This is a genomic window from Flavobacterium sp. ENC, assembly GCF_020991415.1.
GTDB lineage: Bacteria > Bacteroidota > Bacteroidia > Flavobacteriales > Flavobacteriaceae > Flavobacterium.
Genome location: NZ_JAJMOY010000001.1, coordinates 922,747 through 980,417, shown reverse-complemented (window position 1 = coordinate 980,417; position 57,671 = coordinate 922,747). Strand labels below are relative to the sequence as shown.

The 57,671-nt window shown below is 37.0% G+C and carries 47 protein-coding genes (2 of these 47 only partly in view); 14 read left to right on the top strand and 33 right to left on the bottom strand.

Going from position 1 to position 57,671, the window contains the following annotated elements; all coding sequences use genetic code 11:
- On the bottom strand, positions 1 to 3,697 hold the 5' portion of the coding sequence (locus LPB89_RS04070; RefSeq protein WP_230700374.1) for a T9SS sorting signal type C domain-containing protein. Its footprint begins 1,475 nt before the window's first position; 3,697 of the gene's 5,172 nt are visible here — the first part of the coding sequence; its start codon is at positions 3,695 to 3,697; its stop codon lies off the left edge, out of view.
- 322 nt (positions 3,698 to 4,019) lie between these two features.
- Here LPB89_RS04070 and LPB89_RS04065 point away from each other — a divergent pair, with 322 nt between their 5' ends.
- The 3 genes from LPB89_RS04065 (at position 4,020) to LPB89_RS04055 (ending at position 12,358) form a co-directional block, all read left to right on the top strand.
- On the top strand, positions 4,020 to 4,490 hold the full coding sequence (locus LPB89_RS04065; RefSeq protein ID WP_230700373.1) for a regulatory protein RecX: 471 nt from the start codon (positions 4,020 to 4,022) through the stop codon (positions 4,488 to 4,490).
- 405 nt (positions 4,491 to 4,895) lie between these two features.
- Complete coding sequence (locus LPB89_RS04060; protein WP_230700372.1) at positions 4,896 to 9,137, top strand: Ig-like domain-containing protein; 4,242 nt, start codon at positions 4,896 to 4,898, stop codon at positions 9,135 to 9,137.
- Positions 9,138 to 9,286: 149 nt separating this feature from the next.
- Entirely contained in the window at positions 9,287 to 12,358 is a 3,072-nt protein-coding gene (locus LPB89_RS04055; RefSeq protein ID WP_230700371.1) for a T9SS sorting signal type C domain-containing protein, read from the top strand.
- A gap of 92 nt (positions 12,359 to 12,450) precedes the next feature.
- Here LPB89_RS04055 and LPB89_RS04050 read toward each other — a convergent pair whose 3' ends face one another.
- The 19 genes from LPB89_RS04050 to LPB89_RS03960 all read right to left on the bottom strand — a co-directional run bounded on the left by LPB89_RS04050 (position 12,451) and on the right by LPB89_RS03960 (position 34,195).
- On the bottom strand, positions 12,451 to 13,620 hold the full coding sequence (locus LPB89_RS04050; protein WP_230700370.1) for a beta-ketoacyl synthase N-terminal-like domain-containing protein: 1,170 nt from the start codon (positions 13,618 to 13,620) through the stop codon (positions 12,451 to 12,453).
- 65 nt (positions 13,621 to 13,685) lie between these two features.
- Positions 13,686 to 14,957 (bottom strand): adenosylmethionine--8-amino-7-oxononanoate transaminase, encoded by a 1,272-nt coding sequence (gene bioA, locus LPB89_RS04045; protein ID WP_230700369.1) that lies wholly within the window; start codon positions 14,955 to 14,957, stop codon positions 13,686 to 13,688.
- Between the two features lie 26 nt (positions 14,958 to 14,983).
- Positions 14,984 to 15,628 carry a dethiobiotin synthase gene (gene bioD / locus LPB89_RS04040; protein ID WP_230700368.1) on the bottom strand — a complete coding sequence of 215 codons (645 nt, stop codon included), beginning with the start codon at positions 15,626 to 15,628 and terminating at the stop codon, positions 14,984 to 14,986.
- Between the two features lie 163 nt (positions 15,629 to 15,791).
- Positions 15,792 to 16,406, bottom strand: coding sequence for a hypothetical protein (locus LPB89_RS04035; RefSeq protein ID WP_230700367.1), 615 nt, complete (start codon positions 16,404 to 16,406; stop codon positions 15,792 to 15,794).
- A complete protein-coding gene (locus LPB89_RS04030) occupies positions 16,396 to 16,896 on the bottom strand; it encodes an RNA polymerase sigma factor (protein WP_230700555.1) in 501 nt (166 codons plus the stop codon). Before LPB89_RS04030 ends, LPB89_RS04035 begins: the two co-directional genes overlap by 11 nt.
- A 3-nt stretch (positions 16,897 to 16,899) precedes the next feature.
- On the bottom strand, positions 16,900 to 17,763 hold the full coding sequence (locus LPB89_RS04025; RefSeq protein ID WP_230700366.1) for a TraB/GumN family protein: 864 nt from the start codon (positions 17,761 to 17,763) through the stop codon (positions 16,900 to 16,902).
- Between the two features lie 46 nt (positions 17,764 to 17,809).
- Entirely contained in the window at positions 17,810 to 18,004 is a 195-nt protein-coding gene (locus LPB89_RS04020) for a hypothetical protein (protein ID WP_230700365.1), read from the bottom strand.
- Between the two features lie 305 nt (positions 18,005 to 18,309).
- On the bottom strand, positions 18,310 to 19,446 hold the full coding sequence (locus tag LPB89_RS04015) for a pyridoxal phosphate-dependent aminotransferase family protein (RefSeq protein WP_230700364.1): 1,137 nt from the start codon (positions 19,444 to 19,446) through the stop codon (positions 18,310 to 18,312).
- 77 nt (positions 19,447 to 19,523) lie between these two features.
- Positions 19,524 to 20,159, bottom strand: a complete 636-nt coding sequence (locus tag LPB89_RS04010) for an NAD(P)-dependent oxidoreductase (protein ID WP_230700363.1) — start codon at positions 20,157 to 20,159, stop codon at positions 19,524 to 19,526.
- Positions 20,160 to 20,334: 175 nt separating this feature from the next.
- On the bottom strand, positions 20,335 to 20,865 hold the full coding sequence (locus LPB89_RS04005; protein ID WP_230700362.1) for a hypothetical protein: 531 nt from the start codon (positions 20,863 to 20,865) through the stop codon (positions 20,335 to 20,337).
- 64 nt (positions 20,866 to 20,929) lie between these two features.
- The gene (locus LPB89_RS04000) at positions 20,930 to 21,211 is read right to left on the bottom strand and encodes a F0F1 ATP synthase subunit epsilon (protein WP_230700361.1); all 282 of its coding nucleotides are present in this window, start codon (positions 21,209 to 21,211) and stop codon (positions 20,930 to 20,932) included.
- A 69-nt stretch (positions 21,212 to 21,280) separates the two neighbouring features.
- The gene (gene atpD / locus LPB89_RS03995; RefSeq protein WP_089481317.1) at positions 21,281 to 22,792 is read right to left on the bottom strand and encodes a F0F1 ATP synthase subunit beta; all 1,512 of its coding nucleotides are present in this window, start codon (positions 22,790 to 22,792) and stop codon (positions 21,281 to 21,283) included.
- Between the two features lie 231 nt (positions 22,793 to 23,023).
- Positions 23,024 to 24,589, bottom strand: a complete 1,566-nt coding sequence (locus LPB89_RS03990; RefSeq protein ID WP_230700360.1) for a G-D-S-L family lipolytic protein — start codon at positions 24,587 to 24,589, stop codon at positions 23,024 to 23,026.
- An 85-nt stretch (positions 24,590 to 24,674) separates the two neighbouring features.
- A complete protein-coding gene (locus tag LPB89_RS03985; RefSeq protein WP_230700359.1) occupies positions 24,675 to 27,506 on the bottom strand; it encodes a TonB-dependent receptor domain-containing protein in 2,832 nt (943 codons plus the stop codon).
- Between the two features lie 377 nt (positions 27,507 to 27,883).
- Positions 27,884 to 28,384: a hypothetical protein gene (locus tag LPB89_RS03980; RefSeq protein WP_230700358.1), complete on the bottom strand. Its 501-nt coding sequence runs from the start codon at positions 28,382 to 28,384 to the stop codon at positions 27,884 to 27,886.
- 148 nt (positions 28,385 to 28,532) lie between these two features.
- Complete coding sequence (locus tag LPB89_RS03975; RefSeq protein WP_230700357.1) at positions 28,533 to 29,501, bottom strand: hypothetical protein; 969 nt, start codon at positions 29,499 to 29,501, stop codon at positions 28,533 to 28,535.
- Positions 29,502 to 29,920: 419 nt separating this feature from the next.
- On the bottom strand, positions 29,921 to 31,771 hold the full coding sequence (gene glmS, locus LPB89_RS03970) for a glutamine--fructose-6-phosphate transaminase (isomerizing) (protein WP_230700356.1): 1,851 nt from the start codon (positions 31,769 to 31,771) through the stop codon (positions 29,921 to 29,923).
- Positions 31,772 to 31,780: 9 nt separating this feature from the next.
- On the bottom strand, positions 31,781 to 33,367 hold the full coding sequence (locus LPB89_RS03965; RefSeq protein ID WP_230700355.1) for a DUF4270 domain-containing protein: 1,587 nt from the start codon (positions 33,365 to 33,367) through the stop codon (positions 31,781 to 31,783).
- Between the two features lie 21 nt (positions 33,368 to 33,388).
- Complete coding sequence (locus tag LPB89_RS03960; protein ID WP_127338952.1) at positions 33,389 to 34,195, bottom strand: glycogen/starch synthase; 807 nt, start codon at positions 34,193 to 34,195, stop codon at positions 33,389 to 33,391.
- Between the two features lie 78 nt (positions 34,196 to 34,273).
- Between LPB89_RS03960 and panC the strand changes: the two genes are divergently transcribed.
- The 5 genes from panC (at position 34,274) to LPB89_RS03935 (ending at position 40,221) form a co-directional block, all read left to right on the top strand.
- Entirely contained in the window at positions 34,274 to 35,152 is an 879-nt protein-coding gene (gene panC / locus LPB89_RS03955; protein WP_230700354.1) for a pantoate--beta-alanine ligase, read from the top strand.
- 14 nt (positions 35,153 to 35,166) lie between these two features.
- The gene (gene panD, locus LPB89_RS03950; RefSeq protein WP_017495920.1) at positions 35,167 to 35,517 is read left to right on the top strand and encodes an aspartate 1-decarboxylase; all 351 of its coding nucleotides are present in this window, start codon (positions 35,167 to 35,169) and stop codon (positions 35,515 to 35,517) included.
- 203 nt (positions 35,518 to 35,720) lie between these two features.
- Positions 35,721 to 36,875 (top strand): alpha/beta hydrolase, encoded by a 1,155-nt coding sequence (locus LPB89_RS03945; RefSeq protein WP_230700353.1) that lies wholly within the window; start codon positions 35,721 to 35,723, stop codon positions 36,873 to 36,875.
- Positions 36,875 to 38,236: a DNA repair protein RadA gene (gene radA / locus LPB89_RS03940; protein WP_127338949.1), complete on the top strand. Its 1,362-nt coding sequence runs from the start codon at positions 36,875 to 36,877 to the stop codon at positions 38,234 to 38,236. Before LPB89_RS03945 ends, radA begins: the two co-directional genes overlap by 1 nt.
- Before the next feature lie 20 nt (positions 38,237 to 38,256).
- Positions 38,257 to 40,221, top strand: coding sequence for a transglycosylase domain-containing protein (locus tag LPB89_RS03935; protein ID WP_230700352.1), 1,965 nt, complete (start codon positions 38,257 to 38,259; stop codon positions 40,219 to 40,221).
- Between the two features lie 204 nt (positions 40,222 to 40,425).
- Here LPB89_RS03935 and LPB89_RS03930 read toward each other — a convergent pair whose 3' ends face one another.
- Complete coding sequence (locus tag LPB89_RS03930) at positions 40,426 to 40,542, bottom strand: hypothetical protein (RefSeq protein ID WP_230700553.1); 117 nt, start codon at positions 40,540 to 40,542, stop codon at positions 40,426 to 40,428.
- Here LPB89_RS03930 and LPB89_RS03925 point away from each other — a divergent pair.
- Both LPB89_RS03925 and LPB89_RS03920 read left to right on the top strand, forming a co-directional pair.
- Positions 40,541 to 40,999 carry a murein L,D-transpeptidase catalytic domain-containing protein gene (locus LPB89_RS03925; protein WP_230700351.1) on the top strand — a complete coding sequence of 153 codons (459 nt, stop codon included), beginning with the start codon at positions 40,541 to 40,543 and terminating at the stop codon, positions 40,997 to 40,999. The two genes, LPB89_RS03930 and LPB89_RS03925, sit on opposite strands and share 2 nt — an antisense overlap.
- Before the next feature lie 67 nt (positions 41,000 to 41,066).
- The gene (locus tag LPB89_RS03920) at positions 41,067 to 42,710 is read left to right on the top strand and encodes a DUF4139 domain-containing protein (RefSeq protein WP_230700350.1); all 1,644 of its coding nucleotides are present in this window, start codon (positions 41,067 to 41,069) and stop codon (positions 42,708 to 42,710) included.
- Between the two features lie 210 nt (positions 42,711 to 42,920).
- On the opposite strand, the gene LPB89_RS03915 is transcribed toward LPB89_RS03920, so the two are convergent.
- The 3 genes from LPB89_RS03915 to LPB89_RS03905 form a co-directional block, all read right to left on the bottom strand.
- Positions 42,921 to 43,958 (bottom strand): NADP(H)-dependent aldo-keto reductase, encoded by a 1,038-nt coding sequence (locus tag LPB89_RS03915; RefSeq protein WP_230700349.1) that lies wholly within the window; start codon positions 43,956 to 43,958, stop codon positions 42,921 to 42,923.
- A 247-nt stretch (positions 43,959 to 44,205) separates the two neighbouring features.
- Positions 44,206 to 45,150, bottom strand: a complete 945-nt coding sequence (locus LPB89_RS03910) for an OmpA family protein (protein WP_230700348.1) — start codon at positions 45,148 to 45,150, stop codon at positions 44,206 to 44,208.
- Positions 45,151 to 45,260: 110 nt separating this feature from the next.
- Positions 45,261 to 46,022, bottom strand: a complete 762-nt coding sequence (locus LPB89_RS03905) for an exodeoxyribonuclease III (RefSeq protein WP_230700347.1) — start codon at positions 46,020 to 46,022, stop codon at positions 45,261 to 45,263.
- A gap of 119 nt (positions 46,023 to 46,141) precedes the next feature.
- Here LPB89_RS03905 and LPB89_RS03900 point away from each other — a divergent pair, with 119 nt between their 5' ends.
- A complete protein-coding gene (locus LPB89_RS03900; RefSeq protein ID WP_230700346.1) occupies positions 46,142 to 47,944 on the top strand; it encodes a lysophospholipid acyltransferase family protein in 1,803 nt (600 codons plus the stop codon).
- A 68-nt stretch (positions 47,945 to 48,012) separates the two neighbouring features.
- Here the strand turns inward: LPB89_RS03900 and LPB89_RS03895 are convergent, their stop codons facing one another.
- The 4 genes from LPB89_RS03895 to LPB89_RS03880 form a co-directional block, all read right to left on the bottom strand.
- Positions 48,013 to 48,420: a DUF805 domain-containing protein gene (locus LPB89_RS03895; protein ID WP_230700345.1), complete on the bottom strand. Its 408-nt coding sequence runs from the start codon at positions 48,418 to 48,420 to the stop codon at positions 48,013 to 48,015.
- A 163-nt stretch (positions 48,421 to 48,583) separates the two neighbouring features.
- Positions 48,584 to 48,862 carry a TM2 domain-containing protein gene (locus tag LPB89_RS03890; protein WP_127338934.1) on the bottom strand — a complete coding sequence of 93 codons (279 nt, stop codon included), beginning with the start codon at positions 48,860 to 48,862 and terminating at the stop codon, positions 48,584 to 48,586.
- 22 nt (positions 48,863 to 48,884) lie between these two features.
- Positions 48,885 to 49,268 carry a DUF805 domain-containing protein gene (locus LPB89_RS03885; protein WP_230700344.1) on the bottom strand — a complete coding sequence of 128 codons (384 nt, stop codon included), beginning with the start codon at positions 49,266 to 49,268 and terminating at the stop codon, positions 48,885 to 48,887.
- Between the two features lie 190 nt (positions 49,269 to 49,458).
- Positions 49,459 to 50,409 (bottom strand): 2-hydroxyacid dehydrogenase, encoded by a 951-nt coding sequence (locus tag LPB89_RS03880; protein WP_230700343.1) that lies wholly within the window; start codon positions 50,407 to 50,409, stop codon positions 49,459 to 49,461.
- 103 nt (positions 50,410 to 50,512) lie between these two features.
- On the opposite strand from LPB89_RS03880, the gene LPB89_RS03875 reads away from it, so the two are divergent.
- Genes LPB89_RS03875 through LPB89_RS03865 form a run of 3 tightly spaced genes read left to right on the top strand, consistent with a single transcriptional unit; the run spans position 50,513 to position 52,913 of the window.
- Entirely contained in the window at positions 50,513 to 51,205 is a 693-nt protein-coding gene (locus LPB89_RS03875) for an aspartate/glutamate racemase family protein (protein WP_230700342.1), read from the top strand.
- Positions 51,206 to 51,222: 17 nt separating this feature from the next.
- Positions 51,223 to 52,377: a Na+/H+ antiporter NhaA gene (gene nhaA / locus LPB89_RS03870; RefSeq protein WP_230700341.1), complete on the top strand. Its 1,155-nt coding sequence runs from the start codon at positions 51,223 to 51,225 to the stop codon at positions 52,375 to 52,377.
- A complete protein-coding gene (locus LPB89_RS03865; protein ID WP_230700340.1) occupies positions 52,374 to 52,913 on the top strand; it encodes a hypothetical protein in 540 nt (179 codons plus the stop codon). The genes nhaA and LPB89_RS03865 overlap by 4 nt, the downstream gene beginning before the upstream one ends.
- Positions 52,914 to 52,981: 68 nt before the next feature.
- On the opposite strand, the gene proC is transcribed toward LPB89_RS03865, so the two are convergent.
- The 5 genes from proC to LPB89_RS03840 all read right to left on the bottom strand — a co-directional run.
- Positions 52,982 to 53,758 (bottom strand): pyrroline-5-carboxylate reductase, encoded by a 777-nt coding sequence (gene proC, locus LPB89_RS03860; protein WP_230700339.1) that lies wholly within the window; start codon positions 53,756 to 53,758, stop codon positions 52,982 to 52,984.
- Positions 53,759 to 53,859: 101 nt separating this feature from the next.
- Entirely contained in the window at positions 53,860 to 55,209 is a 1,350-nt protein-coding gene (gene mgtE / locus LPB89_RS03855; protein WP_127338928.1) for a magnesium transporter, read from the bottom strand.
- A complete protein-coding gene (gene rsmA / locus LPB89_RS03850) occupies positions 55,193 to 55,978 on the bottom strand; it encodes a 16S rRNA (adenine(1518)-N(6)/adenine(1519)-N(6))-dimethyltransferase RsmA (RefSeq protein WP_127338927.1) in 786 nt (261 codons plus the stop codon). The genes mgtE and rsmA overlap by 17 nt, the downstream gene beginning before the upstream one ends.
- Positions 55,979 to 56,073: 95 nt before the next feature.
- The gene (locus LPB89_RS03845; protein WP_127338924.1) at positions 56,074 to 56,385 is read right to left on the bottom strand and encodes a DUF4286 family protein; all 312 of its coding nucleotides are present in this window, start codon (positions 56,383 to 56,385) and stop codon (positions 56,074 to 56,076) included.
- A gap of 96 nt (positions 56,386 to 56,481) precedes the next feature.
- On the bottom strand, positions 56,482 to 57,671 hold the 3' portion of the coding sequence (locus LPB89_RS03840) for a tetratricopeptide repeat protein (protein ID WP_230700338.1). Its footprint extends 592 nt past the window's final position; the window shows 1,190 of its 1,782 coding nt (coding positions 593–1,782); the start codon falls outside the window, past its right edge; the stop codon is at positions 56,482 to 56,484.

Genomic DNA, 57,671 nt, shown 5'->3' with positions numbered 1-57,671 from the left:
CGCCTGCATTTACGGTACAGCTACAAGAATTTAAATCTCCTGCTGATGTATAATTTCCTGCAAAAACAACAGGTTGATTGATTGTTGGCGGACCATTAGTCCATCCTCCATTCCAGGTTGCCAATAGCGGTAATTGATTTATAACAATATTGTTTGAAGATACCGAAGTACAGGTACCATTTCCAACTGTATAAGTATACGTAGTATTAGCTGCAAGACCTGAAACTGTAATACTTGTTCCGGTTCCTGTAGTAACCACAGCATCCGGTGATCTTGTTAATGTCCATGTTCCCGTAGAAGGTAATCCGCTTAAAACCACACTTCCGGTTGGGACTACACATGTTGGCTGTGTTATTGTACCTACTATTGGCGCTGATGGTTGTGGATTTACCGTCACAGTCACTGTTTGTGTACAACCATTGCTATTCCTATATGTAATAACACTTGTTCCTGCAGCAACTCCTGTTACCAATCCGGTATTTGATACTGTGGCAACTGTTGTTGTCCCTGAAGACCATGGTGTTGTGCCATTTGGAGTAGCAGAACCTGTTAATTGTGTGGTTGATCCGATACAAACATTTGCAGTTCCCGTTATGGTGGGTAGTGAATTTACCGTTACAGTCACCGTTTGTGTACAGCCATTGCTGTTTTTATAAGTGATAACGCTAGTTCCCGCTACAACTCCTGTTACTAATCCAGTATTAGATACTGTAGCAACTGTTGGTGTGCCTGAAGCCCATGGTGTTGTGGCATCTGCTGTAGCGGAACCCGTTAGTTGTGTAGTTGATCCGATACAAACAGCTGAAGTTCCTGTGATAGTTGGTAATGGATTTACCGTCACAGTCACTGTTTGTGTACAACCATTGCTATTCCTATACGTAATAACACTTGTTCCTGCAGCAACTCCTGTTACCAATCCGGTATTTGATACTGTGGCAACTGTTGTTGTCCCTGAAGACCATGGTGTTGTGCCATTTGGAGTAGCAGAACCTGTTAATTGTGTGGTTGATCCGATACAAACATTTGCAGTTCCCGTTATGGTGGGTAGTGAATTTACCGTTACAGTCACCGTTTGTGTACAGCCATTGCTGTTTTTATAAGTGATAACGCTAGTTCCCGCTGCAACTCCTGTTACTAATCCAGTATTAGATACTGTAGCAACTGTTGGTGTTCCTGAACTCCATGGTGTTGTAGCATTTGGAGTGGCAGAACCTGTTAATTGTGTGGTTGATCCGATACAAACATTGGCCGTTCCCGTTATGGTGGGTAGTGAATTTACAGTTACAGTCACCGTTTGTGTACAGCCATTGCTGTTTTTATAAGTGATAACGCTAGTTCCCGCTGCAACTCCTGTTACTAATCCAGTATTAGATACTGTAGCAACTGTTGGTGTGCCTGAAGCCCATGGTGTTGTAGCATCTGCTGTAGCAGAACCCGTTAATTGTGTGGTTGATCCTATACAAACATTTGCTGTTCCTGTGATTGTCGGCAAAGCATTAACAGTTACCGTAAAAGTATTTTGAAGACTTACACAAGTACCATTTTTTACTGTAAGTGTACCTGTATAGATACCCGGATTAGTTCCCGCCGGAACACTAACGGAGATATTAGCTGCAGGTAATGTGGCATTTGCAACTGCAACGAAGCTGTTTGTTGGCGAAGCATTCCATGCAATACTATAGGTGGTTGGCGTACCTGTTGTAGCGCTATAGGCTAAAGGTGTTGTCTGAATAGCTGAAGCATTATAACAAACTGGTGTAGCTGCAGAAGCTGCTGTAATAGATACAGTAGCCTCTATTAATTTAGAGAAACAAGCTGTTGTAGTACAACCATTTTGATATCTAACGTAATACGTTGTAGGAGCGGTAGGTGTTACTGTTATAGAGTCACCTGATCCCACAAGAGTACCTCCGCACGAACCTGTATACCATTGTGCATAACCTCCATTTCCTCCTTTACTACCTCCGCTAACCGTTAAGGTAGTTGCGCCTGTTGCACAAAATGCTGTATTTGCAATTGCTGTAGGAGCCACCGGAGCATTATTAACCTGAACAATAACGATTGTTTCACTGGCATAAAGTCCTGAATAAACCGTTCTTCTGAACCATGAGGTAGTTGTTAAATTTCCAGGGGTATAATCTTTTGCATTATTTGTTCCCGGTGCTGCAGTATATCCTGAAACGGCACTTGTAGTACTCACTTCCCACAGATAAGTATAGGTACCATTTCCTCCCGTAGGAGGTGAACCGGTTATAATTCCCGGACTTGTGTTTATACAAATAGGTTCTGTATAAGTGGCTACAACGCTTAAACGTTTTACTATGCTTACACAAGGATCACCGAAAGTAGCGTTTGTTGCAGGAATAGTGGCGGTGGTGTTTCCTAAAAAAACGTCTGTTGCTACAGTTCTACTGTTAAAAGCATTACAAGTCCCTAATGTGAAATTTGGAGCTGTTCCTGTCGGAGTACCATAACTTGCAAAATCGGCATTAACAAAAACCGTCCCGTTTGGTGCTGTCAATACCGTGGGTACAGCATTTTCAACATAGGATGCATTTACTTTACCACTTACGCCTTTGGTATAAGAAGCATAGTTGGAGTCTATTACCGGATCGAAAGTTCCGGAACCGCTCACAATTATTCTGCCATAACTTGTATTTGTAAAATAAGTATCCGTTGTATTTGTGGCTCCTGATCCCTGCGCACCCCATGAATTTATAAGAGGACCAACGCCACCTAATATAAGAACTCTGGCTGTATGTCCGTTGTTACCCGATAAATCGAGCTTAACACCACTTGCTACATTAATAAAATTAGAAGTTGCTACAGTTGTTGTGCCAAAAGTTTTGACACCACTACCTGTAAAAGTAAGATCATAGTAGGATGTTGACTTAATGGTTTGTGCCGCTCCGCTATAATTTACTTTATTTCCTGTTGCCGTTGCAGTAAGTGTTGTAATTAATACTGTTGAAGCTGCAATGTTTAAAGTACCCTGGTTAATTAAAGTTCCTGTACCATCTAGTGCAGTTGCAACATTTAAAGTATTGGTGCTAATATTGGTAAGTGAAACTCCGTTAACTGTGATTTTCGGAATAGAAAAATTACCGGTAACTGACTGATTGTTTGTGTTAAAGGTGTGTACTCCTGATCCACTGGTAAATGTCCCGTTATTGGTAATTCCTCCTCTAAAAATCACTCCGGTATTACTGGAATTATTCCATACTCCACCTGAAGCAATAGTAACTAAACCAACATACGTTTTTGTTCCTGTATTACTGCTGTGAATCAATGATCCAGTGATAGAAGTAGTACCCGAAATTGTAATATCAAATGCTGCAACACTTAAAGTTCCTCCGGTTTGAATCTGTAAACTTCCAGTTACGGCCCAGGCTGCAGTTGTAGCCATGCTATGACCCGTCTGAACAATAAAAATATCACCTCCGGTTGTAAAATTTGCAGGATGTCCTCCTGTTCCATTAGTGTTGAGCCACCAGTTATTAAGGTTATTGGCATCTGTTGGTGCCCCATTAATCCCGGAATAATAAGTAGCTGCATTTGCAAACGAAACACAAAACAGCAAAGCAAAACAAAACATTTTTGCCTTAACACTTAATTTTCCTCGGGAATTATCTAAAGAAAAAATAGAAAATGTGGTTAAAAGCAATAATCGAACGAATAAAAGTAGTTTTTTAATCATATAAGTTGTGGTATTTATATTATAATTTTGTTTTTGGATGCTAAAACGGAATAAAAAAATACCAGCGGTTATATATTATACATCATAATATACTTACGTCATGTTTTTTTAGATTGTTTTAAAAACTTTAAAATCAGCCATTTAGTTAATTTTGTTCAATCATCGATAAACAAACCAATTTTGCGTACAAAAATATCATAATTCTATTCATATGCAACATTTTAACCAAAAGACTTTTTGAGAATTTACAAGATATTAAGACTAATTTTAACAGCAAAATGACTATTTTTAGCAATAATAGTTAAAAAGAAAGAAAAAACCCATGAATTCAACCTGTACTCCAAAAGAAGCCTTACTAAGATTAGAACGGTTTTGTGCCTATCAGGAACGCTGTCATAGCGAAGTTATTGCCAAATTATACAGTCTGAAAATGACTTCTGACGAAATAGATTCTATTGTCGTTCAACTAATTGAAAATAACTTTTTGAATGAAACACGTTTTGCCTGCAGTTTTGCCAGAGGGAAACACCGAATTAAATTTTGGGGAAAAATCAGAATTACGAATGAACTAAAAATCAGACAAATTTCTTCGACTATCATTACAATCGCCCTCAAGGAAATTTCGCCAGAAGAATATTACAACACTTTTGAACAGCTTTCCGAAAGATTCTGGAATTCCATTTCTGAAAAAAATGCCCTTAAAAAGAGAAAAAAATTCTGCGATTACATGTTGCGAAGAGGTTATGAAAGTAATTTAGTTTATGAAAAAATGAAAGAATTAGAACAGTTATAAATCGGGAATTTTTATAAACAAATCTCTTATTTCTCCTTTCGTAAAAATTTAATCATTAAATTTTAAATTGTATTAAAATCCTTATTTATTACAAAATAACCGTTAGTTATAAATTATTACTTTTTTGCGGATTAATACGCTAAACTCGCGTTTTTTGAATTAAATTATCAAAAAATGCTTTTTTTTTGGCCAAAATTTACGATAATTCTTATCTTTTATTTTTATGTTTTATAAGAAATAACACAATTCTTCATTTTTCAGCATGTAGTTCGTCGATTATTTTTAACATTTAATCGATAATATAGTCTTTCTTAAAACCCCTTTTGTCATCAACTCGTAGTTGTATATATATTTGTGCGGGCCAAATTTTATGCTAGCATAACAACCTGATAGAAAACAATTAACATGACAAAAACTTTACTTTTATTCTTAATTTTACCATTTGCTGTTTTTGCACAGAGTGACCTGGTAAAATGGAATGCAGCTTCTTCCGGAAATAGAAACACTCCTGTGTACGATAATACTCTTTTGTATACTGGCACAGCTGTATCTCCGGATTTTACTGTTAATGGAGGCGTTAGCTTAAATTACAATACCGATGATGTTAATAATCCTTATTTTAGCACCGGTGGCTGGCCCAATACACTTGAATTTACAGGTAGTTATGATCCTGCCAGATATGTTGAATTTAAAATTGCACCAAAAGCAGGTAATAAAATTGACTTAAGTTCTTTCAATATTACCTACAGAGTGCAGGGTGGTACCAGCCAAAAATTTCAGATACAATACTCTAAAGATCCTGGTTTTACAACCGGAGTAAAGGTTTTGGCACCTGAAACAGTGACTGCTTCAAGCTGGACTACTATAAATCCTCTTTTTTCAGCAGAAGTAAATCCGGTTTTACCCGGACAGGTAGTTTACGTTCGTCTATATGCTTACAATAGCAATAATAATTTTCATTTCAGAACAGGAACCAATTCAGGTAATTTGCCTGCCATTTTAAAAGGAACTGTTTCTGCTTTTGACTCTTCTAAAATTTTAGCCATAAATGACTACTTAACGACTAAAAAAGAAATTGCTCTTAATATTTCGCCGTTAAGCAATGATGTTCAGGGTTCAAGTGTAGCGACAATTGCCATTTCTACGCCTCCGGCAGCATCGGAAGGAACAGCAATCTTAAATCCGGATAAGACAATAACATTCAATCCGGCTAAAAATTTCACAGGTACATCCACATTCAAATATACCATTACGAAAGGTACTGATCCTTCATCTACAGCGAATATTCAGGTAACTATTGCTGATTTAACAGCTGATGGTTTAGTACTATGGGATGCTAAAACAAGCACTAACAGATTTAAAGCTACCGTGAATTCTTCGTATATAACGGCAAGTGATATTCCTAGTGCCGCGACTCCAACTGTATCTTTCAACAATAGTGAAGATGCAAGCAATCCTTTCTATCAAACAGGCAGCTGGCCAACTCCGGGTCAAAATGGAGGAAGTTACGATCTTTCTAAATATGTAGAATTTAAAATTAAAGCAGATGCAAATCATAAAATTGATTTATCTACTTTTCTTCTTACCTACAGAAGTCAGGGAGGGTCAGGACAAAAACTGCAAATTCTTTATTCTAAAAGCAACACTTTTACAGGTGCTGAAAGAGTACTGTTTTCAGGTACAACAACGGGTACCTGGACAACCATTGAACCAGCATTTGCCAGTGATTTAAATACTTTATTGGCAGGAGAAACCCTGTACATTAGGGCCTATGCTTACAATACTAATAATCAGTTTCATTTCAGGGCTACGGCAAGTATTAAGGGAATTGTAAAAGATACCAACACCTTAACCGCTAGTAATGATTATGTTTCTACACCAACCAATCAGGCAGTTGTAATTCCAATTTTAGACAATGATGTTATTGGAAGTTCCAGTGCTTTACAAACGATAACGGTAACACAACCATCCAACGGAACGGTTACGGTTAACGGATTGAACAACATCACTTTTACTCCTGCAAGTGGTTTTACAGGAACAGCCTCTTTTACGTATACGCTTAAGAATGCCGCATTAAATTATTCGTCTGCAGCAGTAACAGTTACCGGAACAGCAGCAGTGTGTGCCGCTACACCAACTGCGGGAATTAACTACTGGAAAGGTTTTGTATATTCCTATACTGGAAATACTCCTGCTACTACAACTTACGTTGGTTCAATAGCTGAGAAAGCAAATTTTGACCGAAATGTCGGTACTGCTGTAATTACGGGAGACACAACTGTTGAAGCAAATGCATTTTGTGGGACTGTACCAAGTGACAAGTTTATGGTACGTTACCTAATGCAGACGACTACAACAGCAAGTACCTATAATTTCACAATAGGCGGTGACGATGGTGTAAGGTTATATATTGATGGCACTCTGGTTCCATTTAACCCTTCAAATTCCTGGAGTGACCACAGTTATACGACTTATTCTACCCAATATACTTTTGCTACAGCAGGTACTCATAACTTCGTTTTGGAGTATTATGAAAACGGAGAATCATCGAGAGTATCATTTTCATACGGAGAAATAAAAGGAGATACTACTTTTCCTTTCGGAGATAATAAATGGAATGTCTACGGTTTTAACTCACCTGATATTGCTTTGGCAGCAAATGCTTATGCCGGAACTTATGTTGCCACTGGTGTAAATATTAATACACAGACTTATTGGAATGCTACCTTATCACCATCATCGTATTCCGGATGGCAAGGTGCTCCAATGCCTGTAGATCAGTTTGCCATTACTTACAAACGTCAGGGATTTGCTTGTGGCCGCTACCAGTTACAATTGGTAAATTGTGATGATATTGCCGAGGTTTATATCGACGGAACGAAAATTTTTACGCAAAACGGTTATACAAATACGACATCAATGATTCCGGGTACCTATCCATTAAATAAAACTTCTAAAGTAGAAGTGCGTTTAAGAGAAGATGGTGGTAATGCTAATGTCGCGATTAACTTTATTGATACGCCTTTTACATACGACGGATCAGTAGCTCCCGCAACTGGCTCATCTATTACGGTGAATAACGATTTAATTTTATCTACCGATTTAGAAGTTTGCTCTTGTACAATAGCTGCAGGTAAAACATTGACAATCCCGGGAAATAAGACACTTACGGTAAACGAGAATATCGTAGTAAATACAAATGCTAAGATTGTTATAAAAAATAATGGTTCTTTCGTACAGACCAATGATAATGCTACTTATACCGGAGCTTCAAATTCATTTGATATGGAACGTATTTCGTTTCCAATGAAGAATTTTGACTATACCTACTGGTCAGCAGCAGTTGTAGGACAAAAGCTGAATGTCTTGTCTCCGAATACATTATCTGACAAATATATGTCCTTTAATGGTACGAATTGGGTAATAGAAAGCGGTAATACTGTTATGACTCCCGGAAAAGGATACATTATCCGTGTTCCGAGCGCAGGTTATACTTATCCAAACGGTAAAGATAACTGGACAACACCTACGTATGCACAAGGAGTAAATTTTATCGGGATTCCCAATAACGGAGTGATTACAGGTGAATCACTTAAAGCCAATAATTTCTATTTGATTGGAAATCCATATCCATCTGCATTAGATGCTAATAAATTTTTAGCTGCAAATACCTTTTTAAATGGTACTCTTTATTTCTGGACACACAATACAGCAATCGGTACCACAGCAAAGTATCAGTATAATTCCAATGATTATGCAAGTTACAATTTAACAGGAGGTACAGCTACTGCTCCTTCTACAGCACCGGGTATTAACAACAATATCCCTTCAGGTAAGGTAGCAGCGGGAGAGTCATTCTTTGTAAGCGCAAATACTGATGGAATCGTTACATTCAACAATTCAATGCGACCTGCAGGATTGAACAATCAATTCTTTAAAACTTCAAATGCATCGAAAACGGCTGCAACAGAGAGAAGCCGTGTATGGTTAAACATGACCAATGAAGGTGGTGCTTTTAAACAAACGCTGGTCGGATATGTTGAAGGTGCAACCAATGATTTCGAAAACAGATTTGACGGACTGACTTTTGATGGTAATGACTATATAGATTTTTACAGCATTGAAAATGAGAACAATTATGTAATTCAGGGACGTGCATTACCTTTTTCTGATAGTGATATCGTTCCTTTAGGATATCGAACTGCTATTGAAGGGGAGTTTACCATTGCGATCGAACAGACAGATGGTGATCTGGCGAATCAGGCAATTTACCTGGAAGATAAAACAACAGGGCAAATACATAATTTAAAAGTTGGCAAATACACCTTTAAAACAGCAAAAGGAACTTTTTCAGATCGTTTTATTCTTCGATATACGAACAAAACATTAGGAACAGGTGATTTTGAAAACACTGAAAAGAACGTAATCGTCTCCGTAAAAAACAAAGTGATAAAAGTAACTTCAACAACGGAAAACATTAAAGAAGTTAGCATTTTTGATATTTCCGGAAAGGTGCTTTATAACAAAAAGAAAGTAGATGCAACAGAATTGCAAATATCAAATTTGCAGTCGGGAAATCAGGTCTTGTTCACAAAAGTGATTTTAGACAATGATCATGTTGAATCTAAAAAAATAATTTTTAATTGATTTTTATAATTAATTCCATATCAGAATCCGGCATCGAAAGTTGTCGGATTTTTTAGCGTAGTGACCATTTTCATCATATATCACAAGCTTAAAACTTGAAATACTTATTATAAACGTAACAAAAGACAAATAAAAACAAACCAAACCTTATGTCCTCAAAGCTACTATTGTTAATTCGTTCTTTAATTTTAAAAAATATAAGACTGCTTTTTTTCCTGATTTCTTTTAGTGCATTAAGTCAAAATACAGTTACAAGAATTCATACCGACTGGAAAGGGTACTGGACATCGAATACTACAACCGGTGTCGGAAATAGACCTGACAGGGAAAATAATTTGCTGGCATTCACATGGGCACAGAATGGAAAAACATACTCTACCGGTGTCAATGACAATACGCTTACAGCAAATACGGTAACTTTTAGTCCTCAGAAATTCAGAGCGTTAAAAATTCAGAGTATAGGAATAGACCCTTCTATGTACATATTACAAGGTTCTATGATCGATGAATCCGCAACTGGAGCCATTTTAACTCCAAAATTAATCGGAGCCACTGCAACCGGTGCCGAACTTGCCTCAAGACTTACCGACGGCCCTAATGGTTTAGCACTCGGAACGGGAATTGCAAATATAAAAGCAGGTACTGCTGAATTCAAAATTGGTACTAATAATCTTAATCTTACCGGATTGAATGATGATACTCCCGATCTGATTGTAACCCAGGTTGCCGAACCCGGCAGTGCCGTCCAGGCAGATAAATTTAAATTTATTGATGCGTCAGGAAACACAGTAGGAAATGAACTATCTGTGTTTTTTGGATCCGCATCAGTTCCGGCTGTAGGAACCTATAGTCTGGATCTTTTCAAAATGGATGGAACGTATGGTTTTACTCCGGCTGCGACAAGAGACATCCGAATGTTAGGTATCGAAACAAGTTCCTTTGGTATCACAGCTGCAAACGCTGCACAAGTAGACCGTTTTGTCGTTACTTTTTCAGGAAGTTCAGATTGTGCTTTTATTGCTTTCAACACCAAATCGTTGAAAATTGCAGAATTAAAACTGGTTGCTACATCCTCAATACTGCCATGTGGTAAATTAGGGGATACTGTAAATTATACCTACGAAATTACAAACAACGGCGAAGTACCCATAACTAATATTCAAATTAGCGATCCAAATACCGGAGTGACAATTTCCGGAAATCCTATAGCCAGTTTAGCCGTTGGGGCAAAAGCAACACTAACTGGAACCTATGTTGTCACAAGTGCAGATGTAGCTGCAGGCAGGATTGTTAATTCCCCAAAAGTTACAGGTACCGATCCGTCTTTAAATACCGTTGAAGATACACCGCTGCCCATTGAAACTATTTTACTGGCCACTCCAACTATTGATAAAATAACAAATACTACCTGCAGCGCATTAGGGAGTGTTGTTTTAACTAATTTACCTTCTGCAGGAACATGGAGCTTAACAAGATCACCGGGTGCTGTAGTAACTACAGGAACCGGAGCAACAGCAACAATTACAGGCCTGCCTGTAGGAAACTATACTTTTAGAGTAACGAACAGCACGGGTTGTCAATCACCTGCAACTGCTACGGTGCCCATCACCAACCAATCGGCAACAACCTGGAATGGCACCGTATGGTCTGGTGGAACCCCTGATATTACAAAAAATGTCGTTTTTGCAGGAGCTTACACCATAGCATCAGATTTAGAGGCATGTTCCTGTACTATCAATTCAGGAGTTAATCTTTTAGTTCCTGCCGGTCGTACACTGACAGTCACAAATGCTTTGAATGTTAACAGCGGAGCCACGCTGACTTTTGAGAACAACTCCAGTTTGCTTCAGGACAGTAATGTAGCGAATACAGGAAATATTACATACAAACGTACAAGCTCGATGCGTCTTTCTGATTTTGAATACTGGTCTACACCGGTAAAGCCTCAGAAATTAGTTGACGTTTCCCCGTTAACGCTGTCAGACAAATATTTTGGTTTCAACGGCGACAACTGGGTAATAACCAGTCCAAACGATGTGATGACCATAGGTAAAGGATATATTATTCGTGGTCCGCAAAACTATTCCAATACGGTAAGGGCTGATTTTACGGCTGATTTTAAAGGCGTTCCGAACAATGGTAATTTGTCCGGTGAAACTCTGGAAAAGAACAAATTTTACCTGATCGGTAATCCTTATCCATCGGCTTTGAGTGCCAATGAATTCCTAAAAGCCAATAATTTTATAAACGGAACGTTTTATTTCTGGACGCACAATACGCCTTTAACCATTTCAAAAAAAGACTATGATGCAGACGACTATGCCGTTTTTAATTTAACAGGCGGAGTGGCCACCGAAGGCGCACCAACCGGTGACGATGCCCCGGGCAATAATCCTTTTATCCCTCAGGGCCATATCGCAGCCGGACAATCCTTTTTTGCCAGTACCAATGATGTAGGAACAGTTGTCTTTACCAACAAAATGAGAGAGGGCGGAGCAAACAACAGCCAGTTTTTTAAACATGCTAAAACAGCAAAAGAAACAGAGAAATCCCGTATCTGGCTTAACATCACCAATGATAAAGGTGCCTTTAAGCAAATGCTGGTAGGATATATAGACGGAGCAACCAATGGAATTGATAACAGATATGACGGAGAATCTTTTGATGCCAACCCCTATCTTGATTTTTACAGTATCAACAATGACCTGAATTATGTGATCCAGGGACGTGCCCTGCCTTTTACGGATACCGATATTGTTCCTTTGGGTTACCGCAGTACTATCGAGGGTGATTTTGCCATTTCGATACAGCATACCGATGGTGAATTAGTGAATCAGCCTGTTTACATTGAAGACAAGGCAACCGGTATCATCCACAACCTGAAGAACGGTAAATACACCTTTACCACAAAAGCGGGAACTTTTGGCGATCGTCTGGTATTGCGTTATACGGATAAAACCCTGGGTACGGGTGATTTTGAAAACACTGAAAACAACATTCTGGTTAGTGTCAAAAACAAAGCCGTCAAAGTGACTTCTGCAAAAGAAAACATCAAAGAAGTTACGATATATGATATTTCAGGAAAACTGCTTTACAGCAAAAAGAAAGTTAGTGCAACTGAATTGCAAATAACAAATTTACAGTCTGCCAATCAGGTTTTACTGGTAAAAGTAACCCTGGACAATGAGCATACCCTTACGAAGAAAGTTATATTTCAATAAGACCTAACACTTCGTTTATCCATAAAAAAAATCCATTTGCGTAGGCAAATGGATTTTTTTTATTCTATGATGATTCAGCTTACAGAACTAAACTACGCTCTTTCAATTAAGATACTGACTGCATTACCGCCAAAACCTACCGCATTAATCAATATTTTTCTCAATGGTTTTGTTTGCTCCTGCACTTCTCCAAAAGGAACATTAATGAAAGTATTATGCTCGAGCATTAAAAGAGCCAATTCCAGGCTTAATATTCCGGAAGCTCCAAAAGTGTGTCCGATTTTCCATTTATTGGTGGTCAATAAGGGAATTTCAGTCCCAAAAACCTTTTCAATCGCACGCAATTCGGTCAAATCTCCCTTAATGGTTCCCGGTGCATGCATTACAATTACATCTACTTCTTCCGGGTTAGTTTGCTGCAATGCCATTTTCATAGACTTTTGAAAACAATCTGCCTCTGCGGAAATTGAAATGTTGTGTTCTAAAATTTCAGTGGCGTAACCAACACCTGTCACATAGGCTATAGCATTTTCTTTTTCTCCGGCTTCCAGACAACAAACGGCTGCTCCTTCGCCTAAAATCATGGTATTTTGCGTTTTCTCAAAATCGAAAGCAAGATTTGGCCAGGCTTCTTCGTTCTGATCAATACGGGAATATATTTTCAGGGCCCTCATCTGAGCAATGGTAAAATCTGTCAAAGGGGCTTCACTTCCACCCACCAAAAACTTATCCGCCATTCCGGACCGCAGCCAGGCTACTCCGTTTAGAAGAGCATGAAGTGCTGTAGAGCACGTTATCGAATGTGAAATTTCAGGACCTTCACTTTGCAGATCATGTGCAATCCAGGAAGATATGTTCCCTAATGTTGTGGTTGGAGAAGCTAAGGTCTGTGCTTTTCCAGTGTCCATATATTCCTTGTAATGCTTTTCGAATAAATCAGTGGCACCGCGGGAAGAGCCAATATTTATTCCGAAAATATCCTCTTTATTCCAGCCGGCTTTTTCCACTGCTTTTCTTGAAGCGGTTAAAGCAAACAAAACAGAATTATCTAAAAACTTATATTTAATATCCGATTCCCGAACTTCCCTTACCAATTGTTCCGATTCAGCACTTAAAGCGGCTACAGACGTCTCCTGATGATCTAAAAACTGCTTTGTAAAGCAATGTTGATCGTTAAGATAATTTTTCCAGACTTCTTCTGCGGTATTCCCCAAAGGAGAAATAGAAGAGAAAGCTGTTATTGCTATTTTTTGTAAATTCAAAATAAATAATTTTACCGCAAAGTTCGCAAAAGTTTAGGCAAAGTTCGCAGGATTTTCAAACTAAATTAAACCATTTCAATCGCTTCTTCAATGGTAGCATATACTTTCTGAAGCTGCTCATCGGTCATAATATAAGGGGGCAAAATGTAAACAATATTTCCCACCGGTCTTAAAATAACGCCTTTATCTATAAAAAAATTATACAGTTTTGTACGCATAGAGCCGTAATAACTTTCCTCAGCATCCGATTTTATTTCAACTGCAAAAATAACCCCAAGCGTTCTGGCTGTAACCACTTTTGGATGCTTTTCAATTTTTTGCTGAAAAGTTAAATGTCTTTCATGTATTCGCTGAATGTTATTTTGCATTTCTTCGGTCTGCAATAAATCGATACTTGCTAACGCAGCCGAACAACCGGTAGGGTTTGCCGTAAAAGTATGACCGTGAAACAATGCTTTGTTAATATCATCATCATAAAAAGCATCGAAAACATCCTGCGTAAAAGTCGTAATGGCCATTGGAATTGTTCCTCCGGTCAGTGCTTTCGATAAACAAATCATATCCGGTTCTTCAGCAACATAATCCATTGCGAAAGTTTTTCCGGTTTTACCAAAACCGGTCATCACTTCATCGGCAATAGTCAAAACCTTATTTTCTTTACAAATTTTGATTAAAGTTTCCAGTGCTTCAGGCTCATACATCACCATTCCGGCTGCTCCCTGTACTAAAGGTTCAAAAATAAAGCCGGCACAATTATGACTTTTGATTATTGCTTTCAGGGCTTTAAAACTTACCTCCTCCTGTCCTTTCACAGGAACCGGAATTCTGACTACGTCTATAAACATTCCCTGAAAAGCCTGCGTATAAAAAGAGATTCCGCTGGCTGCCATTGCCGCAAAAGTATCTCCGTGGAACGCATTTTCGAAAGCAATTATAGTGGTTCTTTTTTCATTTTTATTGAAAAAATACTGAAGTGCTACTTTTATGGCTACTTCTACAGCTGTTGAACCATTATCGGAGAAGAAAATTTTCTGCTGATTTTTGGGCAAAATTTTCATTAGTTTTTCGGCTACTTGTATGGCTGGCTCATGGGTGAAACCTCCGAATAAAACATGCTCTAAGGTCGTGAGTTGTTTATAAATCGCATCAGCTATAATTTTATTACTATGACCAAACGGATTTACCCACCACGAAGCAATAGCGTCAATATATTCTTTATTATTCTCGTCCCAAAGCAAGGCACCTTCTCCTCTTGTAATTGCAATTGGAGTCTGTGACGTTTTATGTTGTGTATACGGATGCCATAAGTACTGGCTGTCTTTTTCTGATAAAGTCATCTGATATAATATTGTAGATTCTGATTTTAGATTTTAGATTTCTCTAACGACAACAAATTATGTCGAAATAAATCGGCGTATTCCCGGATTACATTTTGATCGAAATACGGTTCTTCATCGATTCTGCCAATGCATTTTATTCCGGTTTTATGCAGAATTAAATCCTCTGTAGATTTGTTTTCGCTTCCGCTAAAGACAATTCCGGCAACTTCAAAGCCCCTGTTTTTAATTGCTTCAACCGTTAACAAAGTATGATTGATGCTTCCTAAATAATGTCTTGAAACCACAATCACTTTATAATCCGGCTGAATCAGATCAATAATGGAATCGTTTTGGTTTAACGGGACAAAAATTCCTCCTGCCCCTTCAATTACCAGATGGTTATCTGTTTTTGGTTCTTTTATTTCTTTTAAATCAATTGTAATTCCGTCAATCTCGGCGGCCAGATGCGGACTTGCAGGCGTATTTAATTGATAAGCATTGGAATAAAATTGGGTACTTCGGCTTCGCTCAGTATGACTTATTAGATTTTTGATTTTATGACTGTCAGAATTATCTAAATCTCCTGCCTGAACGGGTTTCCAATAATCAGCTTCCAGAGCTTCAACAATAATTGCAGAAGATATTGTCTTACCAACATCGGTTGAAATTCCTGTTATAAATATTTTCATAGATTGTAGTTTCCCGGAGATTCGCAAATAAAAGCACAAAGCAACACAAAGAATAAATTGTTTTGTGAATCTCTGCGCCTATTCTGTGAATCTCGGTGTAATATTCTCCGCAAAAATACCAATAAAAACAGAACCCATCGTAATTGATGGGTTCTGTTTTTTATTATTCTTCTTTTAATTCGTCTATCACTTTTCTGATTTCCCCAGCATACTTGCCGTAAAACTTTTTTACCCACAATTCTAAAGAAATTCCCATCAGCAACATGCTAAAAACCACAATCGAAAACAATGCTATTAATTGATAGTTTGTAAACTCATTAGCTATAAAACCCGGAATTTTAGAAAATGCGTAATAAAAGAAACCTATCAGATACAAGATTAAAAAAGGGGTTAAGGCAAATCCAAAAGTTTTGTATAATTCCATATTGAGTCTGATATCAAAATACGTTTCATATAAACTGTCTTTTGTCTTTAAAGTTATAGCGCTCAATCTTTTATAAAAGAGGTAAAATCTCGTTATATAATATGCACAAACTAATACATAAAAGGTAAAAAGTAAATAATATAAGATGTTCATTTTTTCAGGAAAATTATAAAAAAGCGGAACGAACCCCAGAAAAACAATACTAATAATCTGATAAATAAATTCACCTTTTATATTTTTCCTAATTTTATCTAATGGCGTATTTGCCGATTGTATTCTTTCTAAATTGTTTGGAAGAACGACATTTTCTCCTTTTTCGTTATTCCATGCGTTTTGTATATCGTTAAAGTCCATATCCCTGATTTTTAATTATTTCTTTTAATTTTTCTTTTGCCCTGTTTAATTTCACTCTGGCATTTCCTTCACTAATTCCTAAATTATCGCCTATTTCTTTATGAGAGAATCCTTCTAGCTGATAGAAAATGATAGCTTTGTCAATCTTTCCTAATTTCTGAACTGCTTTGTAAAAATGATCGATCTGACTTTCCTTTATATGGGAATCGCCTTCATCCTCCCTGATATTCTCTGAAGCAATTTCGTACTTGTCTACTTTCCGTTTCTCCTTTTTGAGAAATACAATTGCAGTATTTACTGCCACACGATACATCCAGGTCGAAAACTGGCTTTCGTTTCTAAAGGATTCATACGACTTCCAAAGCTGACAGACGATTTCCTGAAACAGGTCCTGCTGATCATCATGGTTGTTCATGTACATTTTAGAAACTTTGTACAAGATTCCCTTATGACTTTCTATCCGGTTTAAAAATTCTTTCTCTTTCAAAATAGTTTAGTTCATTACTGGTTTTACAGTATATCCTGCTTTTCTTAACAAATTAATTATTCCTTCTTCTCCAGCCAGATGCGCTGCTCCCACCGCCACAAACAGATTTCCTTTTTTCATCATTTCAGGCAAAAGTGCTGCCCAATTATGATTTCTTTCGTCAAGCATATATTTTTTGGCTTTAGCATTCATTATATTCTCAGAAGTTGAAGTTTTGTATAGTTCTTCTAAATTTTCCTTTTTATAATTTGCAACCAACAACTTTGTTTCCTCCACATCTGACTCTTCCAACATGGCTATCATTTCATCATCAGCATAAGCGTTTCCAAAACTTTCGAATTGTGATTTAACCGTTTCCAGTCCGCTAATTTTCAGGTTTTTCTTCTTAGCGCTTTCGATAAACTCCATTTCATAAAGTTTGAGATCATTACAGCCAAAAGATTTCATCGAAATTAAACTCATCACGGTCATTAAACTAAAAGCATCTACTTGCTGAACGGTCATTCCGGATGTCTTTTTTAAAATTGCATCTAATTTAGACAATTGTTCCGGATTTAATCTTTTGCTTAAAGGTTCCTTACCCATTGCCATTTGCTGCATATCACTCATTTCCTTAGGATCAGAAAAATTAATTTCCAGAACCAATTCACCTGAAGCATTAAATGCGCTCTTTGTTTTTTCAGACAGAAAATAATCCGGTCCGCAAATCATATGAATCGTTCCGTACAAATAGGAAGGTTTCGTTATCCCGTTCCCTGATACTTCCCACAAAAGGGAGTTTTCTAATTTTGTAGAAACCGTCTGGGCACTGATTGCACCATTAAAAACAAATACTACTACTGCTACTGCTGATTTGAATAAATTTTTCATTTTGTTGATTGATTGAAAGTTGATTGATTGATTGAAAACTCCTTTTTTAATTACGTTTCTTATTTCGTTGCCAGGAAGCAACAGAAGCAATGCTTAAAAATGCCATTTGAACAACAAATCCCAGATTCGGTTTGCCGAATATAAACTGATTTGCCAGGGCATATCCAAATCCGGCCGAAGCAAGAATGACAAAAATAAAATTGAAGCTATTTTGTTTTGATAAAGAGGATTGCGTTTTCATAATGGTTTTAGTTATTTTGATTACGACTCGTAAGTAATCAAAGAGCCAAAACGTTACAAAAAAATCTAAACTTTTTTGACAAGTGAGGAAAATCAGGGCTTAAAGAAGGATCTTTTTTTAAACGAAGTTTTAATAGTTCACGGATTTATCGGGTCAAACAGGTTGTCATGGATTTTTTATGTGTATACAAAAATAAATAAAACAGGATGATTTAACGATTTGAATGTCACCCTGAGCGAAGTCGAAGGCTTGACTATTGGAGCGGGGCTTCTACTCCGCTCAGCCTGACAAGAATATAAAAAGCCTTAAAACACAAAATCTCTAAGTAATTCAAGAATCTGATTAATCTCTTTTTCTGAATTATAACTATGGATACAAAAACGAAGTCGCTCCTGCCCTTCCGGAACTGTTGGAGAGAGTATGGGTTTTACATCAAACCCTTTATCCTGTAATTGTCCGGCCAATTGCTTTACATTTTTATTTCCGGGAACAATTGCCGATTGGATGGCAGATTTGCTTCTGACAAACATTGGTTTTAAACCCAGTACGTTTTTTTGCTGATTAAAAAATACAATGTTCTGACGTAATTTTTGGATCGTTTCTGTCTCCGTTTCCAAGTGCTGATAGGCCGTTAAAATGGTGGAAACGGAATGCGGAGATAATCCTGTAGTGTAAATAAAGCTTCTGGCAAAGTTGACCAGGTATTCTTTGAGATCTGAACTTCCCAAAACGGCAGCGCCATGACAGCCCAAACCTTTTCCGAAGGTCATGATACGTGCAAAAATACGATCCTGCAATTGCAGGTACTGCATCAGTCCTTCTCCTTTTTCACCAAAAACACCTAAAGTATGCGCCTCATCCACCACAAGGAAACAATTGTACTTTTCTGATAACGCCACCAGTTCTTCTAAATTCGGACTGTCGCCATCCATAGAAAAAACAGTTTCGGTGACAATATAGATGGTGGTGTCTGGAAATTTCAGAACGAGACGTTCCAAATCTTCAAAATCATTGTGACTGAACTTGTATGATTTAGCATTCGACATTGTAATGCCATCACGAATAGAAGCGTGACTCAGTTCATCATAAAGTATAACATCATTTCTTTGCGGTACAGCGCTAAAAAACCCAACATTGGCGTCGTAACCTGAATTAAAAATTAAAGCCGATTCTGAGCCATGAAAATCCGCAATAAACAATTCGGCAATTTGATAAAGCGAATGATTACCGGAAATTAAACGCGAACCTGTTGCGCCATTCTGAATAATCTCGTTTTCTATCAAATAATGATGTGCCTGCTTAAAAACAGATTCTGATTTCGAAAAACCAATATAATCGTTAGAAGAAAAATCAACAAGATTATTAAAACATGGTAATTGTCGTAACGAATTATTCTGCTTTCTGTCTTCGAGTTTCTGAATAAGGTTTTTGGGTAATTTCATAAAAGCAAAGTTATGAAAATGATCCCAATTAAATAAAACGGCGGATGTGATCTCATCCGCCGTTACTTTTCTAATGTTTAAATACTGCTGACAAAAGGTGCTTTTCGGGAAAATTCAGAATCGGTTATTTCCTTAATCATAAAATCTGCAATATCAGGGGCGCTAATTTTATCTCCCGGGCAATCTTCCAGACTTATAACTAATTCAGAACTGACATCGGTAAATTCAATAAACGGAACCCTGACCAATGTCCAGTCAACAGCACTATCAGTCAAAAGATCATATGTCAATTGCCTGTCTTTTTGAATTTCAGGATAATTGGTTTTCATCCAGTTGGTAGCAAGCGTTGTTTTTTCGCTTTTTTTATCGAATGGAGTATCTATATTAAGCCCTGCCAGTAAAACATATCTTTTGATGTTGTATTCCTTCATCGTTTTCAATATATTAACTGTGGCCTGACTTGCCACCATTGGTTCTCCCGGACGCTGACCAATAGTACTCAGAACTGCCTGGCACCCTTCGAGCAGTAAACGAATAGCGTTTGCATCAATTGCATCCCCTTTGATAATTTCGATTTGTGAATGTTGGATTTTAAATTCCTCAGGAGTTCTTAGTAAAAGTTTCATACTAAATCCTTCTTTCAATAACTGGTTTACAAGATATTTTCCAGTTTTTCCTCCACCGCCTAAAACGGCAATTTTTATATTTTTCATATATACTCTTTATAAAATTAGACATAGATTTTTACGCTTCATCGGCTGACAAAACGTAATTATAAAAGCTTACTGAGCTTTTATAGCAGGATCAATATTTTTATAAAGAGATTTTAATACTTCAAATATAGAGAATGATAACAAAAAAAACCGAACATGAATGTTGTGTGTTCGTTTATTTCAAAACGTCTTTTTCAATCCATTTAAAGTTCCCTTTTTCAGTTGCATCAAGAATATCAATATTTAGCTTTGTCGAAAGATCTAAACAAAACTGATAGGCAGATTCTTTAGTTTCAAAACTGCACATTTTATAATGCCTGTTTTTAACATACCAAAGATTCGTCGCATATTCATCCCATTTATCCTGAAAAAAAGAAACATATTCAAACTCTGTTACCTTCGATTTAACATCATATGAAAATGGCCCAACCACATATCTTGTTATAATAATACTGTCAGTAACATTTATAATAATATCCTTTGTTGCAGAGAAAATCAATCCATAACCAAAACAGAAACCACCCACGGAAACAAGTGAAGTCAGAAGCTTGATAAAAGTGACAACAGAAATACCTAAATAAACTACATAAATCAGAATCCCTAATAAATAGATAAAAACACCATAAAACACAGCTGCCAGTACTAATTCATACCAACTTCTCTTCTTTTGTGAAATTAAAATTTCAGACTTCTTATTATTTTTCATTTTTCAAAAATAAAAAAAGCCATTCGATTTCGCGAATGGCTTTTAAAATTTATTTCAAATTATCTTAGTCTGCTAAAACAATTATCTTATTGTCTTTCATTTCGATAGTACCTGACACAATATCTAAAGTATAAGTCTGGTCATTTACTTTCGTGAACTTTCCCGCTACTTCTTTAGAAAAACTGAAGCTTGGAGCAACAATTTTAATAGTTCCTTTTTCTAAAATAGAAACAATAGGAGCGTGATGATTCAATATTTGAAAGCTTCCATCAACTCCCGGCAATGTAACTGAAGTTACTTCTCCCGAAAATAATTTTGCTTCTGGTGATACTATTTCTAAAATCATATTTTTTAGTTTACAGTCTCAGTTATCAGTCTCAGTACTGAATACTGCGACAGAATACTGAAAACTAGATTATGCTTCCGCCAACATTTTTTCTCCGGCTTCGATTGCATCCTGGATAGAACCTTTCAGGTTGAAAGCTGCTTCAGGAAGGTGATCTAATTCACCGTCGATAATCATGTTGAATCCTTTGATAGTATCTTTAATGTCAACCAGAACTCCAGGAATACCTGTAAATTGTTCCGCTACGTGGAAAGGCTGAGATAAGAAACGTTGCACACGACGTGCTCTGGATACAGATAATTTATCTTCTTCAGATAATTCTTCCATACCAAGGATCGCAATAATATCCTGCAATTGTTTGTATTTTTGAAGAATTTCTTTCACTCTTTGTGCACAGTCATAATGCTCAGCTCCTAAGATTTGAGGAGTTAAAATTCTTGAAGTAGAATCTAACGGGTCAACCGCTGGATAAATACCTAGCTCAGCAATTTTACGGGACAATACTGTTGTTGCATCTAAGTGGGCAAAAGTTGTAGCCGGTGCCGGATCCGTTAAATCATCCGCAGGAACGTAAACCGCCTGTACAGATGTAATAGATCCTTTGTTTGTAGAAGTAATACGCTCTTGCATAGCACCCATCTCTGTTGCCAAAGTTGGCTGGTAACCTACTGCAGAAGGCATACGTCCTAAAAGTGCTGATACCTCAGAACCTGCTTGTGTAAAACGGAAGATGTTATCAACGAAAAACAATACGTCTTTACCCTGATCAGTTCCGGCTCCGTCACGGAAATATTCCGCAATAGATAATCCTGAAAGTGCCACACGTGCACGAGCTCCAGGAGGCTCATTCATTTGTCCGAAAACGAAAGTAGCTTTAGACTCTCTCATTCCTGGCATATCTACTTTAGATAAATCCCATCCTCCATTTTCCATAGAGTGCATGAAATCATCACCGTATTTAATAATTCCTGACTCTAACATCTCGCGAAGCAAGTCATTTCCTTCACGTGTTCTTTCCCCTACTCCTGCGAATACTGAAAGTCCACCATGACCTTTTGCGATATTGTTGATCAACTCCTGAATCAATACTGTTTTACCAACACCGGCACCACCAAACAATCCAATTTTACCTCCTTTTGCATAAGGCTCAATCAAATCGATTACTTTAATACCTGTGAATAAAACTTCTGATGAAGTTGATAAATCTTCAAATTTAGGTGCCTGTCTGTGAATAGACAAACCATTCTCTCCTGTTTTTGGCAAGTTTCCTAAACCATCAATTGCATCTCCAATTACATTGAATAATCTTCCATATACATCCGGACCGATTGGCATTTGGATTGGGTTTCCGGTTCCAACTACTTCATATCCTCTTGACAAACCGTCTGTAGAGTCCATAGAGATAGTACGAACAGTGTTTTCACCAATGTGAGATTGCACTTCTAGAACTAACAATGTTCCGTCTTTTTTTGTGATTTCTAATGAATCATAAATTTTTGGAAGTTCAACATCCTTACCGTTGAAAACTACGTCAACTACTGGTCCAATGATTTGAGCAACTTTTCCTATTACTTTTGACATTACTTATGTATTTATTAAATAGCTATTTAGGTTTATCGAAAATACCTCTTTTTTCAGAGCGCAAAGATAATTTTTTAAAATATAAAATCAATATTTTTTCTAAAAAAAATACTATGTTTTTGTTTGATTCCTAAAACTCAGGTCCCAAATATCTAAAATGGTAATTTTTTCGTTAAATAAAAAAGCCACTGCATTTTATAAACGAGTGGCTTTCTCACTAAAAAAATATCTTTATGGAAGGACTGCAGGATATAACACCTGATAATTACCCACATTTACTCCCTTTAAATTGGAACCGTATTTTGTATTAATGGCTTCTATAAATTTATTGGCAATAAAAGCATAACCTCTTGGAGAAGGATGAATCCCGTCTAAAGAAAAAGTTCCTCCCGTTACAAAGGTTGATGCCAAAGTAAAATTGTTTGCCACAACTCCACCTTTATCGATTTGATCCATAATTGCATTAGCATCAACAAAAGCCAGGCCTTTTGCGGTGGCTGCCGCACTTATCGTTGCATTAAAAGCATCTGTAACCACCTTCAACTCAGCAATCTCAGTTGGGATTAAAACATATTTATCCTGTAACGGATATGTGATTCCAAATTTATTTAATGGTGCCGGCGGAGCAAATCCAACTCCGGAATTTGCAGCAGTAGGAGCCGCACCAATAGCCGATTGTGTAGTCAAAAGCACCAAATCAGCAGCAGTAGCCTGACGTGCCTGTCCAAAAACAGCCCCGTAAAAAGCAGCCGTTTGCGCACCCAATGAAGGTGTAAATACAGCTGTAAGCTGCGCTGATAAATTAGTCAGCGATTCATCTTTGATTAACAATGGATTTCCTCCTGTCAGAGACAACAACTGAATTCTGTTGGTTACACCAAGATAAGCCAGTGCATCTTTTAACGGACCGTACAACTGGGCATTAAGTGCATTTATAGTAGCCGTTCCGACTGCAGCGTTACCACTTCCTAAAACAGAAACTGTTAATGGATTATAGGGAACGGTTTTAAAAAACGGAATGGAAGTAACGTAAGGTATATTCGCTACAACACCTTTAGCCCCTGCTGAAGTTAATGTAGTAACAAGAGCATTATACGTACCATCAAAACCAACACCCGGCGCACCTGTAGCCGGAGTAATAGGATTTGTACCATCTCCTCCTGATGTAGCATATCCTAAAACATCATTATTTCCTATCCATAAGGAAAAGAATGTCGGTGTCTGACTCATCGCATACGCTAATACAGAAGTTGTTCCGTTTGGAGCAAAACGCACATAGTACGGATTTGCAGTTCCGTTTGCCAAACCAGCCGCCGCTCCATAAGTCGGAGACAGCAAATGAAAACTTTTCGCACCCGGAACACCAGTATTATTATAAGGCCCTGCAGCGACAACAGCAGCATTAAAAACTTCAGTTGTAGAGGCACCACTTACCGGAACCGGAGCTGTTCCGTTAAAAAATAATCTCGGACCGAAAGCAGGATTTACCTGCCCTCCAAAAAGCAGCCCCCCCACATTATCGTTTGTATATGGAATTTTAAAATCCCCTCCTCCCACTAGTTTAAATTGTTGTGCCATAATATTAGTATACGACCCTTCCTGTCCTCTTTTAAAAAGTGCTCCGTCACTAAACCCGGAAGTCAGAGAATTTCCTAAAGCAACATACTTAGAAAAATTTGCAGTACCGGCAGTCAGAGGTGCTCCGTCAGATGAATCTATAACTACAGCCTCATCATCGCTATTACAAGCCATAAAGGTCAACGAAACCAGTAAAAGCCATTTTAAATTCTTTTTCATAATTTATATATTTTAAAATTATTCCTTTCTAATTTCTTATTTTAGAAAAGTAAATAATACAATTGTTTTATCTAAAATCGTTCAATTAAGGATTGATTGTCCAGGATGCAAAATATTGCTGACCAATTAATCCGGCACCAATTACCTGAGTATATTCTTTTCCTCCAATGTTTGAAGCTCCTAATTTAAAAACTGATTTTAATTTTGGAATTCCATAATTAATCTGAGCATCGATTACTGTAGCTGACTCAATTATACCATCAGCAAAACTTGACTCCCAGGTATATTCGCTATTCCATCTTCCGCTAATATTAAATCCGAAATTCTGAAATAATTTTTCATTACCAAGAGACACTTTAACCCTGTGTTTTGGTGTATTAAAGCCCGCTTCGAAACTTGGATCTTTTGCTTTGTCAAAATCAAACTGAGCATAATTATAATTTACTCCCAATTCGAAATCTGCAATTATTTTTTTAGAAAGACCCGCTCCAAATCCAAATGATTTAATTTCAACATCTGTATTCGTATACAGTTGAAATGCTCTGTAATTTCCGTTTTGAAGCGCATGCAATGTCTGCGCACCCGGATTTGCCGGACCTGCTGCAGGATTAGGCGCGTCCTGTGCTGTACCATAATAAGGTGCCACTACATTCAGATTCCCAATGAAATTATTGTACACGTTGTAATAGGCATTAAGATCTACAGAAATATCTTTAACAAAAGAACGATAACCGATCTCAAATGCTTTAACTTCTTCCGGTTTCACATAATTTACGTTGGTTTTTTTAAGCAGTGCGGCACCAGCTGCAGGATTACTTGCTGCCAATGCACTAAAGGCATTCACTGAACTTGCTGTATACGAATTACCATAAGCTTTCAAACCATCCATTACCACTGTTGTACCACCAGCGAAAGCCTGACCGGCAGCGGTAGAAACTGGCAATATCTCTCTGTAACGCACCAAGTTATCGGGTGCTGAACCTAACAATACTGCATTCCCAACATTAAATCCTATATATTGATCCTGAGTGGAAGGGTTTCTGAAACCGGTCTGGAATGACCCTCTGAAATTGTGATTTTTTCGTTCTCCCGCAGAATAAACAAGAGATAATCTAGGAGAAAAATTTCCGTCGAAGTTTTTTGATTTATCATAACGAATAGAACCTGTAAACTTCAGTCTTTCGTCCATAAACTTTTTAGCCAATTGGGTATAAGCTCCGTATTCATTATAATTAATAGGACCATTAGCGTCAGTATAGATTCTTCCGTGAGAGTTTAATTCGTACAATCTGAAAGATCCTCCTACCTGAATTTCGGCAAATTTTATTAAATCTTTAAAATTATAATTAGCATCTGAATGATAAATTTTTGAATTATCCACCAGTTTTGAACCTGTTAGTACACTTTCATCTGCAATTACCTGAGCAAAAGCATTCTTAAATGCCATAGTTCCAGGTAAAAAACGACCTGTATCTGCTGTTGCTCTTGCGGCAGCATGAGCATTTTCAGGTGTCATACCGGCTAAAGTAGACTGAACATATGCCCCGGCATACTGACCAAACCACGTTCTGTCATCTTTCCATTTTCTATTGACATTAATTCCTGTAAAAACCATATCATAAGAATGCCCTCCATCTTCTGTAGTAGTATATCCTCTTACGAAAAAATTCTTTCCTTTAACTTCAATTTTATGCTGCTGCATAAAAAAGTCATTTAAGTAATATCTGTTCGCTCCCTGGTAAACCGCATTTCCGGTACCAAATTTACTTTGCCAGATAATTTCTAATCTTTCGTCACCAAAAGGCCTTCCATGCAATGAAAAATCAATTTTAGTATTTCCCGCTCTGTTATTGGTAAGGTCCGTTTCATTATAACCTGTTCTACTCACATTTGTATTTGGCAATAAATTTACAGCAGCGGCAGGAATCAAACCTAAAGCAGCCAGAGACTGACCAACTCCCTTTATATTAGTAGAAACTTCATCACCATATACATTTATTCCATCATAATTGATGTTTGTTCTGTCGATGCCGCTAATTGTTTTATCATTGTAATTTGTGGCATACCAATCTGTAGCCTGCATATAGGTAAAGTTAGCTTTAGCCGCAAAGTATTTATTAAACGCATGCGAAAATCTTACCCCTAAATCATAGTAATTATTGGTACCCGCAGCTTCCTGAGACGTCACCCCATATTTAAAATAAGCAGATACACCCTGATAAATGAATGGGCTTTTACTGTTCATAAATAAAATTCCGTTGAAAGCATTCGCTCCATACAAAGCAGAGGAAGCACCCGGAAGTAACTCAACGCTTTGAACATCGATTTCCGAAACACCAATCAGGTTTCCTAAAACAAAATTCAGAAGAGGGGATGAATTATCCATTCCATCAACCAACTGCATAAAACGAGTATTGGCCACGGTAGCAAAGCCTCTTGTATTGATTGACTTAAAAGACATACTACTGGTATTCATCTGTACCTCTTTTAAGTTTTCCAAACCATCATAAAAAGTAGGTGAAGCTGTCTTTTTAATATCCTGAATCCCCATTCTTTCAATAGTTACAGGAGACTCAAGTACTCTTTCCGGAGTTCTGGACGCGGAAACAACAATTTCATCTAATTTAGTTTCTTCGCTTTTTAAAACAACATCCAGATTTTGATTTAACGATGTCACATTGATCGTTTTAGTTTCAAAACCTACTGCCGATACTTTAATAGCAAAAGGTGGCTTGGCAGATGTACTCAGTTTAAAGGTACCGTCAAAATCAGTAGAAGCTCCGGTTGAACTTCCCACGACATTAACATTAGCACCCGGAATAGATTGTTTGTTACTATCGGTAACAGAACCCGTAATTGTGTTCTGCGCAAAGGAAATTCCGCAGAAAAACAACATAATTAGCAAATAGACTTTCATTTGGTTGGTTTTTGTGTTAGTTTATCCTACCAAAATACAAATAATTTTAATATATATAAAAAAATGTTAAATAAAATTCATATTTACCATATTTTTAAACGTTATTTTAACTATTCCTCAATTGGTTTTATTAAATTAAAATCAAATATCAAACCTTCCGAACTTCAATTACTATGCACACATATTAATTTTGAAGGAAAAATTGCGGATTTACTAAAAATACAGGGCTAAGAAAAAAAATCTGATAATAAAAAAAAGCGAGACAAAAATCTCGCTTTTTTAACATTTGTTATCGTTTAACTCTTTAGGAATGAAATGAAATGCTAATCATGATCATTTGGACATTTCAGACAATTCATTAGTAATTAGTAAATTACTTAAAATTCAATTTTGAAACCAATTTGATTGCCACTTGCTACTAATGCTGTTTTTACAGCTGGCTTATAATTTTCTGCCAGGCCGTCATTATATTTTGCAATAGCTGCTTTAATCTTCTTTGGATAACCAATTTTAATCGGAATCGAAGCAATAATCATTGCACCTCCAATAATTGCAGCTGTAAAACTGGTTCGCTCAGAAGTAATGGAGGGATTGTATCCGTTACCGGGATATGATACTGAAGTATCGTCTTTGGTTAGACCAACCACTAAATTGGCCACCACAAGGCTGGTTCCCCCATAAAAAAGGAAATTAGCCCATGTTTTTTTGCTTCGCCCCGCATTATAAAGAGACAATGCTTCCTTATTATTAGCCAAAACCGATCGTACCTGATCAGATGATAATTTGTTCTCTCCTTCATAAACAGTTCCACCACTTCTATAGGTTAATTGCTGCGAAAAACCAGCTATAGTCATTATTAAAAATAATGCCGTAATCATTCCTTTCATCTTTTTACAATTTATTGTTTAAGCAGCGAAAATACTCATTAACTTAATCCTTGCAAGAAAAATGTTAAAAAAATACGAGCATAAAAAAAAGCGAAACCTAAATTCCGCTTATTTAAACATTACTTCTCTTTTCATCAAATCATTTAGATCCTAGTTCTAATTTTTCTAATCGACTCTTTAAATCATTAATTTGCTTATTCTGATTAATCAAATACAATGTCATCTCTTCAATTTTCTGCAACAACTTAGCATTCATTTCACCTAAATTAATTCCATCTTTTAAAACCTCTTTTTCACTTGGAATATTCTCTAAATGACCTTTTGCTTCAATATGCTTTTCAACTTCTTCTAAACTTGGTAAAGTATATTCTTTTTTAAAAACAAAATCAGACCATCCCTCCATATCAACTTTTACTTCTTTTGAATGAATTGTACCATTTACATCTAGTTTATTAATTGGATTTGTTACACCAATACCAACATTCCCATTTCCCTGAATTCTTACTTTCTCAGTTTGACCTGTTAAATATGATTCCTGAGTAAACAATTGCATTCCATACACATTATTTCCTGCACTTTGCGTTATTGTCCGTATTGAAGTTCCAAAGGTATCGCGATTAGAATAATTTATCGACTGTGCGATCATAACAGCAGATTCATTATCATTGTTAGCCAAATTCCTAATAAGTACATTCCCATTACTTACTTCTAGTTTTGCCAAAGGAGTCGTTGTTCCAATTCCAATATAGCCATTAGGAGCAATTCTCATTCTAAATTGAGCAGGAGTAGCAGATCCGTCCCAGGTTAAAAATGTAATCCCTTTGTTGAAAGCACTTCCGTGAGATGTCCCCTGAATCATCAATTCCCCGTATTCATTAAAAGGAAAAGCTCCAGTTCCATTATCCGGAAATCTTCTTGTTCTGTAAATAAGCGGTGAGGCCCAATATGCATTTGTACTTGTCCATGTTCCTGTACTTGAATCTGTTTTAGGAATTCCGACAGAAGAACTTAATACCACATTTACACTATTATCCGTGGAAGTAATAATTCCTTGCGCAAAACCATACTGGCAACACAAAACACCCAACAGAATAAATATTTTATTCATTTTATATTATTTTAAAAAAATTAATTTACTTATTAACACTACTAATTTAGCTCCAATCTCTTTTATAATTCGCCTGCTTCATGAGCATTTTCAGAAACAGTCAAAATCAATTAATATACTGTACTATGTATTTCTGTTGATTACAAATTCTTAAACACAATTCTTAAGTTTTTATATTTTAGATCATTGATTTTGCAACTTAGAAAATTCACCTGAGAAGTCAAGAATTTCTTTTTAAATTCAGTTTTTTCTTTGTTAATTCCTCTCAAAAACAAATAGCGATCAATCATACTATTTTAAATATATTTCCTACAAATATACTGATGCGATTTTAAATATGTAGGTTTTTTTGAAAAAAATTAAAACCACAAAAAAGCGAGACCTAAATCTCGCTTTTCAAAACTATTATATTAAATACTTTATTCCACAGTAACCGATTTTGCCAGATTACGTGGCTGATCTACGTTACAACCTCTCATTACAGCAATGTAATAAGAAAGTAATTGCAAAGGTATAGTAGTAATTAACGGTGATAATGCATCTGAAGTCTCAGGGATTTCAATTACATAATCTGCCAGTTCCCTAACCTGTGTATCACCTTTGGTTACAACAGCAATAATTTTACCGCTTCTTGATTTTATTTCCTGAATGTTACTTACAATTTTATCATAATGGCCTTGTTTAGGTGCAATTACAATAACCGGCATATGCTCGTCAATAAGCGCAATCGGACCGTGTTTCATTTCAGCTGCAGGATAACCTTCAGCATGAATATAAGAAATCTCTTTAAGTTTTAGTGCACCTTCAAGAGCAACCGGGAAATTATAACCACGTCCTAAATACAAACAGTTCGGAGCATCTTTAAAAGCTGCAGCGATTTCTTTTGCCCTGTCGTTTGTTTCCAGCGCCTCAGCTACTTTCTCAGGGATTATTTCCAATTCCTGAAGGTAAGTGTGATAATCTGTATTTGATAGTGTTCCTTTAGCTTTTCCTAATCGCAAGGCGATCATCGTTAAGACTGTAATCTGTGTTGTAAATGCTTTTGTTGAAGCTACTCCAATTTCGGGACCAGCATGTGTATAAGCACCTGCATGACTTTCTCTTGAAATAGAAGAACCAACAACATTACAAACTCCAAATACAAAAGCACCGTTTTCCTTTGCCAGTTTAATAGCCGCCATAGTATCGGCCGTTTCCCCGGATTGAGAAATAGCAATAACTACATCATCTTTATTGATAATTGGATTACGGTATCTGAATTCTGAGGCATATTCTACTTCTACAGGAATACGTGTAAACTCTTCAAAAATATATTCAGCTACTAATCCTGCATGCCATGATGTACCACAAGCCACAATCAGAATTCGTTTAGCATTCAGGAATTTTTCAAGATTATCCTCAACACCGGCCATCTGAACAATTCCTTTGTTGGCATTAAGTCTTCCTCTGTAGGTATCCTTAATTACACTTGGCTGTTCATATATTTCCTTAAGCATAAAGTGATCATAACCCCCTTTTTCAATCTGCTCCAAATTCATCTGAAGTTCCTGAATATAAGGATCGACCAAAGAATCGTCTTTTATTTTTCTAACTTTAAGAGGCTTGTGCAATCTAATATTGGCCATTTCACCATCTTCCAGGTAAATAGCATTTGAAGTATATTCGATAAAAGGCGAAGCATCGGAAGCAATAAAAAATTCTCCTTCTCCAACACCAATAGCCAATGGGCTACCAAGTCTTGCAGCAACAATTTCATTTGGGTTTTTCTTATCGAATACCGCAATTGCGTATGCCCCTACAACCTGATTTAAAGCAATCTGAACTGCTTTACCTAACTTAATTCCTTCTTTCTTCTGAACTTCTTCGATTAAATTTACCAGTACTTCTGTATCTGTATCAGACTTAAAAGTATATCCTCTTTTAATCAGCTCTTCTTTAAGCGGAGCATAATTTTCAATAATTCCATTATGAATAATTACAAGTTCTCCCGAATTCGAAAGATGAGGATGAGAATTCACATCATTTGGCACCCCGTGAGTTGCCCAACGCGTATGACCAATCCCTATAGATCCGTTTATAGTCAAATCATTCGTTGCCTTAGCTTCAAGATCTGAAACTTTACCTTTTGTCTTACAAAGCTTTATACCTGTTTCTGTATCATATAACATGACACCCGCACTATCATATCCTCTGTATTCAAGACGCTTTAATCCCTTTATAATAATGGGATAAGCCTCTCTGTGACCTATATATCCAACAATTCCACACATATATATTTATTAATTTGGTTTCGTGTAGTAAACTTCAAGCTTCAGTCTTTTATTGTCCGGAACTGTAGATTTTCCTCCAAACAATATAGTTCCTAACGGACTTAAAACTGATGCTCTCGGTACATCTGTAATAACGGTGTTTTTTAACTTTAATTTATTTGAAGCCACCGTGTTTATATCTCCTGAAACAACTAACCCCAATTTAACATTAACTGCTGTAGTGCTTTTTATAATATTTCGAATATGATTTGTTAACCTGATTTTATAAGTAGTACCTCTTTTACTCGTAGGGTCAATATTAATTATACCACTATAAACCGCTTTTCCAAGTGGCGCTCCACTACCGGTTCCGTCTGTCAAATAATCTAAAATAGGCGTATTATTGGTTAAATCATATAGATAAACTCTTTTAGATTCGTAAACACCTGCCATTTTATCCGTGTCGATATGAAAAACTAAATTAGCTTCATTAACCAGCCATTTATTATCTCTGATTTCTGTCAGTTTCGAACCAAAAGCGTTAAGCTCCAGAACAGCAAGTGATCCCTGACCGCCTTTTAAATAAAGAGATTCATCCCCATCAGTTAAATTCTGATCTGCAATTGCAGCCTGATAAGCAGGAGTCTTAACATCATCAAGCAAACTGGCTGTTGCACCTGTAAGGTTAATCACAAGAGTCCTGTCCTCTTTTACTGTTTCAGCATCAGTTGTAATATCAGTTTTAGCCTTGTATTTTATCGTAATCTTACCTTTAGAAAAATCCATCAAAGCCAGATTACCGGCACTTGTACCTGATTTTTCAACCTTAAAGTACAAACCTTTAAAATACTCCTGAAAAACATCGCTTGCAGAAAGTACTGAAGCCGGAGCATTTAATATTTTATCTTGGAAAAAAGTTTTATCAAGTCTTAAACGCATTTGCGGAGCTACTCTGGTGGTAGTTTTAACACCCGTCTTAGCATCTGTTGTTACATCCGTACGCTCATTTGGATTAAAATAAAAATTATCATTTTCTCCCGCAACGCCATTATTCAAACGTTTAGCGACCGGCGTTTCTTTCTTAAATGCATCAAAATCAGCATTTTGATTCGAGTAGTACATTTGTGGAAATTGGTTTCCATTATCAAAATAAGAAGCACGCATCTGAACTCCGGATTCATAAACACTTAATTTAATAAGTTTATCTTCGGGTTTACCGTAAATAGAATCTAACACATAAGTAGTTTTTCCACTTGTTGCATCTGTACTTATCGCATGACTAAAATACGGTATAGTAACTAGTACACTATCGATAACGGGTTCCGCACCAATAGACGGGGCGTAACTTTCAAGGGAAACCTGAGTCGCAAAACTTGCCGTTCTGGCTCCAAAAACCTTATCATCGTAAATACCTAAAGCATTATTTACCAATCCGTTTGACTGAACAGGAGAAACTTCCTGATCATAAGCCAAAACATCATATTTTTCCGGTTCCAATCCGAAATGGTCATCACCGATCAAATTATCGCCAATGGCGTTAAAATCTTTGTCACAAGAATATAAAAGAACAACAGTTGCTATTAATAGAATTTTCTTAAAAAAAGAAGTATTATACATGTTTTATAATAATGTTAAAATTTAAAGACCCATACTTTTGTAGAAATTTGTATACGCTTCTGCGAATGCATCTTTCGTGGCGAAAGGTAAAAAAGGTTTTCCTGAAGATTCTATAAATTTTGTTAAACTTGAAGATACGTTTGGTGATGCTATAATTACAGCATCAGAATGCAAGATGCTAGCCTTTAGCACGTTTTCGTAATTTGGCACTTCCAAATCTGCAACAGCTTCATGCGGAACACCATCAAACTTCACCTTATTAATCATTTCTAAATCCAGGTTTTCATCAAAAGACTGACCATAAACAGAAGTCACGATTTTTGTTTCAGAAAACAAAGCTTCATTTTTATAATAATGTTTCATGTAAATTGGAAGCATAGCTGCTAACCAACCGTGAACGTGAATAATATCAGGAACCCAATTGAGTTTTTTTACCGTTTCTACAACTCCTTTAGCAAAAAAGATAGCTCTCTCGTCATTGTCCGGATACAAAACACCTTCTTCGTCGGCAAAAGTTGCTTTACGTTTAAAATACTCATCATTATCAATAAAATACACCTGAATTCTTTCTTTCGGAATTGAAGCTACCTTAATAATCAATGGCATATCTAAATCATTCACTACCAAATTCATTCCTGAAAGTCTAATTACTTCGTGTAGCTGATGTCTTCTTTCGTTGATATTCCCATATCTTGGCATGAAAATTCTTATCTGTCCTCCCTGATCATTGATCATTTTCGGAACGTCATAAGACATTAAGGAAACCTCATTTTCAGCCAAATAAGGCACGACTTCAGATGATACATATAATATCCTCTTATCTTTCATAATAGTATTTTACTTAATTTTTGGTAATAAAAACGTTGCAAAATTACAAAATTTTATGCAGTTATTAACTAATATATTATGTTTGCACTAAATTTTAATAATACCGCCATGCATATTTTCTACGGTAAAGTAGCTTTGATAGCCTATTTGAAAACTATCAAAACCACAAATTCGACCATCGGGTTTGTTCCAACAATGGGCGCTTTACACCAGGGACATCTGGCTTTAATGCAACGATCCCTTAAAGAAAACGATGATACTGTAGTTAGTATTTTCGTAAATCCTACTCAGTTTAACAATCCTGAGGATCTGGCAAAATATCCCAGAACGATTGAAGAGGACATAAAGAAAATGCGGGTGCTGAGCGATAAAATGATTTTATATGCACCTTCTGTGGAAGATATTTACGAAGGAAATACCGTTTCCCAGAATTTTGATTTTGACGGACTGGAAAACCAAATGGAAGGAAAATTCAGACCAGGCCATTTTAATGGCGTCGGAACCATTGTAAAACGATTATTTGAAATTGTAACCCCAACAAATGCTTACTTTGGAGAGAAAGATTTCCAGCAATTACAGATTGTCAAAAAGATGGTCGAAAAGAACCATATGCCTGTAAATGTAGTAGGCTGTCCCATTTTCAGGGAAGAAAACCAGCTGGCCATGAGCTCCCGAAACGAACGTCTGACGGCTGATGAAAGAAAAGAAGCTGCAATTATTTACAAGACTTTGACAGAAGCGAAAGAAATATTTCAGACCCATACGCCGCAGGAAACCATAGAATTTGTAGAAAATTCTTTCAAAAACAACGAAAGATTCGAATTGGAGTATTTTGTCATTGCTGATGAATCCACATTATTACCTATAGATCATAAAAGTAACGATAAAAAATATCGTGCATTTATAGCAGTATTTGTTAATTCTATAAGACTGATTGATACCATTTCATTAAATTAATTTACCTTTGCAACATGCAAATTCAAGTTATAAAATCAAAAATTCATCGTGTAAAAGTAACTGGAGCCGATTTAAATTACATTGGCAGTATTACTATTGACGAAACCTTACTGGAAGCTTCAAATATTATTGAAGGCGAGAAAGTAGCTATTGTGAACATTAATAATGGCGAACGTTTTGAAACTTATGCTATTAAAGGAGAGAAAAATTCGGGTGAAATCACACTGAATGGTCCTGCAGCAAGAAAAGTTCAGAAAGACGATATTATTATCATTATATCCTATGCAACCCTGGAATTTGAAGAGGCCAAAACCTTCAAGCCATGGATCATTTTCCCTAATGAAAACGATAATTCGCTAACCTAAGTTTTCCTTTTACACCTTATTTCTTCAGCAATTGACAAAATATTTTTTGCCAAAGAAGAGTTTTTTTGCCCTCAGCCAAAGTAAACTTAAAAGTAAAATACTGTATTGCTATTTTTAAAATCCCTAAATAATAAAAAAGCAAATAAAGTGTTATATTGCTACACTATTTCAATACTTTTTAATTCACTGAAATATCCCAAATCATGAAAAAAGTTTACTTACTACTTACTTTAATTTCAATTTCTGCTTTTTCACAGAAAAAATTTGACAACATTAAATCCGAGAAACTCGGAGAGGAAAGAAGAATAACTATTGGGCTTCCTGCCTCTTACGAAGCCAATCCTGAAAAAAAATACCCGGTTTTATATTTATTAGACGGCGATTATTTATTTGACCCGTTCTCGGGCGCTTTAAGTTACGGTTCGTATTGGGGAGATTTACCGGAAGTGATTATCATTGGTATTCATCAGAATAAAAATGACGAACGCGAAGACGACACCACAATTGACCAGAACACCGGACTTCCGTTTGAAAAAGGAGCGGATTTTTTCGAATTTGTTGGCGCCGAACTGGTTCCGTACATCGAAAAGAAATACCGTACTGCACCTTTCAGGATTATTGCCGGACATGATGTCACCGCAAGTTTCATCAATTTCTATTTATATAAGGAACAGCCTCTTTTCAACGCTTACATTTCTTTTAGTCCGGAACTTGCCAATAAAATGGAAGTACGAATCCCTGAAAAATTTGCCAAGGTAACAGAGCCTTTGTTTTACTATCTTTCTGTAGCGGACGGGGATAATAAAAAAATCAAAGAGCCTATCGAAAAGTTAGACAGCAACATCAAAATTGCCAATAATCCTTTAGTGAATTATAAATACGATGTGTTTAAGGGCACAACCCATTATACGGAGGTTTTACACGCAATTCCAAGTGCTTTATACCAAATATTTGAAGTCTACAGACCTATAGATTCTTCCGAATACAACAATAAAATTGCTGTTCTGGAAACAGGTTACGCGGATTATCTGGAGAACAAATACAATGTGATGTCTAAAATCCTTGGCGTTCAGATTCCGGTAAGAATGAGCGATTTCAAAATCATAGAAACCGTGATCCTGAAAAAGAATGCTTATGACGAATTAGGAAAAATGGCCGAGATTGGAAATGTAAATTATCCGAAAGCCATGTTGGGGGAATATGAACTGGGATTGATGTATGAAAAAATGGGCGACCCGAAAAGAGCATCAAAAAAATACCAGAATGCTTCCCAAATGGAACCCATTGGAGATTTGAATAAGGATGTGATGTACGAGAAAATCGACGAGATGAATACGCTTGCCAAAACCACTAAATAATGTCAAAAGTTAAAACTTCTTTTTTTTGCCAGAATTGCGGAACCCAGTATGCCAAATGGCAGGGACAATGCAATGCCTGCAAGGAATGGAATACTATTGCTGAAGAAATTATTCAGAAACAGGAAAAAGTGGCCTGGAAAAGCGAACCCACTTCAGGCGGCAAAGCGCCGCGTCCGTTAAAAATTAACGAAATTGATTCGACACAGGAAATCCGAATGGATACCACTGATGGCGAATTGAATCGTGTTCTGGGTGGCGGAATTGTTCCCGGATCGCTAATCCTTTTGGGTGGAGAACCCGGAATTGGAAAAAGTACCCTTTTACTGCAAATATCTTTAAAGTTACCTTATAAAACGCTTTATGTTTCCGGCGAAGAAAGTCAGAAACAAATAAAAATGCGTGCTGAAAGAATCACACCTAACGGCGACAATTGTTACATACTGACCGAAACAAAAACGCAAAACATATTCAAACAAATTGAGGCTATCCAGCCAGAAATTGTTATTATTGACTCTATTCAGACTCTGCATACCGATTATATCGAGTCTACCGCCGGAAGTATTTCCCAAATCAGGGAAACTACCGCTGAACTGATCAAGTTTGCCAAAGAAACCAATATTCCGGTTATTTTAATCGGGCACATTACAAAAGACGGAAACATTGCCGGGCCTAAAATCCTCGAACATATGGTAGACACCGTTTTGCAGTTTGAAGGCGACCGAAATCATGTGTACCGAATCTTACGTGCGTTAAAAAACCGTTTTGGATCAACTGCCGAACTTGGAATTTACGAAATGCTGGGAAGCGGTTTACGCGAAGTCAGCAATCCGTCAGAGATTTTAATCTCGCACAAAGACGAAGAAATGTCGGGAACGGCCATTGCCACCACCATGGAAGGCATGCGCCCGCTGATGATCGAAATACAATCACTTGTCAGTACAGCCGTTTACGGAACACCACAGCGAAGCACAACAGGTTATAACGCTAAAAGGCTCAACATGATTCTGGCCGTTTTAGAAAAAAGAGCCGGATTTCGTTTAGGCGCAAAAGACGTTTTTCTAAATGTAACCGGTGGAATTTCGGTTGACGATCCCGCCATAGACTTAGCCGTTGTTGCTGCCATTTTATCCTCCAACGAAGATATTCCGGTCACCAAAGGATTCTGTTTTGCCGGTGAAGTGGGTTTGTCGGGAGAAATTCGCCCTGTAAACCGGGTAGACCAAAGAATCCAGGAAGCCGAAAAATTAGGATTCAACACTATATTTGTTTCCAAATACAATAAAATTGCTTTAAAAAACGCAGGAATCAAAATTGAACTCGTGGCTAAGATCGAAGATGTAGCCAGTATCCTTTTTGGTTAATTTTTTATAAAACCTACTTTATGAAATTCCCCAAACAAAAAATAATAAAAGCACTCTTAATACTTGCCCTGGTATTAGCAGTGCTTTTTTCAGGATTTTACTTTTTCCGCGATTCACTGCTCAAACAGGCCATTGCCAAAGTAACCCACAAAATGAATGTGGATTACAACAGTACTTTTTCTGTAAAATCGGCTACGTTTGACGGACTATCGGGCATCAGGCTGACCAATGTGGTTTTGGTTCCCAAAAATGCCGATACGCTTTTTAATATCGAAAAAATCGAAACCAGTATCAGTCTCTCGAGTTTATTGATTGGCGATGTTCAGATCGGGACATTAAAAGTCAATAACGGTTATATTCAATTAGTCAAAAAAGGAAAAATCCGCAATTTTGATGCTTTCCTGAAAAGAGATCAGTCTGAAACCGATACAAATGAAAAGCGCAAGTATGCCACTTTTGCCTATCGCATTATCTCGAAACTGCTGAATCTGGTTCCGACGGATATGAATCTCGGGAATTTGAATTTCAGAATTGACGATAACGGAAAAAAAACGTCTATAGCCATAAATAAGCTTGTATTAAACAACAAACAACTCGAAACCAGCCTTCATGTTCAAAGCAAAAATTTTGACCAGCGCTGGAACATAAAAGGATTTGCCGATCCGAGAAACAAAAAAGCAGATATTCGCTTCTTCAATCTCGATACCGGTGCCATAAAAGTTCCCTATCTGGATGAGCGATATAATTTGAAAGCCAGCTTTGATTCGATACGTTTAAACGTAGCAAACATTGAGAAAGATGGCAGTGAACTTCATATTGACGGCTATACTTCCATTTCGAACTTAAAGATAAACCATCCGAAAATTGCCAGTAAAGATGTTGTGATTAAAAATGCGCGTTTTGATTACCGCTTTTTACTAGGCGATGATTTCATCTCGATCGACAGCACTTCCTCCATGCAGCTGAATAAAATAAAAGTAAAGCCTTATGTTTCTTACAATACCGAGAAAGATACGGTTTACACTTTAAAAGTGGACATCCCGAAAATGAAAGCCCAGGATTTTATTGTTTCCCTTCCTGATGGATTGTTCACGCACTTCCAGGGAATGGAAGCTACCGGAAATTTTGATTATAAACTGGATTTCAAATTCAATAAAAACAGACCAAACACGCTTGTTTTTGACAGTAAACTAAATAAAGAAGATTTAAGAATCACCAAATACGGAGAGGCCGACCTGAACAAACTGAACGGTGAATTTGTGTATCGCGCGATCATACAAAACGTATTGCAGCGTCCTGTTTTAGTTGGAAATGCAAACCCGAATTACACGCCTCTGGATCAGATCTCGCCTTATTTACGAAAATGTGTACTGACAACTGAAGACCCTTCTTTCTTTTCGCACCGTGGTTTTATCAATGAAGCTTTCAAACAATCGATCCTGAAGAATATCAGAACCAAAAAATTCTCCCGTGGTGCCAGTACCATCAGCATGCAATTGATTAAAAATGTCTTCCTGACCCGCGAAAAAACAGTTTCGCGTAAACTGGAAGAAATTTTACTGGTTTACATTTTAGAAAATAACCGGATTGTAAGCAAAGAAAGAATGCTGGAAGTGTATTTTAATATTATCGAATGGGGACCCAATGTATACGGAATTGGCGAAGCAAGTCATTTTTATTTCCAGAAAAGCCCTTCTGCCTTAAATGTAGACGAGTGTTTGTATTTGGCCACTATTATTCCGAAGCCCCGAAAATTCATGTATCAGTTTAATGACCAGGGAAATTTGAAGGATTATGCGGTGAAAAATCAAAAATTCCTAAAGAACTTAATGTTTCGAAGAGGGCTTCTAATCCCGGAAGATACGATTGGTCAGTTACCGGTTTATATCTCGGGAAATGCGCGTTCTTTATTGCGAATTAAAGCTCCTGACTCAACAGCAGTTCCTGTTGATTCTTTGGCTGTGAGCGATGAATTTGACTTATAATATAGGATGGTCACGCAAAGACGCAAAGGCGCAAAGTTTGTTTTTTAAGCTTATTACTTTACGTTTGTTACTGCCAGCGTGAAAGTTCTTCACGAAGACGCAAAATCATAATTTTATGTCATTTCTGACATTATTATTTTATAAAACTTTGCGACTTTGCGTCTTTGCGTGATTAAAAAACTTCACACTTTACCAACAAGGAAACTATTTAAAATTCCTTAAAAATTCCTCTTTATAAGTAGCAGAAACTTCAATTTCGGCTCCGTCGTTTAAAGTAACAAATCCGCCTTTATTGTAGGATTTAACACAATTCATATTGATGATATGTGATTTGTGGAACCGAATAAAAGGCAGAGGCAGAATTTCAGAAAAATGCTTTAAAAACCGGTTTTTTATTTATGATTTAAAGCAAAACAAAATACTGAACAAAGGTTTAGTCGGACACGGCACAGGATCTGAAACCGGTATTCCCGGGAAATTGAAATTCAGTAATCTCAAAGATTCGCATTGTACCTCATTAGGCAAATATGCCATTGGGACTTCGTATCAGGGTTCCTTTGGGAAATCTTATAAATTGTACGGTCTAGACAAAACGAATAGTAACGCCTCTGATCGAAATGTAGTTTTACATGAATACAGTAAAGTCCCCTTTGAAGAACAGGAAAACCCGATTTGCAACAGTTACGGTTGCCCGATGGTAAATTCAGCCTTTTTTAATGTGCCTGAAAAGATTATCGATACTTCTGCTAAAAAAATCATTCTGGTTATTTACTATTAGAAGTCGATTTAATTGCAGACATTCGTAATCCAAACCTTCCAAAAAAGAAAATCTAAATTAAAATCACATGATCAAAAAAATAATAACATCCGCTTTATTATTGCTTTGCGCCATTGCATCTGCACAAAAACCAGTGTTTACAACGGCAAAAGTAAAAAACGCTACAGTATATTTTAATGCAGCTGAAATTTCACAAACAGCCAGTGCCAGTTTACCAAGTGGAACAAGCGAAATTGTCATCAAAAATGTGGCAGTAGATTTAAATGAAAGTTCGATTCAGATCGGATCTCCGTCAACAGTTACGGTTCTTTCGGTTCAGTTTACCAATAATTATATTTCAGAATATGATACGGATACAAAATCTCCGGAATTAAAACGGGTGCGGGATAGTATTGTGATCGTACAAAAAGAAATACAGAAAGTAAATAATACGATCAATTCTGAAAACAAAACGATTCAGCTTTTAGATAAAAACCAGCAAATTTCAGGTGTTAATTCCGGTTTAAATGTAACCGAATTAATGAAAATGGTGGATTATTATAAAAACAAGCAAATCGAAATTGCCAATAACATCAATACGTTATCAGAGAAACAACAAAAACTAAACGAACTGCTTTATAAATTACAAAGTAAGCTGGAAATTAACGCTAATAAAGAAGAGAAAACTTCCTCCGGTAAATTGATCGTTCAGGTTATGAATGAAGTTGCGGGGATTGTTCCGTTGGACATTTCTTACCTAACCAATAATGCTTCCTGGACTCCGTTTTATGATTTACGTGCCGAAAGTGTTACGGCACCCATTAATATGATGTACAAAGCACAAGTGGTGCAGAATACCGGAATTGACTGGAAAAAAGTAAAACTTACTTTGTCCAGCGGAATGCCCAATCAAAACAATCAGGCTCCCATGCTAAGCTCATGGTTTTTGAGAGACAATAGCGTTGTCCAGACTGGCTATGGAACGCAAAGAAATAAAATGAATCAGTTGCAGGGAAGAGTGGCAGGAGTTGCTGTTCAGAGCGAAGAATTAGAGGAAGTTGTTGTAACTGCTGCCCCTGTAATGAAAAAATCATCTGTTTCAGATTACACCACTGTCGAAGAAAATCAACTGAATGTTTCGTTTGATATTGATATTCCGTATGATATTTTATCTAACGGAAAAGTGCATAGCGTTTCGCTAAAAGAAATAAAATTACCGGCCTCTTATAAATATTATGCTGCGCCAAGAGTGGAGAATGAAGCTTTTCTTTTAGCCGAAATAGCAGATTACAGCAAATACAATTTATTAAGAGGGGAAGCCAATATTATTTTTGAAGGTATGTATGTGGGAAAAACTTTTATCGAGCCGAATCAGACAAGCGATACGCTTAATTTAAGCATGGGGCGTGATAAGAAAGTATCCATCAAACGTGAAAAAGTAGCCGACAAATCAGGCACAAAGTTTTTATCTTCGAAAAAAGAACAGACTTTTACGTATGACATCACAGTCAGAAAAAACAAAAAGGAAAATGTTGAGCTTTTACTGAAAGATCAATATCCTCTGACTACCAATAAAGAAATTGAGGTTGAATTATTACAAAGTGACAGTGCAAAAGTGAATACCGAAACAGGGATTCTGACCTGGCAATTGCAATTGAAACCCAATGAAATCAGGAAATTCCGAATTAGTTATAAAGTAAGATATCCTAAAGATCAGGTTTTGAATCTTTAAACATAAAATCCCGATACAAAATTTATTGTATCGGGATTTTTATTTTAGTTAAATGAAGGAACCTCGCAGGTTTGACTTAGCAGAATCTTTTATCTTATCAAGCCTTCGACTTCGCTCAGGGTGACATTCAAAACAATTCACCTTTAACGTTTGTCAGGCTAATAAAGATTGTCAGGCTGAGCGAAGTCGAAGCCCGAAGCCCCTTTTGAATTAAGGCGCCGGATCCGGGATTACCGCCTGAACGGCATTAATTTCAGCCAGAATTTCTTTCGAAAGCACCACATCAATGGTATCGATATTTTGTTTTAATTGTTCCAGTGTTGTGGCACCGATAATGGCACTCGTCAAAAACGGCTGCTGCAGGACAAACCCCATGGCAAGTTCCGTTAGTGTTAAACCATGTTTATGAGCGATTTCCTGATACAATCTTGTCGCCTGCGTACATTGATCGCTATTGTAACGTGTGTACTGCGGAAAAAGATTGATTCTCGCATTTGGATGTGCTTCTCCGGTTAAAAATTTACCCGTTAAAACACCAAATGCTAAAGGCGAATACGCCAATAATCCCACGTTCTCATATTTGGAAACTTCGGCAGAACCTACTTCAAAAAGGCGGTTGAGTAAATTATACGGATTTTGAACGGTTTTGATTCGTGGAAGATTCTGATACTTGCTTTCTTCCAGGAAACGCATCATTCCCCAGGCATTTTCGTTAGAAACCCCAATGTGCTTTATTTTTCCTTCTTTGATTAATGTATCAAACGTTTCCAGCACTTCCCTGAAATTATCTTCCCAGACCGCATCGTGATCTTTGAAAGCGCGTTGTCCAAAATAATTGGTTGGCCGTTCCGGCCAATGCATCTGATACAAATCGATATAATCGGTCTGAAGGCGTTTTAAGCTGTTTTCCAGCGCGTATTTAATACTTTCCGGAGAGAAATCTATTTGGTCACGCATATAAGTGAAATTCGGATTTGGACCCGCAATTTTGGATGCCAGAACTACTTTATCGCGATTCCCCGATTTTTTAAACCAGGTTCCTATAATTTTCTCTGTACTCCCGTACGTTTCCTCACGTGCCGGAACTGAATACATTTCGGCAGTATCAAAAAAATTAATCCCTCTCTCGAGGGCATAATCCATTTGGGCATGTCCTTCGGCTTCTGTATTTTGCTGACCAAAAGTCATCGTGCCAAGGTTGATTTTACTAACTTTTATATCGGTATTGGGTAGTGTTGTGTATTTCATTTGTTTTTTTGAGGTTCTAAGGTGCTGAGTTGCTAAGATTCTGAGTTTTTATTCTGAATAAGAAGCTTCAAAGATACAACGGGATTCTTCAAATGAAAATTTGACAAAAGTTAAAAAAAGGATAAAGGTTTTTTTAGTCGCTAAGGTTCTGAGGCACTAAGCATTGTTTTCTTTAATAAAAAAGGCTCAAAGTAAAAACTTTGAGCCTTTTTATCTTAGAACCTAAGCACCTTAGCGGCTTAGTAACTTAATTAATGCTATTCAACATCTCCGCAATCTCATCTAATCTTGGCGTTAAGATAATCTCGATTCTGCGGTTTTTGGCTTTTCCTTCCGGAGTGGCGTTGCTGGCCAGTGGTGAAAATTCACTGCGTCCTGCTGCCGTTAGTTTTTGTTTGTTGATTTTAGTGTTTTCGCTTAGGATATTTACGATTGCAGTGGCTCTTTTGGTCGATAAATCCCAGTTGTTTGCAATTGGTCCTGAACCTGCATATGGATCATCATCGGTATGGCCTTCAATTAAAACAGAAAGATCAGGATTATCGCCTAATACTTTTCCTAATTCCACTACTGCTTTTCTTCCTTCGGTTCCAACGGCCCAGCTTCCTGAATTGAAAAGTAATTTGTTTTCCATAGAAACATATACTTTTCCATTCTTTTGCTCTACTGTCAAACCTTTTCCTTCGAAACCGTTTAGGGCTTTTGATAACGTTTCTTTCAGTTTTTTCATTGCTGCTTCTTTGGCGGCAATCATTGCTTCCAGTTCGTTTAAGCGGCTTGCTGTTTTATCTAAACGCGCTTGTTCTTCAGCTAATTTTTTAGATTTTGCTTCTAATTGCGCCAACAATTCACGGTTTTTATTCATGTTGCTTTCCAGGGCATCGTTGCTGTTTTTTTCGAGAGCATTGTAGGAATCCTGAAGCACTTTGTACTTTTTCTGTTCAGCAGCCAGATCGGCTTTTTGTTTTTCAAGATCTGATTTTGTACTGGCCAGATCTTTGGTCAGTTTGTCACGATCCAGTTCCAGTTGATTTTTCGATTTCTTTAAATCGGAATTTTCATCGGCAATAGAGCGGTTTTCTTTTTTCAGATCCGAATATTTCGATTCAAGATCGTTGTAAATTTTCTTAGAAACACAAGAAGTAGCGGACAACGCTAAAACTAACAATCCGATTGAGGCTTTTTTAATCATTTTATTTACTTTTTATTTGGGGCGTTTACTAATTTAAAATTTCCTGTCTGCGAAACAGCTTGGTATGAGCATTTAATGATGCTGTTTTCTTAACAAGAACAATACCAGAATTATTCGATTTCGACTAAAACCGGACAATGGTCGGAATGAATGGCATCCGGTAAAATAACGGCACGTTTCAGTCGGTGTTGCAAAGAATCGCTGACCAGATTGTAATCGATACGCCAGCCCTTGTTATTCCCTCGTGCTCCCGCGCGGTAACTCCACCACGAATAATGATGCGGATCTTTGTTGAAATGACGGAAACTGTCAATAAAACCGGATTTCATAAAACCGTCCAGCCAGGCACGTTCTGCCGGTAAAAATCCGGAAACGGTTTTGTTACGAACCGGATCATGAATGTCTATCGCTTCATGGCAGATATTGTAATCCCCGCAGATTACCAAATTGGGAATCGTCAGTTTCAACTCATTGATGTACGTCTGAAAGTCATCCATAAACATAAATTTATGATCCAGCCTTTCGATATTGGTTCCGGACGGAAGGTACAAACTCATTACGGAACAGTCGTCAAAATCGGCACGAAGATTACGCCCTTCAAAATCCATATGATGAATTCCGGTTCCGTAAACGATATTATTGGGTTGTATTTTAGATAAGATTGCTACACCACTATACCCTTTTTTTGTTGCAGGATAGTAGTATTGGTACGGATAGCCGGCAGCGGTAATATCTTCTACAGGAATTTGTTCCTGTGTCGCTTTTATTTCCTGAAGGCAAATAACATCCGGATTAGCTTGTTGCAGCCAATCGATAAATCCTTTTGAAATTGCGGCTCTGATTCCGTTTACATTATAAGAAATAATTTTCATTACAGTTTTTTTTTAGGATTTCAAATGTAATAAAAAAGTGGAAAGTTTGTGTTTGAAACAGCAAAAAGTAGAGTTTTTTGTTATCTTTGTTCGCTGCTCTAATAAATTAAAAATAGTACATGGGTTTAGTTACCGCGAAAGAAGTTGCAAAAGCAATAAATGTTGACAAGTACGGAGTATTAGGTACTTTTTCCGGCTGGATGCTTATGAAGGTTCTGAAGATCTCTACCCTCAATAAGATTTATGACCACAATAAACATTTAGAGGATGTTGCGTTTTTAAACGGAATTTTGGATGAAATGGAAATTAAATTCGAAATCCCTGAAGAAGATTTAAAGCGTTTGCCAAAAGATGGTGCTTATATCACTATTTCAAATCACCCGTTGGGAGGGATTGATGGTATTTTATTATTGAAATTAATGCTTGAAAGAGAGCCTAATTTTAAGATTATTGCCAACTTTTTACTGCACCGCATCGTTCCGCTTAAAAAATACATCATGCCGGTGAATCCTTTTGAAAACCACAAAGATGCTAAATCAAGTGTGGTCGGAATTAAGGAAACATTACGTCACTTAAGCGATGGCAAGCCTTTGGGGATTTTCCCTGCCGGTGAAGTTTCAACGTATAAGGACGGTAAATTAGTAGTGGACAAACCCTGGGAAGAAGGAGCCCTGAAATTAATCAGAAAAGCAAAAGTCCCGGTTGTACCCATTTATTTTCACGCCAAAAACAGCAGATTATTTTACTGGCTTTCTAAAATTGACGATACCTTACGTACCGCCAAATTACCGTCTGAACTGCTAACGCAGAAAGACCGCGTCATCAAAGTCCGTATTGGTAAACCGATTTCTGTAAACGAGCAAAACGAAATTGAATCGTTTGAAGAATACTCCGAATTTTTAAGAAAGAAAACCTATATGCTGGCCAATCCTTTTGAGAAAGACAGCAAACTGCTTGATACGGCAAGCCTAAAAATCCCGAAAGCACCCAAAAAAATCGTTACGCCTGCAAGTGAATCCGCAATGATTGACGAGGTGAATGCTTTAAGAAACAGCGATTGCCGTTTACTGCAAAGTAAAAACTACGAAGTCTTTTTTGCAAGAGCCAAAGCGGTTCCGAACATTCTGCATGAAATCGGGCGCTTACGTGAAATTACTTTTCGTGAAGTTGGGGAAGGAACAAATGAATCTATAGATTTAGACAAATTTGATCAATATTATCACCATATGTTTTTATGGGATGACGAAACCAAAAAAATTGCAGGTGCCTACCGTATGGGACTGGGTTCTGAGATTTACCCGAAATATGGTATTGAAGGTTTCTATCTGAATGATCTGTTTCGATTTGAGCCTGAATTACACGATATGATGCACAAATCAATCGAAATGGGACGTGCTTTTATCATTAAGGATTATCAGCAAAAACCGATGCCTTTGTTCTTATTATGGAAAGGAATTATTCATACGACATTACGTTATCCTGAACATAAATATCTGCTAGGTGGTGTAAGTATCAGTAATCAGTTTTCTGATTTCTCAAAATCTTTGATGATTGAGTTTATGAAATCCAACTACTACGACCCTTATATTGCACAGTACATACATCCTAAAAAAGCCTATAAAGTAAAACTGAAAGACGCGGACAAGGACTTTATTTTTGATGAAGCGGAATCTGATCTAAATAAATTTGATAAAATTATTGACGAATTAGAACCAGGTAATTTACGTTTGCCTGTTTTAATTAAAAAGTACATCAAGCAGAATGCACGCGTGGTCGCTTTTAACGTTGATCCTTTATTCAATAATGCCATAGATGGCTTAATGTACATCAGAATCGCCGATATTCCCGAAAGCACCATGAAACCCGTTATTGAAGAGTTTCAAATAGAATTAGAGCGCAAACTATCTGAAAAAGAAGATTAAGCCTTTAATCACCAAATAAAAAACCCGTTTCGGAATGAAACGGGTTTTTTATTTTTATACGATGTCTGTCAGGCTAATTCTTTTCCAATCTCATCCATTTCATCAAACTCATCTTTAGGATCTGCACCATACTCATTTGCGCCATCATCTCCTTCGGTGCAAAGTGATATGAAAAGCCAGATTACCCCTGCTATAGGGAGGAATACAATAAATATAAACCATCCGCTTTTACCAATATCATGTAATCTCCTGATCATTACCGCAAGTCCGGGAATAAAAACGACCAAACTGTATAATCCCCTCAGGATACCGAGTTTTCCCATATCAAATGCCATTCCAATCGTATAATCCAGTATTTCTAAAACTATAGAGATAAGTATACTTGCCAGAGTATAATACCAATATTCACTTCTTCTGGCTCTTCCATTAAAATTTGCGTAATTTTCAAAAACTACTTTTTTGTACCATTCAATCATAATCTATGTCTTTTAATTTCCCTGTACTTCCGGATTTTCAGTGACTCCTTGCTTACTGCTGTTATGCATAAAATGTTCTTTCTGAACAAAAAAAATACAAGTTCCCTCATTTGAAAGAACTTGTATTTATTAAAAAATCCCATTTAACATGGGACTTATATGTTTAGAACCAGCCTTTTTTACCAACCTGATACGTCTGGTAAAAATCTTCGTCTGATTTTGTAAGGTAAATGATTCCTTCTACGAAACCAATTATTCCTGCAATACCACAGGTTACAATACTTAAAACAAGTTGGATTATTCCTTCCTGAGTGTAACCCAAAACGAATTTGTGAATTCCTAGATATCCAAAAATTATACCTAAAACTCCTGCAAGGACTTTTTTATTTTCCTGTCTTACAGTTGGCGGGGTATTCCATGATTCTGGTTTTGTCTCTTCCATGTTATATTTCTTTTAATGATTATTATAGTTCAGCTTTTCCTATTTCATCAATAGAGTCAATATTACTTTTAGGATCAGGACCATATTCATTCGTTCCTTTATCTCCCTCAGTAGCTAACAAGATAATATTATAAATAGGGATAAGAATGTACCAGCCGCTTTTGCCAATATCATGCATTCTTCTGATTGCAACTGCTATCGAAGGAACAAGAACTGCTAAACTGTAAATATTTACTAAAGGAGCCAGACTAGGCGAGATTAATGCAAAAACTAAACCTAGCACAAAACCTAATACAAAACTTATAATAATATTTGCCAAAAAGAACATCCAGTATTCTTTTCTTCTCGCTCTGCCTTCAAAATTTGCATAATTTTCAAAAACTACTTTTTTGTACCATTCAATCATAATAAATAATATTAATTAAGTTAATTCCTACTCTTAAGGATTTTCGGTTACTCCCTAATCTTCAAAGACCACCTTATTTAGATTAATTCTTCAAAAATCAGAAACAATATTATTAAAAATTACCTAATAAAACTAATTATGAGACGAATTTTTAGAAGAAAACGCTCGTTATTTAAATCTAAATTTAAAGTTAATTAATATCGTAAACGGCCTTTATTTTGTCGACAATAACTTGTGCCAGCCGCTCATGGCTCTCAAATGTCCATCCGGCGATATGAGGTGTTAACAAAACGTTTTTAGATTCCAGTAGATACTGGAAAGCTTCAGGTGTATTATTATCCTGAAAAAGGGTTTCAAAAGATAACTTTTCATATTCCAGAACGTCTAAACCTGCTCCAAGGACTTTTTTAGCTTTCATGCCTTTTACTAAATCTGCCGTCACAATATTTTTACCGCGGGAAGTATTTATAATCCAGAAGGGTTTTGCAAAAGCATTTATAAAATCAGTATTTACCATTTTATCGGTTTCCGGAGTCCACGGAAGGTGCAAACTCAGAACATCTGCTTTATGCTGTAATTCCTGCAGGGAAACCTGTGTCGCATTTTCATCCCCGACATTTTCCAGAATATCATAACACAGCACATTAACTTCAAATCCCCGGAGTTTTTTGGCAAACGCTTTTCCCATGTTTCCATAACCAATAATACCCACGGTTTTGCCGTCGAGTTCATGTCCGCGATTGCTTTCCCTGTTCCAGTGTCCGGCTTTTATTTCCGAATCGGCCTGATTCAAGTTATTGAATAAAGACAGAATTACGCCCAGCGTATGTTCTGCAACAGCGTTGCGATTACCTTCCGGCGCTGCGATCAGATGTACTCCTTTGCTTTCGGCATAGTCGCAATCAATACTTTCCAAACCCGCGCCCACTCTGGCAATAAACTGTAAGTTGGGTGCCTTATCGAGAAAAGTTTTATCGATTTTAAAACGGCTTCGAATTACGATTCCGTTATACTCGTGAATTTTAGTTTCGATTTCTTCTTTCGAAGATTTAAAATCAGAATGATTTTCAAAACCGGCTTCTTCCAGCTGGTTCCAAAGAATGGGATTATTACTGTCGATATGTAGAATTTTTGCGCTCATATATTAAAACTTTATAGGAAAACAAAGTAACAAAAAAATTGCCGTTTATTATTTTGACAAAATTAATTCCCTAAAAAATGCGTAAATTCGCATAAAAGTGACTATGAAAACAATTGGCTTAATTGGAGGTATGTCCTGGGAAAGCTCCTCTTTATATTATCAGATCATAAACCGGACCATTCAGGAAAAACTGGGTGGTGTCCATTCCGGAAAATCGCTTTTGTATTCTGTAGATTTTAATGAAATTGCAGTATTGCAAAAAGAAGGAAACTGGGAGAAATTAGCAGAGTTGATGATTGAAGCGGCACAAAAACTCGAAAAAGGCGGTGCCGATTTTATTGTTTTATGTACCAACACGATGCATAAAGTAGCTGATGCCATAGAAAAAAGCGTATCCATTCCTTTAGTTCATATTGTTTATGCCACGGCCGAAAAGATTCAGGAGAAAAATATAAAAAAAATAGGTCTGCTAGGCACATCATTTACTATGGAACAGGATTTTTTTAAACTTCGTTTACTCGAAAAACACAACATCGAAACCATAATTCCAAACGAAAAACAAAGAGCCGATATACACCAAATTATATATGAAGAATTAGTAAAAGGAATCATAAACGTGGATTCCCGAAATATCTTTTTAGAAATAATCACTGATTTAATTCACAAAGGGGCCGAGGGAATAATCTTGGGCTGTACGGAAATTGAATTATTAATCACCAATGAATACACTGACGCTGAATTATTTAACACTGCTGCCATTCATGCAAAGAAAGCTGTCGAATTTTCACTAGCATAAAATATTAAAACGCAACAATGAAATTAACCAAAACTTTTAAAACCTTTTTTGAAAACGAAAAATCAGGAGGTCTGCTTTTACTTTTCGTTACCATTGCCTCTCTTTTATTAGCCAATTCTTCTTTTCAGACCGAATATATTTCATTTTGGGAAAAAGATTTAGGACACCATTCCATAACGCACTGGATCAACGATGGCCTGATGACTATTTTCTTTTTACTGATTGGTTTAGAACTGGAACGTGAAATTTATCACGGTGAATTATCGAATATCAAAAATGCTTCATTACCTATTATGGCGGCATTTGGAGGAATGGTTATTCCCGCAGCAATCTTTCTGGCCTTGAATTTTGGCACCGCCACCCAAAATGGAGCAGGAATTCCGATGGCTACCGATATTGCTTTTGCAATTGGAATTTTATCGCTTTTGGGAAGCAGAGTTCCGGCATCACTAAAAATATTCCTGACTGCCCTGGCGGTTATTGATGATTTGGGTGCTATCATTGTCATCGCGGTTTTTTATACAACATCAATTTCTTTTGTAAACCTTGCCATTGCCTTGGGGATATGGGGAATTCTGTTTATTCTGAACCGCAAGAAAGTGTACCATATACTTCCTTATCTGATCGGTGGGATTGCCATGTGGTATTTTATGCTGAATTCCGGCGTTCATGCCACGATAACCGGAGTCATATTGGCTTTTGTTATTCCGTTTGGAGATGGTGGAGAAAACTCAATATCCCATAAACTACAGCACTACTTACACAAGCCCGTAGCTTTTTTTATATTGCCCTTGTTTGCTGTTGCCAATACCTGCATCGCCATAAAACCGGACTGGCATGAAGGTTTAAATCACCCGAATACCTTTGGAATCGTCTTAGGTCTGGTTGTTGGAAAACCATTGGGAATCCTGCTTTTCTCGTTTGTTGGAGTTAGTGCCGGAATTTGTTCTTTACCAAAAGAACTAAAATGGTCTCATCTTTTAGGTGCGGGAATGCTGGGCGGAATTGGCTTTACCATGTCCATTTTTATTACCCTTTTAGCTTTTAAAAATCCCGAAACTATCGTTTTTTCAAAAATTGCCATTTTAATTGCCTCAATTCTTGCGGGCTTATTTGGTTTTTGCTATTTAAAATACATTCTAAAACAAAAGAAAAAAAGATCTAATTTATGAATTCAAGAAACAACCTAACAGCGCTGGTAATTTCCTTTCTTCTTATTACAGCCTGCAATGATAAACCCAAAACAGCCATCATCCCGCAGGAGCAGCCTAAAAATACAGCAGCTCTTCCTGCTCTAAAAAGTACTGAATCTTTCGAAGGAATCTATACTTCAGAGGATTGTGATCTTTCTGTACAAATCACAAAAACAAAAGAAGGCTATACCTATTTTCTTCAGACAAGTGAAAGAAAATTAAACGGTAAAGCCTCTGTAACCCAAAATGAAGCCGGTGAAAAATATGTGACCCTGGAAGGAATCCAATGGGACGATTACGAGGGAGACATCAGTAATGAAGAGGAAACAGATTCTGTTTCAAATCTGGAAAAGACCGCTAAAGACATAGAAATTCCTGTCGGAATCGACGCAAGTTATGTAAAAGATACCCTGACGATTCAGAATTACGGCAACTCCATGAATTCGTACACAAAAATTTCAGAGTGCGGTGCAAAGTATATCCGACTGGTTAAACAGATAAATTCCAAAAAATAAATTCCAAATTCCAATTCGATAATCAGAATTGGAATTTGGAATTTTTAAATATTGGAATTTTACTAACGCTATCCTTTAATCTGCTTGAGAGAAGTTTTAATCCCTTTGATTAAAGAAGAACTAAAACCATTGTGTTCCATTTCATTTAACCCGACAATGGTGCAGCCCTGAGGCGTTGTCACACGATCGATTAATTGTTCCGGATGTACTTTTTCTTCCAACAGCATTTTAGCCGCTCCTTTTACCGTCTGTGCAGCAATTGCCAGAGCAGTATTCGAATCGAATCCAATCTCAATTCCGGCCTGCATAGAGGCACGAATATAACGCAAAGCATACGCAGTACCGCAAGCACCCAAAACAGTCGCTGCATCCATCAATTTTTCATCGATTACAGGAGCCGTTCCCAAATCCTGAAACAAATCAACTATTGGCAATGCTTTTTCACGGTCTTTTTCAGGAAAAGAGATACAGGTTGCTGATTCTCCAAACTGAGCCGCAATATTGGGCATAATCCGGATGACAGGATATTCATTGTTTGTTTTGGACTGAAGGACGTCAAGCGACAACCCGCTTACTGCCGAAGCAATCGTTTTATTTTTGATTACCGGTAAAATCTCTGCCAGTATTGTATCAACCTGATAGGGTTTTATAGTTAGGATCACCACATCGGCTTCCTCAATATTGTGTTTGTTATCGGATGAAACGGTAATTCCATGTTCTGACAAATATAGAATGCTGGCTGTGTTGCGCCTTGTAACGGTTACCTGATTGTTTTTAGAGAATTTTGCAATTCCCAGGGCTATAGAAACCCCAAGATTTCCTCCTCCTATGATGTGTACTTTCATTACTTCTTTTTTAGCTGATTAATAGCCCGTTTTTTCAGCCACAAATTACACCGATTTTAGAGATCTTAAATCACTGCAATTCATTAATTTGTTGCAAAAACTTAAAACCCAAGAATCATTTTGGCTACTCCAAAATAAAGCATAATTCCAAAAACGTCATTGGTCGTCGTGATAAAAGGTCCAGTTGCAATGGCAGGGTCAATTTTATTTTTATGCAGGAAAAGCGGCACTAAGGTTCCCAGAGTTGCAGCAAACAAGATCACTACAATCATCGAAATTGAAATCGCAATCCCCACTAAATACTGCTGATACATCACCGAATGATACCCTAATAAAAGCAATGAAATAATCGTTCCGGAAATCATCGATACCGAAATCTCCTTACTGAAATAGCCGCGGCTGAATTCTTTCAAAGTTCCGTTGGCCAGACCCTGAACTACGATAGCCGAAGCCTGAACACCAATATTTCCGGCTGTTGCCGAAAGTAATGGCACGAAAATAATTAAAGTTGAATATTTTTGAAAAGTAGCTTCATTTCCTTTTAAGACAAAAGACGCCACAATCTCGATCACCATTCCGATTAAAAGCCAGGGCAAACGTGCTTTGGTTAATTCCAAAACACTATCGTTGGATTCTACGTCCTGCGTAATACCCGCCGCTAACTGGTAATCTTTGTCTGCTTCGTCCTTGATTACGTCAACGATATCGTCAATGGTAATTCTGCCGACCAGACGCCCCAGTTCGTCTACAACCGGAATCGCCTCTAAATCGTATTTTTGCATGATACGTGCCACCTCAACATCTTCGGTATCTACGTTTACGAAATTTAACTTTCGAATATAAATGTCACCGATTTGTGTTTTGGTCGAAGTAGTCAGTAAATCTTTAAGTGAAAGTCTTCCTTTCAGGCGGTTTTCGTCATCGACCACATAAATCGAATGTACTCTGGATACGTTTTCAGCCTGAATACGCATTTCTTTCACACAGGTCAGCACATTCCAGTTCTCGTTGACTTTTACGAGCTCTTTTCCCATCAGACCACCTGCGGAATTTTCGTCGTAACGCAATAAGTCGACAATGTCCTTTGCGTGTTCAACGTCAATTAACTCCGAGATAACCTCTGCTTTAATTTCCTGTGAAAGTTCCGCGATAATATCTGCGGCATCATTCGTCTCCAGCTCATCAAGTTCTTCTGCAATCTCCTTAGGCGAAAGTCGGCTTAAGATGTTTTCACGCAAATCATCTTCTAACTCCAGAAGGATTTCTGCTGTTTTATCACTATCTAAAACCTTAAAAATATAAGTTGCTTCGTCAAAATCCAGTTCGTCAAGGATTTCGGCGATATCTGCGTGGTGCAGGTCGTTCAATAAAACTTCAAGTTCCTTGTCGTTTTTATTAACAATATGCTCCTCTAACTGCTGGATTAAATCTTTACTAACTTTGAACTCCATCGGCTTCTATTTTTTGAGTCAAAACAATAAATTCGTCTACGCTAAGCTGCTCGGGACGTTTATCAAAGATACTATCTAATCGAAGATTATCTGATAAATTTAATGTTTTCAAACTGTTACGTAATGTTTTTCGTCTTTGCTGAAAAGCCGTTTTTACTACTGTAAAAAATAGCTTTTCGCTACAAGGAAGACTGTAATCTTCCTTTCGGGTCATTTTCATCACACCCGATTTCACCTTGGGCGGAGGAATAAAAACATTTTCGTCAACAGTAAACAAGTACTCTGTATCATAGAAAGCCTGGGCTAAAACGGATAAGATTCCGTAAGCCTTTGAGCCTTTTTTCTCGCAGATTCTTTCTGCCACTTCTTTTTGAAACATTCCTGAAAACTCAGGAATCTGATGTTTAAGCTCTAAAGTCCTGAAAACAATCTGGGTCGAAATATTATACGGAAAGTTTCCAATAATAGCGAACTGTTTGTCTTCGTACACTTCTTTTATGTTGTATTTCAGGAAATCCTGGGAAATAATCTTATCTTTTAGTTTTGGATAATTCTCGCCCAAATACACCACTGATTCTGTATCAATCTCGATGACATGGGTATTAATTGGTTTGTCAAGCAAATATTTAGTCAACACACCCATCCCCGGTCCTATTTCTAAAACCTCATCGTATCCTTTTAAACTTAAAGTATCTGCAATTGCTTTGGCGATACTTTCGTCCTTCAGGAAATGTTGTCCTAAATGTTTTTTGGCTTTTACTTTTTCCATTGTCTTTTTTTAGATTCTTAGATTCTCAGATCCTAAGATTGTTAGATTCTCGAAATATCGAATAATCTAAATATCGAATAATCCGAAAATCTCTTTTAATGTTCCGAAATAACTTCCAGCTCCGTCTTGAAAGAAAGCATTTTATCTGCAAATAATCCCAAAGCTTCTCTGTGAAATTCCGGTTCATCTTCGATGTAAAACTGCTCTAAAGTGGCCTTACTATCGGTAACATATTGAACGGAATACGTAATGCCGCCCATTTCTTCTTCAATCAAAACTTTTACAATTCGTGCTGAAGAGAATTTTTGTGTGGCTAAAATTTCCGGTATGTGTTTTTCCTGCATCCACTTTAACCATTGGTCGTGAACACTTTCGTGTATGTTGGTGGTAACGTTGTAAATAATCATTTTCTGTTTAGATTGTCAGACTTCTTAGATTGTTAGATTGTTAGATTATTTAGAAAAGTCTAAAGATCTGAGCAGTCTAAAATCTAAGAATCTAATTTATAAATTCTTGTCTCCTCTTAACTCGCGGTATTTTTTTCTCGCATCAACAAAGTAAATACTGTCCTGATGGTTAAAAATCACTTTTTCATATAAAGGCTTTGCCTTTTCCGTATCTTTCAATTCGTCGTTGTAAATTTCTGCCGAAAAGAACAACGCTTCATCTACATAAATTCCGTCGCTGTGATTGTCAATTATTTGCTGATACTGGCTCAGCGCAGCAGTATAATCTGCCTGACTTTCGTATATTTTTCCTAAACGCAACATTGTAACAGCTTCTATTTCCTGACCTTTAAAATTCTTCAGAATACCCTGAAACTGAGCAATAGCTTCGGGTTTCTTATTTTGGTACATCAGGAAATCGCCTTTCGCAAACTGCTTCAGTGCTGTTTGTGTCGAATCGGCAACGGTATTGTCATTGATCAGTAAAAAATATTCAAGAGCGTCATTGGCTATCAATTGTGTATTGGCTGATTTCAATTCTTTAAACTGTTTCAAAGCCCATTCAAAATCAGTTTTGTAATAACTTGTTTTAGCAGCTCTTAAACTCGCCTCATGCGACATCACATCATTCTTTAGATCCAGCTGAATCTGCGAATAATAAATCAGCGCCTGATTGAACTTTTCTTCAAGCAGCAAAATATCACCCAATTCCATTTTCGCATCAGCCTGCTGATATTCATTCAGGTTCAGTTCTAATGCTCTTTTTATAATTGCCTTGCCTTCTTCCGGTTTTTTCAGATTAAAAGCCAGAAAGTGTGCCTGAATTATTTGCAAAGATACGGTAAAAGGAGTGATTTCATAGGTAGTCAGCAATTGTTGTAACTCAGCCTCAATGGCCGGATAGTCTTTTTCCTGAGCTTTTTCAATTTTAATTTCCATCAAACTGGCATTGGTCTGAATGAGCAAATCTAAATCCTTGGTATTTAACAGAATAAAATTTAAAATTTCGGTAGCAGTCTCGGTATCATTTTCGTTCAGTGCAAACTGACTCAGGTTCACAATACTCATCAGGGATTCGGGTTCTCTTTTATAAATGGCTTTTTCCTGGATAAAAGCCTTTCCGAATTCTTTCTGCTGCACGTAAAACCAGCTTAAATAATGGTTCCAGAATACATCCTGATCTTTTTGCGTTCTTAGGATTAATGCTTTTCGCATCGCATCTTTGAAAGCTGTATTATCGGTTTCCC

Excerpts from the sequence above, each read along its gene's own strand:
- LPB89_RS04065 (WP_230700373.1), top strand. The coding sequence starts at position 4,020 with ATGAATTCAACCTGTACTCCAAAAGAAGCCTTACTAAGATTAGAACGG.
- LPB89_RS04060 (WP_230700372.1), top strand. The coding sequence starts at position 4,896 with ATGACAAAAACTTTACTTTTATTCTTAATTTTACCATTTGCTGTTTTT.
- LPB89_RS04055 (WP_230700371.1), top strand. The coding sequence starts at position 9,287 with ATGTCCTCAAAGCTACTATTGTTAATTCGTTCTTTAATTTTAAAAAAT.
- bioA (WP_230700369.1), bottom strand. The coding sequence starts at position 14,957 with ATGACTTTATCAGAAAAAGACAGCCAGTACTTATGGCATCCGTATACA.
- bioD (WP_230700368.1), bottom strand. The coding sequence starts at position 15,628 with ATGAAAATATTTATAACAGGAATTTCAACCGATGTTGGTAAGACAATA.
- LPB89_RS04035 (WP_230700367.1), bottom strand. The coding sequence starts at position 16,406 with ATGGACTTTAACGATATACAAAACGCATGGAATAACGAAAAAGGAGAA.
- LPB89_RS04025 (WP_230700366.1), bottom strand. The coding sequence starts at position 17,763 with ATGAAAAATTTATTCAAATCAGCAGTAGCAGTAGTAGTATTTGTTTTT.
- LPB89_RS04020 (WP_230700365.1), bottom strand. The coding sequence starts at position 18,004 with ATGAAAACGCAATCCTCTTTATCAAAACAAAATAGCTTCAATTTTATT.
- LPB89_RS04015 (WP_230700364.1), bottom strand. The coding sequence starts at position 19,446 with ATGAAATTACCCAAAAACCTTATTCAGAAACTCGAAGACAGAAAGCAG.
- LPB89_RS04010 (WP_230700363.1), bottom strand. The coding sequence starts at position 20,159 with ATGAAAAATATAAAAATTGCCGTTTTAGGCGGTGGAGGAAAAACTGGA.
- LPB89_RS04005 (WP_230700362.1), bottom strand. The coding sequence starts at position 20,865 with ATGAAAAATAATAAGAAGTCTGAAATTTTAATTTCACAAAAGAAGAGA.
- LPB89_RS04000 (WP_230700361.1), bottom strand. The coding sequence starts at position 21,211 with ATGATTTTAGAAATAGTATCACCAGAAGCAAAATTATTTTCGGGAGAA.
- atpD (WP_089481317.1), bottom strand. The coding sequence starts at position 22,792 with ATGTCAAAAGTAATAGGAAAAGTTGCTCAAATCATTGGACCAGTAGTT.
- LPB89_RS03990 (WP_230700360.1), bottom strand. The coding sequence starts at position 24,589 with ATGAAAAAGAATTTAAAATGGCTTTTACTGGTTTCGTTGACCTTTATG.
- LPB89_RS03985 (WP_230700359.1), bottom strand. The coding sequence starts at position 27,506 with ATGAAAGTCTATTTGCTAATTATGTTGTTTTTCTGCGGAATTTCCTTT.
- LPB89_RS03980 (WP_230700358.1), bottom strand. The coding sequence starts at position 28,384 with ATGATTACGGCATTATTTTTAATAATGACTATAGCTGGTTTTTCGCAG.
- LPB89_RS03975 (WP_230700357.1), bottom strand. The coding sequence starts at position 29,501 with ATGAATAAAATATTTATTCTGTTGGGTGTTTTGTGTTGCCAGTATGGT.
- glmS (WP_230700356.1), bottom strand. The coding sequence starts at position 31,771 with ATGTGTGGAATTGTTGGATATATAGGTCACAGAGAGGCTTATCCCATT.
- LPB89_RS03965 (WP_230700355.1), bottom strand. The coding sequence starts at position 33,367 with ATGTATAATACTTCTTTTTTTAAGAAAATTCTATTAATAGCAACTGTT.
- LPB89_RS03960 (WP_127338952.1), bottom strand. The coding sequence starts at position 34,195 with ATGAAAGATAAGAGGATATTATATGTATCATCTGAAGTCGTGCCTTAT.
- panC (WP_230700354.1), top strand. The coding sequence starts at position 34,274 with ATGTTTGCACTAAATTTTAATAATACCGCCATGCATATTTTCTACGGT.
- panD (WP_017495920.1), top strand. The coding sequence starts at position 35,167 with ATGCAAATTCAAGTTATAAAATCAAAAATTCATCGTGTAAAAGTAACT.
- LPB89_RS03945 (WP_230700353.1), top strand. The coding sequence starts at position 35,721 with ATGAAAAAAGTTTACTTACTACTTACTTTAATTTCAATTTCTGCTTTT.
- radA (WP_127338949.1), top strand. The coding sequence starts at position 36,875 with ATGTCAAAAGTTAAAACTTCTTTTTTTTGCCAGAATTGCGGAACCCAG.
- LPB89_RS03935 (WP_230700352.1), top strand. The coding sequence starts at position 38,257 with ATGAAATTCCCCAAACAAAAAATAATAAAAGCACTCTTAATACTTGCC.
- LPB89_RS03925 (WP_230700351.1), top strand. The coding sequence starts at position 40,541 with ATGATATGTGATTTGTGGAACCGAATAAAAGGCAGAGGCAGAATTTCA.
- LPB89_RS03920 (WP_230700350.1), top strand. The coding sequence starts at position 41,067 with ATGATCAAAAAAATAATAACATCCGCTTTATTATTGCTTTGCGCCATT.
- LPB89_RS03915 (WP_230700349.1), bottom strand. The coding sequence starts at position 43,958 with ATGAAATACACAACACTACCCAATACCGATATAAAAGTTAGTAAAATC.
- LPB89_RS03910 (WP_230700348.1), bottom strand. The coding sequence starts at position 45,150 with ATGATTAAAAAAGCCTCAATCGGATTGTTAGTTTTAGCGTTGTCCGCT.
- LPB89_RS03905 (WP_230700347.1), bottom strand. The coding sequence starts at position 46,022 with ATGAAAATTATTTCTTATAATGTAAACGGAATCAGAGCCGCAATTTCA.
- LPB89_RS03900 (WP_230700346.1), top strand. The coding sequence starts at position 46,142 with ATGGGTTTAGTTACCGCGAAAGAAGTTGCAAAAGCAATAAATGTTGAC.
- LPB89_RS03895 (WP_230700345.1), bottom strand. The coding sequence starts at position 48,420 with ATGATTGAATGGTACAAAAAAGTAGTTTTTGAAAATTACGCAAATTTT.
- LPB89_RS03890 (WP_127338934.1), bottom strand. The coding sequence starts at position 48,862 with ATGGAAGAGACAAAACCAGAATCATGGAATACCCCGCCAACTGTAAGA.
- LPB89_RS03885 (WP_230700344.1), bottom strand. The coding sequence starts at position 49,268 with ATGATTGAATGGTACAAAAAAGTAGTTTTTGAAAATTATGCAAATTTT.
- LPB89_RS03880 (WP_230700343.1), bottom strand. The coding sequence starts at position 50,409 with ATGAGCGCAAAAATTCTACATATCGACAGTAATAATCCCATTCTTTGG.
- LPB89_RS03875 (WP_230700342.1), top strand. The coding sequence starts at position 50,513 with ATGAAAACAATTGGCTTAATTGGAGGTATGTCCTGGGAAAGCTCCTCT.
- nhaA (WP_230700341.1), top strand. The coding sequence starts at position 51,223 with ATGAAATTAACCAAAACTTTTAAAACCTTTTTTGAAAACGAAAAATCA.
- LPB89_RS03865 (WP_230700340.1), top strand. The coding sequence starts at position 52,374 with ATGAATTCAAGAAACAACCTAACAGCGCTGGTAATTTCCTTTCTTCTT.
- proC (WP_230700339.1), bottom strand. The coding sequence starts at position 53,758 with ATGAAAGTACACATCATAGGAGGAGGAAATCTTGGGGTTTCTATAGCC.
- mgtE (WP_127338928.1), bottom strand. The coding sequence starts at position 55,209 with ATGGAGTTCAAAGTTAGTAAAGATTTAATCCAGCAGTTAGAGGAGCAT.
- rsmA (WP_127338927.1), bottom strand. The coding sequence starts at position 55,978 with ATGGAAAAAGTAAAAGCCAAAAAACATTTAGGACAACATTTCCTGAAG.
- LPB89_RS03845 (WP_127338924.1), bottom strand. The coding sequence starts at position 56,385 with ATGATTATTTACAACGTTACCACCAACATACACGAAAGTGTTCACGAC.